This is a genomic window from Bradyrhizobium sp. CCBAU 051011 (genome assembly GCF_009930815.1).
Taxonomy (GTDB): domain Bacteria; phylum Pseudomonadota; class Alphaproteobacteria; order Rhizobiales; family Xanthobacteraceae; genus Bradyrhizobium.
Map to the genome: position 1 here is coordinate 3,191,550 of NZ_CP022222.1, position 56,584 is coordinate 3,248,133.

Here is a 56,584-nt window from a genome sequence, read left to right on the forward strand (position 1 = left end):
ACCGCCGGCACGCCATGACACGGCGCAACCAGTCGCTGGATCTTCTGCGCGGCGTGGCCATCCTGCTGGTCGTCCTGGTGCACTGCCAGGAAGAGTCTACCGGCGTCGTTCCCGGCCTGACCTGGTTTGCCAAGAACTACGGCGGGCTCGGCGTCCAGCTCTTCTTCATCATCAGCGGCTATACGATGATGCTGACATTTGGCGACAGGCTCGATCTGGCCGCCGCCCGCTCGTTCTATATCCGGCGTTTCTTCCGGATCGCGCCGCTGTTCTGGGTCGCCATTGTTTTTTATCTGCTGGCGACGCGCGGCCGCGGCATCACGAACTTTGCGCCGGACGGCGTCGGCGTGAGCGAGGTGCTGCTGACATTCCTCTTCCTGCACTCGTGCAGCGTCACCGCCTACAATTCGGTCGTTCCGGGCGGCTGGAGCATTGCGGTGGAAATGCAGTTCTATCTGCTGTTTCCGCTTCTGATCTATCTGTTCCGCCGCCGCAACGGCGCCACGTTGTGCTACGCGTCGATCGCACTTGTGAGCGTTATCGGACAATTGGCCGTCGAGCCCTATCTGATTCCGCGGCTGGCGGCGTCGCTGCCCGCCAGCCAGGCGTATCTGGCTGAGGGCGTCTTCACCAGCTGGCTGCCGCGCCAGGTGATCTGCTTCGGCTTCGGTATCCTGCTGTATGACTATATCGAGCTGAAGAACAGGCCGACATTCGCCGTGCTGCTTCTGCTCGGCGCTGCGCTGATCGTCACGCCGCAGGGCGCCGAAATCGCGCTGCTGGCTGCATTCGCGTTCGGTGTCCTGATCTCGAACGTCTCGCTGTCGTGGATGACGGTGCTGGGACGTCACTCCTACGCCATCTATCTCGTTCATTTTGCCGTGGTGTCGCTGATAGCCGGACTGGTCCCGGTGGGCCTGGTGCCGCTGTTCCTGCTGGTCTCCGCCGTGTCACTGGCATTCAGCTATTATCTGATCGAGCCCCGGATCGAGCGTCCCTTCAACCGGCTGGGCCACGCATTGGCGTCGGCCGGCGGTGCCCCGAAAGCCGTCGTGACGACCGCCTGAGGCCGCCGACGGCCGTCCAAACTGGCGGCGAGGCGGGGATTCTGCTACGCCGGTCGAAATGAACCTGCCGACCGAAATCGTCGAAATGTTCGGCCAGACCTTGGCCAAGGTGGTGCCCGTCACGATCGCGCTGGCGCTGCTGTTCTCGCTACTTTCGCATTTCTGGGCCTGCAATCCCGGTAAGCCCTGGTGGCGCAAGCGCGAGCTTGTCACCGACATCTGCTACTGGTTCCTGGTGCCGCTGTTTGCGCGCGTGTTCCGCATCGGGCTGCTCGTGCTCGGGGCCGCCCTGCTGTTTGGAATTCGCGATGCCGACGAACTGATCGCCTTCTACGACAACGGCCACGGCCCATTGTCGACGCTGCCCTTGTGGCTGCAGGCGATCCTGTTCCTGGTCGCCGCCGATTTCATCATGTACTGGCTGCACCGCATGTTCCATGGCGGCGGGTTCTGGAAATACCATGCCATCCATCATTCCTCGGAGGACGTTGACTGGATCTCGGCGGCGCGCTTTCACCCCGCCAACCTGCTGCTGGGGACCATCGGGGTCGACGTCGCGCTGCTGCTGGCCGGCATTTCGCCGGGCGTGATGCTCTGGCTCGGGCCGTTCAACATCTTTCATTCGGCCTTCGTTCACGCCAACCTCAACTGGACGCTCGGGCCGTTCAAATACGTCGTGGCGACTCCGGTGTTTCACCGTTGGCACCACACCGCCCGCGAAGAGGGCGGCGATACCAATTTCGCAGGCACCTTTCCGCTCTGGGACCTCCTGTTCGGGACCTTCCGGATGCCGAAAGACCGCCTGCCGGAGCATTATGGCGTCGACGACCAGGTCTCGTTTCCCCGCGAGATCGTCGGGCAGCTGGCCTACCCATTCCGCAAGTAGGTAAATGGCGGATTTCTTGCCGCCGGGCGGCGGCCTATTTGCCCTTTGTTCATGAATTGTCGTCAGATTCACCCTGTCGGGCGCCGGTTCCGCTGTGTATCCGCCATTGCCGGCATGTTGATGCCCCGGGGTAGAGTATGTCGTTCAAGTTTCCGCGTATTCGCGCACGCGCGCGTTTTGGATTGCGTTCGCTCGTTGCAGGAATCCTGCTGTGGCCGGCCGTCTGCCTGGCCTCGCCCGATCCCGACCGCATAGCCGTCTATGTCGATCAGGCGAAGCTTGTGAAGCTTCCTGCCAAGGTCTCCACCATCGTGGTTGGAAACCCGCTGATTGCGGACGTGACGCTGCAGAGCGGCGGCATCGTCGTGGTTACCGGCAAGGGCTACGGCGCGACCAACTTCATCGCCATGGACCGCAACGGCGAGGTGCTAGTGGATCGCCAGATCCAGGTCGAGGGCCCGTCCGATCAGCTCGTCACCGTCTACCGCGGCGTTGATCGGGAGTCCTATAGCTGCATGCCGATCTGCCAGCGCCGCGTCACCCTCGGCGACGGCGTGAACTACTTCCAGACCGCAATCAGCCAGGCCGGTTCGCTCTCGGGCCAGGCTGCGGGAGCCGCGGCGGCTGGCATCAGGTGAGTCTGTTGCGGTAGAGAACCCGCCGGCAATCTCCGGCGGGCTCGCGGCAGGGTTAAGAGACGGTTGACGCAGCGGGTCGTTCTGGCTGGATCGGCCGAAACAATTCGACAATCAGTTTCGGATAGATTTTTGCGGCAATCCCCTCGCGATCTGAGGTCTCGTCGATGCCGCCCTCCACACCGCCCAAGCCAAACATTCTGCGCCGGTTTCGTCACAATCGAAGGGGCACGGCCGCCGTCGAGTTCGCGCTGGTCGCGCCGATATTCTTCGGCGTCCTGTTCGCGATCATCGAACTGGCGCTGGTGTTCTTTGCCAGCCAGATTCTCGAAACGGTGACGCAGGATACGTCGCGTCTGATCTTGACCGGCCAGGCGCAGAACTCCTCCTTCACCCAGGCGCAATTCAAGAACGCCGTTTGCGCCAAGCTCACCATCATGTTCGACTGCGTCAACGGCATCTCGATCGACGTGCAGAGCTACAAGGCGTTTTCCAGCGTCAACGTTTCCGACCCGATCGTTGCGGGAAATTTCGTTCCTCCGAACAATTATCTGCCGGGCGGACCCGGCGACATCGTCGTCGTGCGGCTGTTCTACAAATGGCCGCTGTTCGTCACCGGCCTCGGCTTCAATGTCGCGAATATCGGCCTAAACCAGCGGCTGTTGACGGCGACCGCCGCGTTCCAGAACGAACCTTACTAGGGCCAAGGTAATGAAACCGATGAGCACAATCTGGCTTCGCATGCGCCGCCAGGCATTCGAGTTGCGGGGCAACAACAGCGGTGTGGCGGCCGTCGAATTCGCCATGATCATTCCGCTCATGGCGATGCTGCTCGTGGGAACCAACGAGTTCTCGGCCGGCGTCGCCATCGACCGCAAGGTGACGATCATGGCGCGCACGCTGTCGGATCTGACGTCCCAGAACGAGAAGGTCACCGATGCGCAGTTGACCAACTTCTTCAATGCCAGCAAGGCGGTCATGACGCCTTATGCGTCGGCTCCGGTGGAGGGGACGATCACCGAACTCTGGATCAATCCGACCACGCTGAAGGCGCGGGTGCAGTGGAGCAAAGGCGCCAACGCGCACTCCGCGGGCGACATCATCGAGATTCCGGAGGCGCTCAAGATCGCCGGCACCTACCTGATCTACAGCGAGGTGAAATACAAATATATTCCCAGTGTCGCCTGGTTCCTCAACAAGGCGAATGGCATCACGCTGAGCGATGTCACCTTCACCCGTCCGCGCCAGTCGCTTTGCGTGATGTACAACACCACTGTCTGCGAACAGAAATGAGACGCCTGCGCCGGGCGAACTGCCGGGAAAATTATGAGATGAAAAAGGCCGCGCCATGGGCGCGGCCTTTTGATTTATTCGGCTGAATTGTTCAGCGGCGGTCTTCGGGACGCTGTCGCATGCGACCCGAAAATCGCTTATCCGGCGGCGCGCAGATTGTCGGCCGAAGATTTGCCAGAGCGGCGATCTGCCACGATTTCGTAGGAGATCTTCTGGCCTTCACGCAACGTTCCGAGGCCGGCACGCTCGACAGCGCTGATGTGCACGAACACGTCATTGCCGCCGTCATCCGGCTGGATGAAGCCATAGCCCTTGGTTGCGTTAAACCACTTCACGGTTCCCATGCTCACTGGGGTAGTCCCTTCTCAGATATACAAGTCGTAGCCCACCCTTCGATGGGCTGGTGAGATCGAATTTTTGGAAGGGTCGTCAGCGTCTAAACCGGCTGTACCGGTGGATAGCTAATGTCGTCCGGCCGAAAATCGATGGCTAATATTATTCGATAGTAGTGGTCAAAACAATCCTGACGTGCACGATTTTTTGATTCGGTCGGCCAGCCGGCCGCGACCGCGCACGATATGAGCGTATCGGGCGCGTTTTCGCAGATGTTAAGGAATCATTTACCGGCGACGGAACTGTCCGCCGCGCGGTGGCGCACCGCGTGGGGCGCCGGGATTGCTGGGACGCTCGTCCTTGTGACGGAAGATCAGGCGTCCTTTCTCCAGGTCGTAGGGTGACATTTCGATCGTGACCCGATCGCCTGCGAGCGTCTTGATCCGGTTCTTCTTCATCTTGCCCGCGGTATAGGCAACAATCTCGTGTCCGGCATCGAGCTGCACGCGATAGCGCGCGTCGGGAAGGATTTCGGTCACCAGTCCTTCGAACTGGATCAGCTCTTCTTTAGCCATGGTGGTCTCCAGGTCGATCGAGGCTAGCGCTGCGGTCGGTGGCTACGGTTCGGTTGATTATTCGGACGGCTCTCGCGATGCAAGAAGGCAACGCCTTGAATGCCTTCGCTGTGGCCGACGTGCGGCTGACGCGGCGACTCATGCCGGTTCGGCTGCGGCGCGGCATTATTACCACCACCGCGGCGTCGTCGGCGAGGGCCTTTTGACGGTTGCTGCTCATTGGAACGGCCGGCATGGGCGCGCGGCGCGGACCGCCCGTTCCGGTGCTGGGCAGAGTGATGCGCGGCTGCCGGAGCGGCGTCGCGGCCCCCCGGCGTGCGGCGGTCTTCCCGCGGCAGCGCAATACGGATCAGCCGCTCGATGTCGCGCAGATAGCCCATCTCCTCGGCGCCCGCGATCAGTGAGATCGCGACGCCTTCCCTGCCAGCGCGGGCAGTGCGGCCGATGCGGTGGACATAGGTTTCGGGAACGTTGGGCAGGTCGAAATTCACGACGTGGCTAATGCCGTCGACGTCGATACCGCGGGCGGCGATGTCGGTGGCGACCAGGGTGCGGATCTCGCCGGAGCGGAACGCCGCCAGCACGCGTTCCCGGTGGTTCTGCGACTTGTTGCCGTGAATGGCGTTGGCCTCGATGCCGGCCTTGGCCAGCACCTTCACCACCTTGTCGGCGCCGTGCTTGGTGCGGGTAAACACCAGCGCACGGTCGACAGGTTCCTGCTTCAGGAGCTGCGCCAGCACCGCCGGTTTGGCGGCGAAATCGACCTGGATGATGCGCTGGGCGATCCGGTCGGCCGTCGAGGCCACCGGCGTTACCGCTACCCGCGCCGGGTCGCGCAGCATGGATTCGGCGAGTTCCGCGATATCCTTCGGCATGGTGGCCGAGAAGAACAGCGTCTGCCGCTTGATCGGCAGCTTGGCGACGACTTTGCGGATGTCGTTGATGAAGCCCATGTCGAGCATGCGGTCGGCTTCGTCGAGCACCAGGAACTCGACCTGGTTCAGCTTCAGCCCGTTGCTCTGGACGAGATCGAGCAGGCGGCCGGGGGTGGCCACCATCACTTCCACGCCCTGCATGACCGAACGGACCTGCCGGCCCATCGGCACGCCGCCGATCGCCAAGGCCGAGGTCAGGCGGATGTGCCGGCCATAGGCGTTGAAGCTGTCGAGGATCTGGCCCGACAATTCGCGGGTGGGAGACAGCACGAGCACGCGGCAGCTCTTCGGCTGCGGCCGGACACGGTTCTCCATGATCCGGTGCAGGATCGGCAGCGCGAAGGCCGCGGTCTTGCCGGTTCCGGTCTGGGCGATGCCGACGACGTCACGGCCGGTCATTGCGATGGGAACGGTCTGGGCCTGGATGGGCGTGGGCGTGTGGTAATTTTCTTCCTTGAGTGCACGCGAGATGGGATCGGCGAGGCCGAAATCCTGAAAGGAGGTCAAAAGGATGGTTCTTTCCATAAAAGAGCAGGCGCCCGGCGGTGTCAGCCAGGGAGCGCGCGAGTGTGTCAGAGACACCCGCGTGTTTGGGGCGTCGGTTTTGCTAGCTGAAGGGGGCAAGCCAGAAACCGCAAAACGGGATCAGAACACGCGGCTCGCAGGGACCTGATGATTCTCTAGGTCACGCGGATCATATGGAGCAGTTGCACGGCGCTTTCAAGGTGAATTCCGCGCCTGTCGCCCGCGCGGTTAAGGAAACCGATCGTGTGCCGCGCGTCAGCTCCAAACGACCAAAATTCGTGCAAGAAATTTAGCCAAATTGCGACTTTTGCATAAAAAATAGATAGTTTGCCGCCAAAGCATACATTTTTGCAGTCCAATAAATAGGCATATCTGCTTTCAACGCTTTTCGCATAGCCGGAAATTCCGAGCGATTATAGGGGCTTATCCCGTACTAAAGCCGTGGCATGGTTCTTGCGATTCCCTTAACGCAGGCGGCCGTGGGGCCGTTCGCAGCGTTAAACGCCTGCGTCAGGGAGATGACATTTCATGCTTACAAAATTGACTCACGAGATAGCGACGCTGAGCCGCCGCCGCTGGCTGGCGGCCACCGCCGGCCTGGTTCTGGGTCTGGCGGCGTTCTCGAACGCCAAGGCACAGGAGACCATCAAGGTCGGCGTCCTGCATTCGCTCTCCGGCACCATGGCCATCAGCGAAACCACGCTGAAGGACACCATCCTCTTCCTGATTGAGGAGCAGAACAAGAAGGGCGGCGTGCTCGGCAAGAAGCTCGAAGCCGTCGTCGTCGACCCCGCGTCGAACTGGCCGCTGTTTGCCGAAAAGGCCCGCGAGCTGATCACCAAGGACAAGGTTTCGGTCGTGTTCGGCTGCTGGACCTCGGTGTCCCGCAAGTCCGTGCTCCCGGTGTTCAAGGAGCTGAACTCGATCCTGTTCTACCCCGTGCAGTACGAGGGTGAGGAGAGCGAGCGCAACGTGTTCTACACCGGTGCAGCGCCGAACCAGCAGGCGATCCCCGCGGTCGACTACCTGATGAAGGACGAGAAGGTGAAGCGCTGGGTGCTGGCCGGCACTGACTACGTCTATCCGCGCACCACCAACAAGATCCTCGAAGCCTACTTGAAGTCGAAGGGCGTCAAGCAGGAAGACATCATGATCAACTACACGCCGTTTGGTCATAGCGACTGGCAGACGATCGTGGCCGACATCAAGAAGTTCGGCTCGGCCGGCAAGAAGACCGCTGTGGTCTCCACCATCAACGGCGACGCCAACGTTCCCTTCTACAAGGAGCTCGGCAACCAGGGCATCAAGGCGACCGACATTCCGGTTGTCGCGTTCTCGGTCGGTGAAGAAGAACTCGCCGGCATCGACACCAAGCCGCTGCTCGGCCATCTCGCCGCCTGGAACTACTTCCAGTCGATCAAGTCGCCGGAGAACGAGAAGTTCATCAAGGCGTGGCAGGCCTACACCAAGAATCCGAAGCGCGTGACCAACGATCCGATGGAAGCCCACGTCATTGGTTTCGACATGTGGGTCAAGGCGGTCGAAAAGGTGAAGTCGACCGATCCGGACAAGGTGATCGACGCACTGCCCGGCATCGAAGCCAAGAACCTGACCGGCGGCACCTCCAAGATGCTTCCGAACCATCACATCACCAAGCCGGTGTTCATTGGCGAAATCAAAGCCAACGGCCAGTTCGACGTGGTGTGGAAGACCCCGGGCCTGGTGGCCGGCGATGCCTGGTCGAAGGAGCTCGACGGCTCCAAGGACCTGATCGGCGATTGGGTCGGCAAGAAGTGCGGCAACTACAACACCAAGACCAACAAGTGCGGCGGTCAGGGCTCCTGATCTCGATCTGATCCGACAGGATATGATCTCGATCTGATCGATCTGATCCGAAAGGATCATGATGCCTGACTTGCAACAAAAAAACTTCCAATAAACTTCCAAGAGAACTTGAACTAGAAGCAAGAACGGAGAAGGCGGCGATGCCGCCGCCTTCTCCCCACACTCCTGCCGGGGCGTATCGTGTCTGCCAATTTCCTTGACCGTTTTCGCGCGGTTCTGCTCGCCATTCTGCTCGCCGCTTCCTTTGCCGTGCCGGCGATGGCCGGTCCGTTCGAGGATGCGGTCGCCAAATTCGCCAACGATGATTTCTCCGACACCGACGAGGCGATCGGCGCAGTCGCGACCTCGGGCAATGCGCTCGCCTTTCTCATCATCAGCGCGCTGCAGGACGGCCGTCTGTCGGCCGATCCCGACACCAAGAAGGTTTTCGTCACCGGCGCCGACGGCAAGATCATCGACGCCGCGACCGGCGCGGCCGTCGACAAGCTGCCCGACAATGCAGCTGCCGTCCGTCTCAACAACCGCCTGCGCCGCGCTGTGGAGGCTGCGCTCGGCGGCCTGACGCTGTTGTCGCCCGATCCCGCCAAGCGCATCGCCGCCGCGCAGTCGGTCTTCAAGAGCCACGACGAGAATGCGTTACCCGTGATCGACGGCGCACTGGCCAAGGAAACCAACAAGGCCGTCAAGGCGGCCTTCACCGAAGCCCGCGCCGCCATCCTGCTCTACAAGGGCGATGCGACCGAGGTGGAAAAGTTAGAGGCCGTCGCCATCGTCAAGGCGAAGGGCGACCAGGAAGCGATGGCTCTCCTGACCGGGCTTGGCAGCGATGTGCCGCCCAATGTCGCGCGCGCCGCGGCCAGCGCGATCGCCTCGATCCAGAGTAATCTGCAGATGTGGTCGATGGTGCAGAACGCCTGGTACGGCCTGTCGCTCGGCTCGGTGCTGCTGCTTGCCGCGATTGGGCTCGCCATCACCTTCGGCGTCATGGGTGTCATCAATATGGCCCATGGCGAGATGGTGATGATCGGCGCCTACACCACCTTCGTGGTGCAGGAGGTCATCCGCACCCGTTATCCCGGCCTGTTCGACTACTCGCTACTGATCGCGGTACCGCTGGCCTTCCTGGTGGCCGGAGCGATCGGCGTCCTGATCGAGCGCGGCATCATCCGCTTCCTCTACGGCCGCCCGCTGGAAACGCTGCTGGCGACCTGGGGCCTCTCACTGGTGCTGCAGCAGGCCGTGCGTACCATGTTCGGTCCTACCAACCGCGAGGTCGGCAATCCCTCCTGGATGAGCGGCGCGTTCGAACTCGGCCAGATCACCATCACCTACAACCGGCTCTGGATCCTCTGCTTCACGCTGGCGGTGTTCGTCATCCTGCTGGCGATGCTGCGCTACACGGCGCTCGGGCTCGAGATGCGCGCGGTCACTCAAAATCGCCGCATGGCGGCGTCGATGGGCATCGCTACCTCGCGCGTCGATGCGCTGACCTTCGGCCTCGGTTCGGGCATTGCCGGGATCGCGGGCGTGGCGCTGTCGCAGATCGACAATGTCAGCCCCAATCTCGGCCAGAGCTACATCATCGACAGCTTCATGGTGGTCGTGTTCGGCGGCGTCGGCAATCTCTGGGGAACGCTGGTCGGCGCCTTCACGCTCGGCATCGCCAACAAGTTCCTGGAGCCGGTGGCGGGCGCCGTGCTCGGCAAGATCGCCATTCTGGTGCTGATCATCCTGTTCATCCAGAAGCGTCCGCGCGGCCTGTTCGCGCTCAAGGGCCGGGCGGTGGAAGCATGACGCCGCATGTCCTGACGCGCTCGCTGGACCGCAGCGCCACCATATTCCTCGTCATCGTCGCGGCGCTCGGCGTGCTGATCCCGCTTTCCAACCTTCTGATGCCGGCCGGCTCGGCGCTGCAGGTGCCGACCTATCTGGTCGCGCTGTTCGGCAAATATGCCTGCTACGCGATTCTCGCGCTCTCGATCGATCTGATCTGGGGCTATTGTGGCATTCTCTCGCTCGGCCATGGCGCGTTCTTCGCGCTCGGCGGCTACGCGATGGGCATGTACCTGATGCGCCAGATCGGCAGTCGCGGCGTCTACGGCAATCCGATCCTGCCCGACTTCATGGTGTTCCTGAACTATCCGCAGCTGCCCTGGTACTGGCACGGCTTTGATATGTTCTGGTTCGCCGCGCTGATGGTGCTGCTGGTCCCGGGTCTCCTGGCGTTCTGCTTCGGCTGGCTCGCCTTCCGATCTCGCGTCACCGGCGTCTATCTCTCGATCATCACGCAGGCGATGACCTACGCGCTGCTGCTGGCGTTCTTCCGCAACGATTTCGGCTTTGGCGGCAACAACGGCCTGACCGACTTCAAGGACATTCTGGGCTTCAATGTGCAGGCCGACGGCACCCGTGCGGCCCTTTTCGCATTGAGCTGCCTGGCGCTGATCCTCACCTTCCTGATCTGCCGCGCGGTGGTCACCTCCAAACTCGGCAAGGTGCTGATCGCGATCCGCGATGCCGAATCGCGCACGCGCTTCCTCGGCTACCGCGTCGAGTCCTACAAGCTGTTCGTGTTCACACTGTCGGCCTGCATGGCCGGTGTCGCCGGTGCGCTCTACGTGCCGCAGGTCGGCATCATCAATCCGAGCGAATTCGCGCCGGGCAATTCGATCGAGGCGGTGATCTGGGTCGCCGTTGGCGGCCGCGGCACGCTGGTGGGCGCAGCCCTCGGCGCCGTCGTCGTCAATTACGCCAAGACCTTCTTCACCTCGGGCCCGCTTGCGCCGTACTGGCTGTTCATGCTGGGCGCGCTGTTCATCCTGGTGACGCTGCTGCTGCCGAAGGGCATCGTCGGCACCTTCAGCGCCTGGCGGGAGTCCCGCAAGGCGACGGAAGCGGCTAATGCCGAAAGTGCCGCGCTCGAGGACGGCGTCGGCGAACCGAAGCCCGCGGAGTAAGCGCATGAGTGTCATGGAGGGAAGGACCACTTCGGCGCTGCTCTATCTCGACGGCGTGCACGTCTCGTTCGACGGCTTTCACGCCATCAACAATCTCTCGCTGACGCTCGAGCCCGGCGAGATGCGCGCCATCATCGGCCCCAACGGCGCCGGCAAGACCACGATGATGGACATCATCACCGGCAAGACCAAGCCGGACGAGGGCACGGTGCTGTTCGACGGCATGACCGACTTGACGCGTCTCGATGAGACCCGCATCGCCGAACTCGGCATCGGCCGCAAATTCCAGAAGCCGACGGTGTTCGAGAGCCAGACCATCGAGGACAATCTGCTGCTCGCGCTCAATGTCGATCACAGCGTCAAGGGCACGCTGTTCTGGCGCGGCAACGGGGTCGAATCTGAGCGGATCGACCGCGTGCTGGAAACCATTCGCTTGACCAATGCCCGCAATCGTCTGGCAGGAAGCCTGTCGCACGGCCAGAAGCAGTGGCTGGAGATCGGCATGCTGCTTGCGCAGGATCCAAAACTGCTGCTGGTCGACGAACCCGTCGCGGGCATGACCGACGTCGAAACCCATCAGACCGCGGAGCTGTTGAAGGAAATCAACAAGGAAAAGACGGTCATGGTGGTCGAGCACGACATGACCTTCGTCCGCGAGCTCGGCGTCAAGGTGACCTGCCTGCACGAAGGCACGGTGCTGGCCGAAGGGACCATCGATCAGGTCTCGTCGAACGAGCGGGTGATCGAAGTGTATCTGGGGCGCTGATCCATGCTGAAGGTCGACAACATCAGCCTTTACTACGGCGCGGCGCAGGCGCTGCGTGGCGTCTCGCTGTCCGCCGAGCCGGGCAAGGTGACTTGCGTGCTCGGGCGCAACGGCGTCGGCAAGACTTCGCTGCTGCGCGCCCTCGTCGGGCAATATCCGATTGCGGGCGGCTCGATCACGCTCGAAGGCAACGACATCACCGGCTTGAAGCCGTACGAGCGCGCACGGCGCGGCATCGGCTTCGTGCCGCAGGGCCGCGAGATCTTTCCGCTGCTGACGGTGGAGGAAAATCTCAAGACCGGCTTCGGCCCGCTCAAGCGTGACGACCGCCATATCCCCGACGACGTGTTCTCGCTGTTTCCCGTGCTGAACACGATGCTGGGCCGGCGCGGTGGCGACCTCTCCGGCGGGCAACAACAGCAACTGGCGATCGGCCGCGCGCTGGTGATGCGGCCAAAGCTGTTGCTGCTCGACGAGCCGACCGAGGGCATCCAGCCGTCGATCATCAAGGACATCGGCCGCGCCATCTCCTATCTGCGCAGCCTCGGCAACATCGCGATCGTGCTGGTCGAACAATATCTCGACTTTGCCTGCGAGCTCGGCGACAATTTTGCTGTCATGGACCGCGGCGCGGTGAAGTTTGCCTGCGACCGCTCCAACCTCGATCCCGCCGAGATCAGCCGCCAGATGGCGCTGTGAACCTCGTGTATCGGGGTGCGTCGTAACGTCGTTTGGGGGACGGATGCAGGCCGAAACTGCGCGCGGGACTTCAGCCACCTTCGCGGCCAACCGGGCACAGGGCGCGGTTCGGTTCGGCGTGCATCTTAACGACGGTGTCACGCGCCGCGGCGACCTGCATGAATCCGGCTCGCTGCGCGTGCGGTTTCCTTCCCCTGAAGCAGAAGGGCTGTCGGGCGTGTTCGTCAACACCGCCGGCGGAATCGCAGGCGGCGACCGCTTCGATATCGATATCGCGGCAGGCGAGGGGGCACGGCTGACGCTGACGACGGCGGCGGCCGAGAAGGTCTATCGCGCGCCCGGCGCTGCTGCTCAACTGAGCATCGCCCTGAAGGCCGAGGCCGGTGCGCATCTCGCCTGGCTGCCACAGGAGACCATCCTGTTCGACCGTGCGCGGATCATCAGGCGGATCGATATCGACCTAGCCGAGGACGCTTCGCTTCTGCTTTGCGAAATCGTGGTGTTCGGCCGCGCGGCGATGGGCGAAACCATGCAGCATGGCGAATTCGTCGATCGCTGGCGGCTACGCCGCGGCGGTCGCCTCGTGTTTGCGGAGACCGTTCGGCTCGATGGTGACATCGGCGCGAAACTGGTGCGACCTGCCGTTGCGAAAGGCGGTGCAGCTATTGGTACCGCGCTGATTGTGCCCGGCGACGAGACCATCGTGGAGCGGATCCGCGAGGCATCGGAGACATTCGGCGGCGAGGTCGGCATCTCCTGCTGGAATGGATTTGCAATGGCGCGCTTCTGTGCCCAAGATGCGGCGCGGCTGCGTGCCGACATGATGGCGGTGCTTGGCCGTGCCAGCAGCACAGCGCTGCCAAGACTTTGGCTAAACTAAAGGCTGTGGCTCAACTAGGTCTATCAATTACCAGAGTGCTCGCATGAATCTCTCCCCCCGCGAAAAGGACAAGCTCTTGATCTCGATGGCGGCCATGGTGGCGCGCCGCAGGCTCGAGCGCGGCGTCAAGCTCAACCACCCCGAGGCGGTCGCAATCATCTCCGATTTCATCGTCGAGGGCGCGCGCGACGGCCGCACCGTCGCCGAACTGATGCAGGCCGGCGCCCAGGTCATCACCCGCGCGCAGTGTATGGACGGTATTCCCGAAATGATCCACGACATCCAGGTCGAGGCGACATTTCCCGACGGCACCAAGCTCGTCACCGTGCATGAGCCGATCCGATAGGAGCACCAGATGATCCCCGGCGAACTCTTCATCAAGGACGGCGAGATCGAGCTCAACGCCGGCCGCAAGACGGTGACGCTTACCGTCGCCAACTCTGGCGACCGTCCGATCCAGGTCGGCTCGCACTACCACTTCTTCGAAACCAACCCGGCGCTGAAATTCGACCGTAGACGCGCCCGCGGCATGCGTCTCGACATCGCCGCCGGCACCGCGGTCCGCTTCGAACCCGGCCAGACCCGCGACGTCCAACTCGTCGCCCTCGCCGGCAAACGCACCATCTACGGTTTTCGCGGCGAGGTCATGGGCAAGCTGTGATCTGCAGGGACGCGCTGTGATCTATGGTGAGGTGAGCACACTTCTCAGGCTCCCGCCCCCTTGCGGGGTCCGAGGCGAGCGAAGCTCGCTCTCGAGGTTGGGGAGAGGGGTGGCCACGAGTCGCAATGTCGATGATTGAATTCAGATTGAAGGCTGGAGTCTGACATGTCCGTAAAAATCAAACGTAGCGTCTATGCCGACATGTTCGGGCCGACCACCGGCGACAAGGTGCGCCTCGCCGATACCGATCTCATCATCGAGGTGGAAAAGGATTTCACCACCTATGGCGAGGAGGTGAAGTTCGGCGGCGGCAAGGTGATCCGCGACGGCATGGGACAGTCACAAGTCACCAACAAGCAGGGCGCGGCCGATACCGTCATCACCAACGCGCTGATCGTCGACCACTGGGGCATCGTCAAGGCCGACGTCGCGATCAAGGAAGGCATGATCAGTGCCATCGGCAAGGCCGGCAATCCCGATATCCAGCCCAATGTGACCATCGTCATAGGCCCCGGCACCGACGTCATCGCGGGGGAGGGGAAAATCCTCACCGCCGGCGGGTTCGACAGCCACATCCATTTCATCTGCCCACAGCAGATCGAGCACGCGCTGATGTCCGGCGTCACCTCGATGCTCGGCGGCGGCACCGGTCCCTCGCACGGCACCTTTGCGACCACCTGCACGCCGGGGCCCTGGCACATGGGCCGGATGATCCAGTCGTTCGACGCGTTCCCGGTCAATCTCGGCATATCAGGCAAGGGCAACGCCGCGCGCCCGGCCGCGCTGGTCGAGATGATCAAGGGCGGCGCCTGTGCGCTGAAGCTGCACGAGGATTGGGGCACCACGCCGGCGGCGATCGACAACTGTCTCGCGGTGGCAGACGATTACGACGTCCAGGTGATGCTGCATTCGGACACGTTGAATGAGTCAGGTTTCGTCGAGGACACGGTAAAGGCATTCAAGGGCCGCACCATCCACGCCTTCCACACCGAAGGTGCCGGCGGTGGCCACGCGCCTGATATCATCAAGATCGCCGGGCTGAAGAACGTGCTGCCGTCCTCGACCAATCCGACGCGCCCCTTCACGCGTAACACCATCGACGAACATCTCGACATGCTGATGGTCTGTCACCATCTCGATCCCTCGATCGCGGAAGATCTGGCGTTCGCCGAAAGCCGTATCCGCAAGGAGACCATTGCGGCCGAAGACATCCTGCACGATCTCGGCGCGCTCTCGATGATGTCGTCGGACTCGCAGGCGATGGGCCGGCTCGGCGAAGTCATCATCCGCACCTGGCAGACCGCCGACAAGATGAAGAAGCAGCGTGGCGCGCTGCCGGAGGACAAAGGCAACGACAACGACAATTTCCGGGTCAAGCGCTACATTTCGAAATACACCATCAACCCCGCCATCGCGCACGGCGTGTCGAAACTGATCGGCTCGGTGGAGAAGGGCAAGCTCGCCGACCTCGTGCTGTGGTCGCCGGCCTTCTTCGGCGTCAAACCGGATTGCATCATCAAGGGCGGCTCGATCGTGGCCGCCCCCATGGGCGATCCCAACGCCTCGATTCCGACGCCGCAGCCGGTGCACTATCAGCCGATGTTCGCCGCCTACGGCAAGTCGCTGACGGCATCCTCCGTGGTGTTCACCTCGAAGGCCGCGATTACCGGTGGGTTGGCGCGGAAACTCGGCATCAGCAAAACACTCTATCCGGTCAAGAATACCCGCGGTGGCATCTCCAAGAAGAGCATGATCCACAACGGCGCTACCCCCAAGATAGAGGTCGATGCCGAGACCTATGAGGTGCGCGCAGACGGCGAGCTTCTGACATGCGCGCCGGCAGAGGTGCTGCCCATGGCGCAGCGCTATTTCATGTTCTAAGGTCCTCCCCGGAACTCAAGCCAGAACAAAAGTCCGGGAGGATCTAGTGATTTACGTCGTTGCCACGCTGACCATCAAGCCAGAAACGCGCGCCGATTTCATCGCCGCCGCCACCGCCTGCATCAAGGAAACCCGGAAAGAGCCCGGCAACATCGCCTATGACCTGCACGAAAGCGTTACCGATCCCGCCAAGATGGTGTTCGTCGAGCAGTGGGAGAACATGGAAGCGCTGGGGCCGCACCGGACTGCCGAGCACATGAAGACGTTCGGCCGGGTCGCGGTCAAATGCATGAGCGCGCCGCCGAAGATCGAGTACATCACGCCCGAAAAAGTCGAAACCCGCTAACAAGAAAAGCAACGGGAGAGAATTCATGATCTATGTCATCGCCACCACGCCGATGAAGCCGGAAAACAAGGACGACTTCATCAAGGGACACAAGGCCTGCATCGCCGAAACTCTGAAGGAGAAGGGCTGCATCTCCTATGAAGGCCATGTCAGCGTAAACAATCCCAACCTGTATGTGGTGGTCGAACGGTGGGAAACCCGCGACGATCTCAATGCGCACGGCCGTGCGCCCCATATGAAGGTGTGGCGGGAGTATTCCTCGCAGATGAAGACGGCGCCGACGGTGATCGAGATCATCAGCGACGGCAAGGTGGAGAAATTTTGACGTGTCCTTGAGCAGGCTACCATGATCCGCGCGACCAAAGTCCTGGGCCAGCACCGCTGGACGCAAGCCGCCGCCGATACCGTCGTTCTTGATTTCGACGACCGGCACCGGCGACGGATGGCGATGACGGGAACGCGCGGGTTCGAATTCCTGCTCGATCTGGAGAACGCGGTCGCGTTGCGCGGCGGCGATGCGCTGGTGCTGGAGGACGGCAGGCTGATCGAGGTGGTGGCGGCAGCCGAGCCGCTCCTTGAGATCCGCGGCGCCGATCCCCTGCATCTGGTCCGCATCGCCTGGCATCTCGGCAACCGCCATCTGCCGACGCAGATCATGCCGAAGGGCCTGCGTATCCGCCGCGACCATGTCATCGAAGCGATGGTGAAGGGGCTTGGCGCGCGCATCATCGAGATCGAGGCGCCGTTCGATCCCGAGGGCGGGGCGTATGCGCAAGCTGCTCACGATCATGCCGCGCACGATCACGACCATCACCATCATGATCACGGTCATCGTCACCATGATGATCACGCGCACCATCACCACGGTGATCACCATCACCACGGTGATGACGATCATCATCACGACGAGCATTGCGACCACGATCACCGCCATCACGACCATTCCCATGCTCATGACCACAAATGAGCCCGCGCCCGCCGACCCAACCGGCGGGATGACGGCGGAGGAATCCGCGGCGCTGTATCGGCTGATGACGTGGCTGTCGCCGTCCTTTCCGGTCGGTGCGTTCTCCTATTCCAGCGGCATCGAATGGGCGGTAGAGGCGGGCGACATCACCGACGCTGCATCGCTGCGCGACTGGCTTGCGGCGATGCTCAGCGAGGGCTCCGGCTTTTGCGACGCCGTGCTTCTGGCGCAGGCGCATCGCGCGGCGGCAGCGCAAGACGGCGCCGCATTGCACGAGATTGCCGAACTCGCGGCCGCGTTCGTGCCGTCGCGTGAGCGCCAGCTCGAGACCTCGACGCAGGGCCGCGCCTTCATCGAGATCGCACGGTCAGCCTGGGCCTGCGATGGGCTCGACGAAATGGTGGCGGCCTGTGGCGGCGTGGTCTATCCGGTCGCGGTCGGCGTCGTCAGCGCGGCGCACGCCGTTCCTCTCGCACCGGCGATGCACGCCTTCCTGCATGCCGTGGTGTCGAACTGGATTTCCGCCGGCGCGCGCCTCGTGCCGCTCGGGCAGACCGACAGCCAGCGCATTCTCGCGAGCCTCGAAGCCGATGTTGCCGCCACCGCGAAGCGCGCGCTCATCGCGTCGCTTGACGATCTCGGCAGCGCCACCTTCCGCGCCGATCTCGCCAGCCTTCGCCATGAGACGCAATATACGAGGCTGTTCCGGTCATGACGCTGCGGCAAGCTGTAGCCCGGATGGAGCGAAGCGCAATCCGGGGCCGTCCCACATTCGCATCAACCTGTCCCGGATTGCGCTGCGCTCCATCCGGGCTACGATCGTTCAAGCGCAACTGGAAGAGCACTCGACATGTCTAATTCTCACGGCCCGCTCCGGATCGGCGTCGGCGGCCCTGTCGGCTCCGGCAAGACCGCGCTGATGGACCTGCTCTGCAAGTCGATGCGCGAGCGCTACGACATTGCCGCCATCACCAACGATATCTACACCAAATGGGATGCGGAATTTTTGGTGCGCTCGGGCTCGCTGACGCCGGACCGCATCGCCGGCGTCGAGACCGGCGGCTGTCCGCACACCGCTATCCGCGAGGACGCCTCGATGAACCTCGCAGCGGTCGCCGACATGCGCGCGAAATTTCCCGATCTCGATCTGGTGCTGATCGAATCCGGCGGCGACAATCTCGCCGCGACGTTTTCGCCCGAACTTGCCGATCTCACGATCTACGTCATCGACGTGGCCGCCGGCGACAAGATCCCCTCCAAGGGCGGACCCGGCATCACCCGCTCGGACCTTTTGGTGATCAACAAGATCGACCTCGCGCCCTATGTCGGCGCATCGCTTGAGAAGATGGATACCGATACCAAACGGATGCGCGGCGAGCGGCCGTTCGTGATGACCAACCTGAAGAAGAGCGAGGGGCTCGATCGCATCATCGGCTTCATCGAGGCCAAGGGCGGCCTGCGTCCGGCCGCAAAGGCCAAAGCCGAGTAGTCCGGGAGACAAGTAGCAGGAGACAAGCAGGCTGGAATAATCGGGGCCTGCCGGCCCGGCGAGCAAGCGGCCGGACAAGCGTTCAGGCCAGCGGCCGCCGCACGTTAATCTTAATACACAGTCCCCCCGCCGTAGCCCGCGGATTTGTCGGTCCGCAGTGGAACCAAACCGGCGCTGTCAGATTATCAAACTCCGGTCCCGCCAAATCAGCGTTAACGGTGGCCGTGTTGTTGCCCGCTGCCAACCTCTCAGTTGCGTGCTGATGATCGCTCCGTCATATTCGCCGCGGTTGGCTTGCGCGCTATTGCCAATGTGTTTCTGCCCCGGCAGACCCAAAAATGCTTTCAATACGTCGTCGCCAACACGTCATTCCTGAGTAAGCGAGTGGTTCGGCTGGGCTTCATTATCGGCTTTATCGCGCTGGTCGGAGTTCTGCTCTCCGGTCTCGCGGCCTATCGCGTCCACGATCAGGAATTGGCCCTCGACGGGATCGCGCTCGCCCGCGCCATCGACGTTCATGCCAGCCTGGTGCAGGACCGCCTGACCGAACGCGAGCTGCTCGCACGCGTTGCATCCGGGCTGTTTCGCGCACCGTCGGTAGTGAAGGCCAGCATGCTGCAGCCGCTGCGCTCGGCGATCTATGCCTTCAAGACCGATTTCGTGGTCGCGTCCTGGATCGCGCGGCTCAAGCCGGGCGATCTGCCTGTGGCGCAGGCGGAGCTGAAGAGCGCCGGCTTCACCAATCCGACGATCCGGGATTTCGACGACAAGCCGCTGGACATCAAGACGATCAACAAGCCGATTGACGTGCTGATGGACGTCGAGCCGCGCAGCCCGGATACGCTGGGCGCTCCGGGCCGGGCCTACGACCGGCATTCGGTGATCGGGCCGATGCTGGTGCAGGCGGCGGCAGCCGGAAAGCCGCTGGCGTCGGACCCGATCCCGCTGTTGCGCCAGAACGGGCCGATCGGCATCGTGCTGGCGTCCGCCATCGTGCCGGAAGGCAGCACCGAGCCGGCAGGCTTCGTCACCTTTTCGTATGAGTTGGCGCCCTTGATGCTGACCAACGACGACCGCTCGCTGTTTGCGGTGGTGCTGAAGGACCCCGATGACGTCAGCGACGAATATGTCGCCAACGAGCAGGGTGTCGTCACCTTGCGGCCGGTGAAGCAGGGCGACCCGTTGCCGTCGGTGGTGCGCACGGTGACGTTCGGCGGCCGCGACTGGTCGCTCGGCTATTATGCCAAGAACAACGCTGCGCAACGCGCGCAGCAGACGGCGATCATCGTGGCGGCGATCGGCCTGGCGCTCACCGGCATCGTCTGCGGCCTGTTCGGCTATGTCGCCTACAACAATCTGCGGCTCAGCCGCGAGATCCAGGTCCGGATCGGTTTCGAGCGGCGATTGACCGCCGTCATCGACGAGCTCAACCACCGGGTCAAGAACATCCTTGCCGTGATTCAGTCGATCGTGACGCGCACGCTGCGCCACGGCTCCGACATGGACGTGTCGCGCGAACTGTTGATCGGCCGCATCCACGCGATGTCGAACGTGGTGACACTGCTCAGCGAAAGCCAGTGGCAGGGCGTCAAGCTCAGGGGCCTGTTCGAATCGCGCGCGATACCGCATGCTGATCGCATTGTGGTCAACGGCCCGGACATTTCGGTGAGCGCGCGCGCCGCGCAGTCGCTGTCGCTGTTGTTTTTCGAGCTGGCTTCGCATTCCGACGAAGGGCTGTCGCTGGTCGGCAAGCATCCGCACATCGTCGCCAATTGGGAAGTCACCGGCGAGGAGCCGGACGAGATCTTTCATTTCCGCTGGGAGGAGTTCAACACCAGCGCGGCGACACGGCGGGAGGACAGTGATTTCGGTCTGATCCTGCTTGACCGCGTCGCGCCGGAAGCGATGGGCGGCACCGCGAAACGCTATTTCACCGACGTCAGCTACGTCTACGAACTCACCGCGCCGATGGTTACCGTCGTCGATATGACCGAGCGCGACCGAACCGGCGAGATTTCCGCTCCGCTGCGTTGACGGGATCGTAACGCGCGGGACGGAGGCGCATTTGCGCCATGTCCACCCTACGGCTCGGAACCCCCTGCATGCCCCATGCATTTAATCCTCATCAAAAGGGAGGAGCTCGTATGGGACGTTATCTCTTGCTGTGGCTGCTCGGCGTGCCAATTCCGATTCTGGTCCTGATCTACGCCTTCGGCGGCCTGAACTAAGAACAGGCTCGTAGCCCAGATGAGCGAAGCGACATCCGCGACCATCGCTCCTACGAACTACGAAGCGACTGCGCATCACCCCGGCTGCAAACAAAAAGGCGGCCCGCTTGGGCCGCCTTTCGTGTCATTTCGATGGTGTCATCATCCGCCATTGCCGCCGATCACGGCGCGCACGGTCTCGTCAGGTCCGAAATCCTCGGCGCCCTCGACATAGAGCAGGGCCGAGAGTTTCGAGCGCGCGCGGTTGACGCGGCTCTTGATGGTGCCGACCGCGCAGCCGCAGATAGCCGCGGCATCCTCGTAGGAGAAGCCGGAGGCGCCGACCAGAATCAACGCTTCGCGCTGGTCCTGCGGCAGCTTGTCGAGCGCAGTGCGAAACTCCTCGAATTCCAGATGCGCGCCTTGCGACGGCTGGGTCTTCAGAGTTTTCGCATAATTGCCCTCGGCGTCCTCCACCTCGCGCCGCCGCTTCCTGTAGTCGGAGCGAAACAGGTTGCGCAGGATGGTGAACAGCCAAGCCGGCAGGTTCGAGCCGGGCTGGAACGAGTCGATGTTGGCAATGGCACGCAGCAACGTTTCCTGAACCAGGTCGTCCGCACGGTCGCCATTGCCCGAGAGCGAGATCGCGAACGCGCGCAGGCTTGGTACCGACGCCAAAATGTCGTCGCGAAGAGAGTCGGTGAGAGGCATTAGTCCCTCCCGTCGTTTTTGTCATCGATCTGGGCCGCCGCCGCCTCAGGCCCATCGAGCTTTCGGATCAGCTCCGCAAAGCGGTCCGGCACGCCTTGTCGGACCACGTCATCGTACATGGCGCGGAGCTGATGCCCGATCCTGGATTGAATCTCGGCATTGAGCCCGCCCTGCTTCTTTACTTCCTTCATGGTGTGATCCACGCTTCCCCGAGAGTTAATTCTCTGTGTTTTCAAGAGGTTACCTCGAAATTGGGCATAGGCCGCCGCGTTATTGGTCAAAGGCTAATGCGAATATCCCCGGAAGGTTCCGAATTCTGGGAACTTTTTCTGGAACTTTTTTGCCCTTCGCGAGTAGTCGGGGGTGACAGGGGAACCTGGGTCCCCCCGCCGAAACTAAATTGACGCCCGACGCGGCGATTTGGTTACGTCCGCCCGGCTGAGACCCTAACGGCCAAGGATACGGCCCAAGATAAGGATGGAATGGGGATGTCCCGATCACAGCTCGTTGCTGAACATCTGCCGCTGTTGCGGCGCTATGCCCGTGCGCTGACCGGAAACCAGGCCTCGGGCGATGCCTATGTGGCTGCCATGCTGGAGGCCCTGCTGCAGGATGGCTCGCTGCTGGACGAACGCTTCGGCCCGCGCGCCGGGCTGTTCAAACTGTTCACCCAGATCTGGAATTCGGTCTCGCTCAACGACAACCCTGATGTCGCGACGCTGGCGCTGCCACCGGAGCGCAGGCTGTCGAACATCACGCCGCTGCCGCGGCAGGCCTTCCTTCTGCTGTCGCTCGAAGGCTTCTCCGAGGAGGAGGTGGCGTTCATTCTCAATACCGACATCGCCGAGACCCGACAGCTGACCGATACCGCCGGCCGCGAGATGGCGGCGGAGATCGCCACCGACGTTCTGATCATCGAGGACGAGACCTTCATCGCCATGGACCTTGAGAGCCTGGTGAAGAACCTCGGTCACAACGTGATCGGCGTCGCGCGTACCCATGCCGATGCGGTGGCGCTGGCCAAGAACAAGAAGCCCGGCCTGATCCTAGCCGATATCCAGCTCGCCGACGGCTCGTCCGGCCTCGATGCGGTCAACGAATTGCTGCGCGTGTTCGAGGTGCCGGTGGTGTTCATCACTGCCTACCCCGAGCGCTTCCTGACCGGCGAGCGGCCCGAGCCGGCGTTCCTGATCTCGAAACCGTTCCAGCCCGCGATGGTCTCGGCGGTGGCGAGCCAGGCGCTGTTCTTCCAGCGCAACTCGCGCAACCGTGCGCCGCGGGCGGCCACGGGCTGACAGTTTCTTGTTGAGTGAGTAGAAAAGGATCCGGCGCGCCCCACTGCGCGCCGGATTTTTTTGTCGTGAATTGTTGGCCTCCATTCTGGTCTTGTGCTGGAAGCGGTGCACCCGCCAATGTCACCGCAACGAACCTTTGATTGGTGAAATCGATGAGTATCGGGCTGATAGGCCTTCTCGATGATGTTGCCGCTATCGCGAAAGTAGCCGCAGCCTCGCTCGATGATGTGGCAAGCCAGGCTGCCAAGGCGGGTGCGAAAGCTGCAGGTGTCGTCATCGACGATACCGCGGTCACGCCCGGTTACGTGATCGGGTTCGAGCCGAAGCGCGAACTTCCCATTGTCGGCAGGATCGCCGCAGGATCGCTGCGCAACAAGCTGTTGATCCTGCTGCCGGCTGCTTTGGTGCTGAGCTACTTCCTGCCCTGGACGATCACGCCGCTCCTGATGCTGGGCGGTGCGTATCTCTGCTACGAGGGAGCGGAGAAAGTGCTCGAGGCCGTCATGCCCCATCGTGCGCACCACCATGAAGCCCAGCTCGGCACCGTGGCGTTGAACGCGCAGTCGGTCGAAGATGAGAAGGTCGCAAGCGCGATCAAGACCGACTTCATCCTCTCGGCCGAGATCATGGCGATCACGCTGGCCGCCCTTCCCGCAGGGAGCATCTGGAAGCAGGCCCTGGTGCTTGCGGTGGTGGCCATCGGAATCACCGTCGCGGTCTATGGCGTGGTGGCCCTGATCGTGAAGGCCGACGATGTCGGGGTGACGCTGGCACGGAGCGACAGCGCCTCGTTCGTCGGCCGCGCGCTCGGACGCGGCATTGTTCGCGGCATGCCTATGCTCCTGAAAGTCCTCAGTGTAATCGGGACCGCCGCCATGATCTGGGTTGGCGGTGGCATCATCCTGCATGGCGTCGAAGTCTACGGCCCACCCGAGATCCACCACGCCGTCAAGACCGCGGCGGAGGCCGTGGCTCACGTATTTCCGTCGCTTGCCGCGATCCTCGAATGGGCGGTAGAGGCGGCCATATCTGGCATCATCGGCCTCTTGATCGGCGCCGCAGCGATTCCGGCGGTCGGATTTGTGTTCGCGCCTGCATGGAAATCGCTAAAGCGTCTCCTGCAACGCCGTCAGGATATGTCGGCTCGATGAAGAGCGGCCGTTTGCCGGCCGGAGACCATAAACCTTCGTATAGCCGGTCCATCCGTTTCGATGCCGGCCATTTACCTCGGTACAATTGAGCATGGCGCGAATCGGCCTTAGCGTCGGCATGTCGAGGCAGGTGCGCATTATCGAATTGCTCGGCGCGTTGTCTGTTCCTCCCGGTCGCCGACGCCGCCTGCCTCGTCACCTCGGTCAACTTCGGCACCGCACCCGGCTGCGGGCTAAGCCGGAATGGATGCTTCGCTTGGCGCGTATGCTGGATGAGAGGTCAGTGTCTGATGTCATTGTCTGCAAGAATTGCGCTCTTTATCGATGGCGCCAATCTATACTCGACCGCCAAAGCGCTCGGTTTCGACATCGACTACAGGCGTCTATTGAAGGAATTCCAGGATCGTGGCGCGCTGCTGCGCGCCTTCTACTACACCGCCATTCTCGAGGATCAGGAATATACATCCATTCGTCCGCTCGTCGATTGGCTCGACTATAACGGCTACACCGTCGTCACCAAGCCCACCAAGGAATTCATCGACGCCACCGGCCGTCGCAAGGTAAAGGGCAGCATGAGTATCGAGCTTACCGTCGATGCAATGGAGCTCGCCGATCATGTCGATGCCATGTTTCTTTTCTCGGGCGATGGGGACTTCCGTCCGCTGCTGCAAGCGGTACAGCGTCGCGGCGTCCACGTTACCGTCGTCTCCACCCTGGCTAGTCAGCCACCGATGGTGGCTGACGAACTGCGGCGTCAGGCCGACGCCTTCCTCGATCTTTCCGAGCTGAAGCCAAAGCTGGGCCGCGATCCGTTGGAGCGGCCGCCAGCACGCGAGCTCCGCCATCAATCGCCGCAACTTTCGCGCGCGCCGGTCAATGGAAATGGTCTCGCGAAATGATTGATCCATCGATCCGCGGGCGCGCCGGATTTGCGCGCGCCGTGTGAACCAGTTCACGTCGCCTTGGCCGGGCTCGCGGTATTATCGTCGTGACACGGAGACGACGCCTCGGGACGGGCGACCCAAGTTCGCGGCCAGGCACCTCCCCCTGGCTGGGCCACCAGCTTGCATTTGAAAGCTGGTTGGACTGGTCCGGCGCGTTTCACCCAGCGCGTGCCGGATCTTTTTTTGCGCGCGCCGACATCGAGCGGTTGTCTGCAAGCTGCCAAGCGAGGGGCATGCTTGACCGGTGCGCACGAGGGTGTCGCGGTGGCGCTGGCGCTGCAGGAGGCGTGAGGCCGGTGTTCCAATAGCGCTTTACGGAGCACGCGAGACGCCGGCCTAGCCCAACTTTTCCAGGAACGTTTTTCTTTCAACTCCATCCAAGTGGGACGGCGGACGTAATGCCTTTCGTACCCACACCATGGAGGTAATCAATGGCACAGGCTCGTTCGACTTCCATCTCGCGACGAAGCGTCGTCGCGGCACTGGCGCTCACGGCCGCGCCAGCGGCCTTGACAACAGCCAGCAGCGTCCACGCGCAGGGCAAGGAGGCGACCTCAGAGAAAAGCCTGTATAACCGGCTCGGCGGCGTTTTCGCCATCGCAGCCGTCGTGGACCACTTCAGCGACGCCATCGTGAAGAACCCCGTAGTCGGCCAGAAGTCCAAAAACCCGCAACTGCGGGAATGGCACACCAAGAACCTGCAAAGGCTGCCCGGTCTCAAATTCATGCGGACGCTTTGGGTCTGCAACGTTTCGGGGGGCCCGTTCCAGTTCACCGCAACGAAACCCGGCAAGACGCAGGTCGGCCTTGAGGAGGCCCACCGGAGCTTGCGGATCTCGCCCGCGGAATTCGATGAGGTGGCGGCTGAACTCGGGCGGACGCTGAGCTTCTTCAAGGTGCCGAAGCGCGAAAAGGATGAAGTTCTGGCAGCGTTTGCCGCCCACAAGGGTGAGGTCACCGCCGGCTACGCCGCGGGCGCCAAACGCGGCTGAGGCTTCCAGGTTGCGGCGTAGATCGATTCTGCTCATCCGCACATGCCGTGCACGTGCGGAACGCGAAGCTTGAACTGCTGCGTGATGCCGCCTAGGCTCGCTTCACGCGTGCTGAGCAATAAGAAAATAAACGGGAACGTCCTTTCTCCGATGCAGTCCGCCGAGCGGCCTTTCCCCACCGCCGGGGCCTGATCATCGTCGCGACACTGGCCACCGCCTATGTCGCCAGCCATTTTTTTCGCGCCTCGAACGTCACCATCGGTCTCGATCTGATGCGCGACCTCGCCATCGGACCGGAAGCGCTGGGGGCGCTGACCGGCGCGTTCTTCTTCGGCTTTGCCGCGATGCAGATCCCCTGCGGCTTTTTCTTCGACCGTTTCGGGCCGCGCTATACCGTGGTCGGCATGCTGATCGTGGCCTCGATCGGCGGCGCGATGTTCACGCTGGCGCCGAGCTGGCCGGTGCTGCTCACCGGCCGCGTGCTGATGGGCGCCGGCTGCGGCGTGATGCTGATCGGCAGCATGGTGGTGATCTCGCGCTGGTTTCCGCCGGATCGCTTCTCCACGCTGACCGCGCTCGTGCTGTCGATCGGCCTGCTCGGCAACCTTGCGGCCACCACGCCGCTCGCCTGGGCGTCGCAGGCGGTCGGCTGGCGTCCGGTGTTCGGCGCCGTCGTCATCTTCACCGCGCTCGCCACTATCGCAATCTTTCTGGTGGTGCGCGACGCGCCGCCCGGCCATCCCTTCCTGAGCCGCAAGGCGGAGCCGCCCGGCGAGATGCTCAAAGGCCTGATCGAGGTGCTGCGCAACCCGCGCCTGAAGCCGATCCTGGCGCTGAATTTCTGCAACTATGCCTGCACCTTCACCGTGCAGGGCCTGTGGGGCGGCGCGTTCCTGCGCGAGGTCCATGGCTTGAGCCCGATCGCAGCCGGCAACGTCCTGCTCTGCGCCGTGATCGCCTACCAGGCCGGCATGCTCGCCTTCGGTCCGCTCGACCGCCGGCTCGATACCCGCAAGGGCATTGCGATCGGCGGCACGCTGGTGATCGTTTGCCTGCTCGCGACGCTGGCACTGTTCTCGCACCCGCCGGCCTGGCTGCCGGTTGCCGTCATCATCGCCATGGGCTTCTTCTCCGCCTCCAGCACCATGGTGATGACGCACGGCCGCGGCATCTTCCCCGACCGCCTGATCGGCCGCGGCATCGCGACCATGAACACCGCAGTGATGCTCGGCGTCGCCTGCATGCAGACGCTCTCCGGCATCATCATCGGCGCGTTCGAACCGCTCACCAGCGGCGCCCGCACGGAAGAGGCTTATCGCGCGCTGTTCGGCACGCTGACGCTGGTGCTGATCGCAGCGGTCGCGATCTACAGCCGCTCGCAGGATGTCAAACCGAGTGATGAGATGAAGGCGGCAGGGCGGTAAGCGGCGTGAAAAATTCGCCCGTCGGCGAAGGCACGCCGATGGCCTGCGCCACGCGAATCCGCGCACGGCTGCACGATCAACCGGCGTAATCGATCGGGGTCGACAACGCATCATCGTCATGACGCTGCCAGTAGATGTCATGGATGCGCGTCGTGATCGTACCGGGCCGGCCGTCGCCGAGGAGGCGGCAAGGGATTTGAACGGCCGTCAATTCACCAGGTTCGCCAGCGGAATTTGCAGCTTGATGACCAAGCCGTTTTGCGACCAGTCGTAATCGATGCGGCCGTTATGCGAGGCAATCGTTGAGGCAACGAGATTGCTGCCGAACCCCAACTGAGCCGGCGCCTCGACCGCTTTGCCGATTTCACGCCAGACGATGTCGACGTTTTCGTTTTCGATCTGCCACGCCACGGCGACCTTTCCGTCATCCCGGAGAGCGCCGTATTTGGCGGCGTTGGTTGCGAGTTCGTGGAAGACGAGGGCGATGCTGTTGGTGGAACGCTCTCCCAACGACACCATCGGCCCGTTCAGGTCAGGCATGGTGTAAGGCCTCAGGACGGTACGGATAGCCTCTGCCATGTCCACGCCCTTGAGGGCGTTACCGGCATTGAACGAGCGCCGAACCAGCGAATGGGCATCGGAGAGCGCGGTGAGGCGGCCGGTCAAGGCCTCGGTCATTTCTTCCTTGGTTTCCGCATGCTGCGCGGTCATCTTGATCATGGCGCCGGTGACGGCAAACAGGTTCTTGAGCCGGTGGCTCATCTCCTTGGCCAGGATCTCCTGGGCTTCGAGCGCCTTCTTCAAGCGAAGATCGGCGTGGATCATCTGCAGCGCGATGCCAGTGAAGACGGCCAGTTCGGACAGCACGCGCGCATGGCCTGAGTGGAACTTGTGTCCCTCCTTGGCGACCACCCAAAGCGTTCCAACCGGGATGGTGCCGTTTCTCAACAGCGGCACCAGCAGAACTTCGGGCACGGTGATGTTGGCTTCCGCAATCCACGAATAAGCGCGCTCGGGCCGCTCCATCAGGATCGGACTGCTCTGGTCGAGACAAACGCCGCACGGGCTGAAGTTCCGGGGCGTGGTCACGCCTTCGAACGCCGATAATTTGCCGACGAGTGAGTTCCAACGAAACACGTCGCCATCGAGAACGCTGACGCCAGCCGAGTCCGCGTCGCAAACTTCCATCGATAGCCCGACGAGGCGCGGCAGCACGTCGGCGGGATGATCCGCCATATTGCCGGCGAGATCCTGCAGCGCCAGCTTTTCGCTGAGGTAATCGGGCGCCGGCGCCGGGCGAACCAAAAGCTCGTCGGTGGTAAAAACCTGCGCTATTGCGGCGGGCAGTTCTGCTGGGCGGCCCATGATCTCTTCCCCCTCCGACACTATAACTCGGAGACGGCTGGCGACTAGATCGTTGGCGGTGGGGCAGGGTTTCGTCAGGATGGTATCGGGATCACGCTGAGCCAATTCGGTATCGCTCGACGTTGATCGCATCCGTACAAAAAAAGCAGGGCGCGACCGGCATCACCACAGTCGCGCGGAGTTTTTGTAATTGTCCGTCGCAAGCCGCTGTTGGCTTCTAACGGCTTGTTAATTTTGCTATAATTCTCGGATCATATTTCGCAGTAGTCCACGGAAATTCGCGGGCGTTCGTCGCAATCCGCGATCAATGGTGGGGCGGATGGTGGGGCGGACATGGCCAAAAGACAGTTACATAAGCTTTCCGCGCGAGAAGCGGAGACAATCACTGGACCCGGACGGCACAGCGATGGTGGGGGACTTTATCTCGCGATCGAGACAGGAGCGCACGGGCGGCGTCAATGGATTTTCATGTATCGCGTGCGCGGTACAAGCAAGCGCAGAGAGATTGGCCTCGGCTCGGCCAAGGGGAAGGGCAAGGACGGCTTGTCGCTCGCTGATGCTCGCCTCAAGGCGGGGGACGCCCGCAGGGCGCTAGCTGAAGGCAGGAGTCCTGCCGCAGAGCGACGCGCCGACGTGGTAGCGGGCACTACGTTCGGAGAATTCGCGGACACCTTTTTGGCATCGATCAAAGCGGGCTTCAAAGGTAAGAACACTCTCGTCGATTGGACGCGGGATCTGAAGGTGCACTGCAAACCTATCCGTGCTATGGAGCTTGCCGACATCAACTCGAATGATGTGTTGGCCATCTTGTCGCCGATCTGGATGACGATCAACCGCACGGCTCGCGAGACGCGAAGCCGAATTGAGCGTGTGCTTGACGCCGCAGAAGCCAAGGGGTTCCGGTCTGGAAAGAACCCTGCCATGTGGAAGACATTGAAGCCGCTTTTGCCGAAGGCAAAACGGTCGAAGCGCCATCACAAAGCTGCGCCCTACAAGGACGTGCCTGGTATCGTTCGGGCGCTGAATGCCAAACACAATATGGCCGACACGACAGTGAATCTCGCAGCTGAATACATCATCTTAACGGCGGTGCGGACCGGCGAAGCCCGCTTTATGCGCGTACGCGAGGTCGACTTCACAGAACGGCTTTGGATCGTCCCAGCAGAGCGGATGAAGGCGGAGGTCGATCCGGAAGGCAAGGATTTCGAAGTACCGCTTTGCGATCGCGCAATCGCGATCTTGAACGCAGTCATTCCGAAGGATGCTGCCTCTGATGCCTACGTGTTCGCCGGGCAGTGGTCAACGGACCACTCGAAGCCGCTTGGTATGAACGCGGTGCTACACGCGCTCAAGGCTGTTTATCCGGCGATGACGACGCACGGGTGTCGGTCGAGCTTTCGCGATTGGGCAGGTGATGAAACTCGCTTCGAACGTGACATCGCTGAAATGGCGTTAGCCCACAAGGTTGGCGACGAAACGGAACAAGCCTATCGACGCGGTAGTGCGTTGAAGAAGCGGCGACAATTGATGGAAGCTTGGGGGCGATACGTTGGAAGCGCTTCTAATGTGATCGCACTTCCGCGGCGAGCATCGCAATAGAGTTCCTGGTGATGCAGGCGTAGCGGGATCACGCACGTCTGGCAGTCATCAGCCGTTCTCCGTGCTGCTGTCCTGGCCGGCATTGAATTTTGGAGATGAGTGGCTGATTAGACGTAATTTCGTAGGCGAATTAAGGGCGCTACCAGCAGGAATACCAACACCAATAGTTCGACCGATAGTGGGGGCGCGAATCCCTCCCTCTCCGCCACTGGATTTTCAATAGCGAAAAGTCCTCCAAAATCAGGCTTTTCCCGAACCGCCGGTTATTTGCGGTGGAGCACTATGGTGGAGCACTCTCGTTCGTCTTTTGACACGTGCAATGCGGAAATTCGACTCAAAAGTCGGAAGCGGGAGGAGCCGCTTCGTTAATGAGTCAGACGCTCGGCCAGATCGGCTATCGTGACCAGCTTGGCAGCGGACGGCACGGGCTGATTGATCGGAGACAACACTTTCCTCTTTTAGGTGAAGGCGCAAGTAGCGAGTGGTGCTCATGACCATCCCCTGCCCAAAGTTTGAGAAGCTGGGTGACTTTACCGATGAAGAAGTCGCGGCAGTGCAGTCCTACGCTGCGGAATCTCCGCGACTCCACCATCTCATGCAGGGCCGAGACGCCATGGGCTGCCCAGCGTTCGAGAGCGAGCTGCGCAAAGACTTTAGGCTCCTGCCCCTCATCGCGTCGGCGACCCGCAAATGGCGTCTGCTAGACGAGGCGACCCTATATGCCGGTATTGGGAATGGCTACGCGGCAGTGGGAAGCCTCTGGCACAGCGAACCCGAGCGATCGGTCGGCCTTGTTTACGAATACGGCGGCTTCTTTCGACCTCGGTCGATGAACAGGCCGCCCGGCGCTTCCTAGAAGCCGGCGACAAGCGGCACAGCGTATTTCTGACCATACGGGCGCAGCCCGGCCTCCTGGCCCTGCCGATGTCAGCTATCGGATTTGTGATTCACTCGCGCAGAACCGGCTTTGGCGAGAGATTCGATGCGGCCACGAGAGCGGAGCGAGACGGGGGAACAGGATCTTTTCCGCTCCCGGCTCGATCAGATCATCGACATGAAGCATCCGCTGGTGAGGCTGGGCCGCACGGTGGATTGGGGCTTTCTGGAAGGGCGGTTCGGCGAGGTTTACGATGATGATCCCGGCCGGCCGCCGCTGCCGACGCGCTTGATGGCGGGGCTTTCGATCCTCAAGCACACCTACGACCTGTCCGACGAGGTGCTGTGCGAGCGGTGGGTCGAGAACCCCTATTACCAATACTTCTGCGGCGAAGAATTCTTCCAGCACCGGTTGGTGTTCGATCGCTCGTCGCTGACGCGCTGGCGCAATCGCATGGGCGAGGAACGGCTGGCGGCGCTGATCCAGGAAAGCCTGTCGGTTGCCGTCAAGACCGAGGCAGTCAAGCCGTCCGAACTGTCGCGGGTGATCGTCGACACCACGGTTCAGCCCAAGAACGTGACGTTCCCCACCGACGCGAAGCTTCTAAACCGGGCGCGCGAGAAGCTGGTGCGGCTGGCGCAGCGCCATGGGGTGATTTTGCGTCAGTCCTATGCGCGGGTGGGCAAGTTCGCCCTGATCGAGCACCAGCACTATGCCCACGCCAAGCAGTTCAAGCGCGCCAACCGGAAGCTCAAGACGCTGCGGACCTATCTGGGCCGCGTGATCCGCGACATCGGCCGCAAGATCGAGGGTAACAGCGGGCTCGAGGCGGCGTTCGCAAAGCTGCTGGCGCTGGCGCGGCGCGTGCGCGAGCAGCAGCAGCGTCAACGTGGGCCGAAGGTTTATTCCCTGCACGCGCCGGAGATCGAGTGCATCGGCAAGGGCAAGGCCCACCGGCCTTACGAGTTCGGCGTCAAAGTCTCCGTCGCCACCACGATCGGCCACGCCAGGGGCGGCCAACTCGTCACCCATGTGAAGGCACTGCCCGGCAATCCCTATGACGGTCACACGCTGGCCACCGTGATCCCGGACATGGAGGCGCTCATCGGCAACATCATCGCGCGCCTCCTCGCCGACAAGGGATATCGCGGCCACAACGCCCCACCCGATTACAAGTTCAGGGTCTTCATCTCCGGCCAGAAGCGAGGAGTGACACCAAGGATCAAACGCCAATTGCGCCGCAGGGCCGCTGTCGAGCCCGTCATCGGCCATCTCAAAGCCGAGCACCGCATGGGCCGCAATTATCTCTGGTTCCGTCGCGGCGATGCAGCCAACGCCGTCCTCGCCGCCGCCGGCTACAACTTCCGCCGCCTCATCCGCTGGCTCAGGCTTTTGCTGCACCTCTTCCTGACCGCACTCTTCCCCGGCGGTCGGCTTAATCCAGCGTGAAATCAATCTTCTTCACGGACGACTAGTTCTCAGTCGCTCGCTACCGTGGCCCAATCTCATCGGCAGTTCAGTACGGGAGCTCCCGCGCCGTTCGACACATTCCGAGGCACATTTCCGGTCGTCGTGCTACCCACTCTCGACGCGCTGGTACAGTTCGTACACCCACGGCGAGTTTCTGTTTTCTTGGAAGACCAGGCAGAGGTGCTTTCTCGGTCGCGTGACCCCAACGTAGAAGAGCCGTCGCGCTTCGCGAAGCGATGACTGGCTGCGTCTGTCGCGGTTGTCGGGCAATTCGCTCTCGTTGATGCCGAACAGAATCACCGCGTCGAACTCGCGGCCTTTAGCACTGTGCAGGGTAGTCAGGTTGACGCGGCCGGTGCCGGAGATACGTCCCCCGAAATGGCTCAGTGATAGATCAAGGCCATTCGCCGGATCCGTCTTCCGGATCATATCGTCACAAGCCTCCCAGTCGCGGTCGGGAAGTCGTGCTACCGCGCGCCACGGCTCGATCACCTCGCGCGATCCGCTACAGCCAGAAGTGAGCCGACTCCGTGGTTCCGATCGAGCCGTTCAGGAACTGCATGAATTGGACAGAGAAATGCTGCGCCTCCGCCGGCGGCGGAACTCGTCCGAAGACCATCGACTGCGCCTGTGAAAGGAGGCGCGCGTACGGCGGGTTGGCGTCGCGCCAGCCGCCGGTGACCCATTGCGCGCACCCCTCGATTAGTCTGGAAAGACGTGAGCTTCGTCGAACGAGCGCCCCCAAACTGCCTGGCGGCTTGATTGCGGGACACTTCCGCCTCTGATTGCCGCCACAACCCGTTTCAAGGTCAAGAGAATAAGGTGCTGCCATCCATGCTGGCCTCCTTCCAGCCAGCATGGTGAATCAGAAAGCACGCGATTTGGGAATCCCCTTTTGACCATGCCAGCTATCGCCTCAGTGATCTCGTGCACCTATATGAGGACGTATTGAAGCAGTATTGCGTGGGAAAAGGAAAAGAATTTTTTAATCCGTTTGAGGGTGAGGAGTCGCCGATGGATGAAGACCACACCGAGTTCAGCGGCCTCGTTGAAATGTACGGGGAAACAATTGCGGAGTACGACGGTGTCGCCTCAGGCGTAAACATTCATTACAATTGGGACAACCTCAAAATGGGCGTCAAAAGATTTGTGGCTGAACTTAATGACATGAAATAGGCCGATCGCTCTCGTGTTTGGGATTTCGATGCGAGATGGTACTTAGTTCGATCAAGTCGGATTAGTCGCCAACGGCTATCGAAAATCGGCACCAGAGGCCGGACAGATGTCAGCATCCGACTACGCGCCGAGGCTCTTCAAAAAAACCCACTGCATCTCGCGGCGCGCCCGCAGATGAGTCATGCGGGGTCTATCCGTTTGAACCACTTAAGCGGTAGGCCGAGCACGTAGTGTCGGTGTCGAAGCTGCGGTCCTGTTCAACTCCTCGCCGATGAGCGCGGGCGTGGCGCCGCGCCGACGAGATCACGAAACAGTTCGTCCTTTTGCTTTGTCCGCCCGCAAGGCTTCTGTGATCTCGCTATCATCCTATTACGCAATCGCATGGCAGGGAAACTCCGAGAGGCGCTCCGGCGAGGCCTGAGAACACCCACACAATGCCACGCCCCGCTTGCTTTCACGGACGGGCAAAGGCATAAAATTCGGCAATACTAGTGACCGTGGACGATTGCGCGCGCCTTCAGGACATCTATGACGGCCGCCGCAAGTGCTCGGGCGTCTGATCCATGGTCCTGAGATGAAATTCGGGGCTCATCGGTATTTCGTAGGGTTCATCGATGCCTGTGAAGTTCTTGATCTTGCCAGACTTCGCCTTCGAATAGAGACCCTTGGGATCGCGCCGCACGCATTCTTCAAGGGGCGTGTCGACAAAGATTTCGATGAGCTCCTCCTTAGCAACCAGGTTGCGCACCATGTCTCGCTCCGCTCTGTAGGGCGAAATGAACGAGCATATCACGATTAGGCCACCGTCGGCCATCAACTTGGCGACTTCGCCGACACGTCGAATATTCTCGACACGATGGGCCTCGGAGAAACCGAGGTCTCGGTTCAACCCGTGCCGCACGTTGTCGCCATCCAGCAGCATGGTGTGACGCGACATTGCGAACAGCTTTTGATCCACGATGTTGGCGATTGTCGACTTGCCGGCACCGGACAGGCCGGTGAACCAGATGATGCAAGGCTTTTGATTCTTCAGGGCGGCCCGCTCGCTCTTTCCCACTGAAAGCGGTTGCCAAGCAATATTGGTAGCCCGCCGCAGCGGGAACGCAATCATGCCGGCGCCAACGGTGCGATTGGTAAAGCGGTCAATGACAATGAACGATCCGGTCTTGCGATTGACCTCGTACGGATCGAAGGCCACGGGCAGTGCCGTCGCGACATTGCCGAAGCCGATCTCGTTGAGGCTAAGCTTCCTGGCTGCCAGGTGCTCACGTGTGTTGACGTCGATCCGATGCTTGATCGCGGTAATGCTACCGGCGACTCCGGTCCGAGTTCCAATGCGAAGGATGTAATTGCGTCCAGCAACGAGCGGATCGTTGTCCATCCAGATCAGATGGGCCGCGAACTGGTCGGTGACCTCAGGCCGCTCGTTCGGACGCGCCAGCACCATCCAATAGCGCGGAGTCTTGTCTATGAACATGCGTTTGCCCACTGCTGCCAAGTACTGGCCGTAGGCCGCATCGGCAAAAGCGCGACTGACGATCGTGCGATCTATTCGGTCCAAGAATTCGGAGGTCGCAGCCAGAATCAGGGATGCCCCTGCTGGGTGTCGGTGTTCCGCCCTGCCAAATGCTTCAAGCGCCAGCATTAGCCAGGGCTCAGGTGGAGCTGGAATGTCTGGGTGCTGCTGGAGCACGTGCGCCAGCACCGTCGTCCCCGACCGGGGAAGACCAAGAAGAAAACAAACCGCAGACAGACCGTTAGGATCCCGGTCCATGATCCCATCTCCCTATGCTTGGAAAAGCGAGCGGCTCGAACCGCCGTCATCCGGTCGAAGAAAATAACGGAGACTGTTCTGTTCGACATAGAGTGTAACCGCTTGCCCGGCATCCCCATATGAGAAAAACCTTGTCATGCATCTTCAAAGGGTTGGGAAAACCATACGGAGGTTGATCGGCAGTAAATGCCTACGCGACGTAAGCGACACTTGTCGCCTCGCGCCAGCGCAATGCTGCTTGCGTAGAGCATCGGAAGAAGCTGGCCCATACGCTTCGGTTGGTGCTCGGCTTGCAAGTGAGAACACCTCTTAGAGCGACGACAAAGGTTGATAGCCATCCTGATATGCCTGACTTCTCTAAGCTGACGTTTGCTATCCGCCATTCTGTAAAATCGATTTCTTGATACAATTCGTCCGCGCCATGGATAAGTCCGGATCGTGCGTTCAGGGGCCTCGATGATTGCACACACGTTAATATTTCTGTGAGTTTCGGGACCGGCTTCGCGAGCCCCAGAACCGAGAACTTGGCGGAAGGTCTGCAGAATTCCTCGATCTTCTTCAAGGAGGTTGCGCCAATCATCTTGAACACTCGACAATGCCTTCCCGCGCAAGGACGGAATAGTCCGGTGTCCCCTTTGCGTGACCGCGCTTAGCTGCCCGTTGGCGGTGATCAATGCCGGACATCATTCGCTTGAAATGGACGAAGAATGTAAGCGGCAAGCTGAGGTCTCTTTGCCGCTTACGGGGTCCTCAGCATAGGGTCCACTTCACTAACGCGGTCGACTCCCAACAGAGTTGGCGACTCGGCACGTTTTCCACTCAAGGCTCTGATTTTCTTCGTCGGCTCTCAGGTCGCTGGAAGAGAAATCGTGCGTTTCCAGCATCTTCTGACGACTCGCATCCGCTCCTTCAAAGTAGATGATGTCGGAATGAAAGTAAGCGGCAAGCTGAGGCCGTCAGGCGACGTGGTTCCATGGCATCAGCGCGTCGATTTCGCTGCTCGGCCAACCGTTGGCGATACGCTGAAGTGTTAGAGCAAGCCAGGCGAACGGATCGACGTTGTTCATTTTCGCTGTTTATGCGGCCCGCCGAACTATGCCGAACGGGTTTGGTATGGCACGCCGTTGTCACGCTCGCACCGTTGATCGCGTGCAGGGCAGCCCCATTCCATTCGGCATAGTCTGGTCGTTCAGAGCGCCCCTAGGAAGGCGAGCAGGCGGTCGTTCGGCTGGAAGCGGGTTCGCTTGCCGCGCTGGTACGGCTTGAGCTTCGCAGGGCAGCTTCCTTGAGGGCGAGATGGGCGTGCAGGTACGTCTGTGCCGTCTCGACCGATTCATGACCGAGCCACAGCGCGATCACGGAGCAGTTGACGCCGGCTTGCAGCAGTTCCATCGCAGCGCTGTGCCTCAGCACGTGCGGCGACACGCTCTTGGCCTTCAAAGACGGGCAACTCTTGTGAGCGACACGAACATGCTTTCCCAGCAGTGACTGGACGCTGTCGGCACTGAGCCGACCCTCATGCACGTTGTGGAACAACGCTGTTGCTCCTTCCGCAACGGTTCCTTGAGCCATGCCTGGAGCGCGCGCCGAGCGAGTAAGCGGAGCGGTCCGCTCCTTCCGCCCTTTACCGACGCATCGTACGTGTGCGCCAGACCCGAGGTGGACGACATCCCGGTCAAGGCCGGTCAGCTCTGAGAGGCGTAAGCCAGTCTGGGCCGCGACCAGCAGCAAGGTGTGATCGCGGCGGCCAAGCCACGTCGTTCGATCGGGCGCGGCGAGAACCGCCTCGATCTCAGGGCGCGCCAGGAAGTGCACCTGTCGCTTGTCGTGGCGTTTGCTCGGTATGGCGAGCACGCGCTGGATCAGCGCGCTGTGCCGGTTCCTCGAAGGACACGAACCTGAAGAAGGACCAGATGGCGGTCAGACGTAGGTTACGCGTCTTCGCGCTGGCGCCGCGCTTTACCTCGAGATCGGTGAGGAACGCGCCGATGAACGTTGCATCCAGATCGGCGAGCGACAGGGCCGATGGGGACTTCGGCAGCCGCACCTGTGCGAACATGAACAGCAGCCGGAACGTGTCCCTGTAGGAGGCGATCGTGTTGCCGCTAACATTGCGCTGGCGCATGAGGCGCTCAGTGAAGAAGCGCTCAATCAACGTGGCGACATTGCAGGCGGGCTTCATGGCGTCACCTCCCATCGCCGATCGAGACGCCGCGCGGCTTCTTCCATCAACTCGGGGCAGGCCGAGAGATACCAGTAAGTATCGCGCACGCAGGCGTGGCCGAGGTAAGTGGAGAGTACTGGGAGTTGTTGCTCGACGTCCTTGCCTTCGCGATACCAGTCGAGCAGCCTCCGGATGGCGAAGCGATGACGGAAGTCGTGCACGCGTGGCCCGGTACGATCACCAGGGCGCCGCAGCCCGATCTCTCTGGACAATCGCCAGAAGACGCGATGAACGTACTCGTGCAGCAAGCGGCCTCCCTGTTCGGCAACGAAGAAGGTCGAGCCGCAGCGTGATCCAAGCAGCGCATCGCGCCGGTGGGCGTAGTCGCGCAGCGCAGTTCTCGTCGTCGGATGCAATGGCACGAGCCGCGACTTGCCGAACTTGGTCAGCGGACCGTCAGCACGCCGGCGTCGAGGTCGACGTCATCCCGCTCCAGGCCCATCGCCTCGGATATACGCATGCCCGTCACCGCGATCACCCCGAACAGGGTGTGGTAGGTCCATCGGCGCAGCCCGTCCGCCGGCGGCAGAGCCAGCGCTGCCGTCAGCAACGCATCGATCTCCGCGTCGCTGTAGACATAGGGCTTGGCGCGCTTCCATCCCGGCAGCATGCCGACGGGTGGCACCTCCGTTCTCGGATCGAAGTTGGCGACATGGCGCGCGAACCCCCGCACATCGCTCAACCGCAGCGCCCAGGATGCATGACAATCGGGCGGCAGCGTTGCCCATTCCATTGCCAGCTTCGTCGTGATGATCCTGGCTTTGCGCTTCTCCATGAAGGCGACGAAGTCGGCGAGCCGACGGGTCTGGTGCTCGTACTTGTATCCCAGTCCCTTGCGCATCCTCAGGTACTTGTCGAGTGCGGCGTGCAGATTAGTCATTGCACGCCTCCCAGGGCTGGCTCAATGTTCTCAGCGCATCGATGTCGACCTTCGCGTAAATCCGGGTGGTGTCGTGGTTCTCGTGCCGCAGCAACTGTCCGTTCTCCGACAAGGTCGCGCCAGATCGGAGAAGCTCGGTAGCGAGACTGTGTCGGAAGATATGGGCGCCGCGGTGTGCGCAACCTTCGATTCCAACGCGATCGAGAGCGGCCTTGGCGATCATGGTGATCGCACATCCGGAAGCAAAGCCGACGTGCGGCGCGAGTGACCGGACGAACAACCGTCGGCACGACGACTTTGGGCGGCCATTGCGCAGATATGCAACGATGGCCGCGCCAACGTCTGGCGCTATCGGCATCCGTGCACGCTGTCTGCCCTTGGCGCGAACCAGTATCTCGCTGGCGCGCCAGTCGATATCATCGAGCATGAGTGTCGCGACCTCGTCGGCCCGCAGGCCGAGCTTAGCCAGCAACAACAGAATGGCGTAGTCGCGCCGTCCCATCACCGTCTTTCGGTCGCAACCGTCGAGAGCCTTCCGCACCTGAGCGGCAGGCAGATAGGTCGGCAGAGGTGCGAGCTTCCATCGCCGCATCGATGGAACGCAATCCGCCAACGGGCGCGCGTTCAGCCCCCGATGGTGGAGGTAACGGAGAAAGGCGCGCAACGACCAGCACATCGCCTTGCCTGTTCCTGGGCTCAATCCTGGGCGTGGCGCTCAATGTAGCGGATCACGTCCTCTTGGTTGATCTTGCACAGGGCGGCGGCGCCGCCGGAGCACACCTCGTGCAAAAACCTGCGGATGACCGGGAGATGGCGAACGATGGACCTTGGCGCCAAGCCGCGCTCTGATCGCAGGTACGCATCGAACTCCTTGAAGATCCGTTCGTGCGGGCTGAGAGGCGGCAGCACCAACGGCGCTATCGCGCCTTCCTCGCGCAGCACCGACAGCCATCGCTTGAGCGCGGCCCGGTCACCGGGTTGGATAGACTGCCTCCCGCCTCGATGTCGGAGGTACCGCTCAATGACCTGCTCGTCGAGATTGACCAGCTTATAGCGACGGCCTGCGATCCAACTCAGGAGCCCGACAACTACGTTGAGGCAACGCCACGCGCCGTGCCGAACGAGCCGCTCTTCGACGAGACGAGCGGCGTAGCGCTCGACGAGCTGTCCGTGCGGCCCGCTTCTGAGACGCCGGTACAGCCGGCTTCTGCCCAAGTACTGTTCAACTTCCATCTTCCTGTTCTCCGCTGTTGAAAGCGGAGGCACAGAACGAACTATGCCGAACCGACCAAACGCCGGTCAGCGAGAAATCTGGGGAAAACGACCGGACTCGGCATAGTTCGGCGGGCGGCATAAACTTGCAAGATCAACGACGTCGATCCGCGCGCCTATCTCACCGACGTCCTGAGAAGGATCGTCAACGGGCATCCAAACCGCGACATCGACCAGCTACTGCCCTGGGCCTACCGCGCTCAAGCCCTCAAAGCCGTGGCCTGAAAACGACCCTTACCTTGCATCCACACTATACCAATGTGTAGCCGCGGTAGCCACGGGGATGAATTGGCACGAAGCGCGGCCGGGATCATTGTGGGCCGTATGGCTATGAACACTCAGGTTTACGCTCAATTCGGGGAGGCGCAGGAACGCACAGCTGAAGGCCGTGCAGCTGCACTATACTCCAGTTTGATCGCTGACCTCAGTCAGCTGAATTTCGCAGACGCGGATGACCGCCGAGCCTTCCCTCCGACCCTACACAGCATATTCGCAAGGCATGGACTGTTCGGGCTCACCACACCAGGAGAGCACGGCGGATTAGCTCTTCCCTTGCAAGAGGCCATCGACATCATCTCCGCCACTGCATCCTTCGATGTCTCCGCTGCCTCTACCCTGGTCATCCATAACTTCCTGGCCTTGCCCTGCATCGAAGCGGCACCGCACATCCCCGAACAAAAGCATATCATTTGGGGTGCAACACGCGGCGATCTCTGCGCTTTCGCTTTGACGGAGCCTGGAGCTGGCTCTGCCCCGAGGCATATAGAGGCTTCGGCTCTCATGCACGAAGACAGAGTTCGTATCTCTGGCCGCAAGATTTGGATCGGCCTCGCTGACTGGGCTCGCTGGATCGTTTGCTTTGCGCGCGCGTCTGGTCCCGATGCGAAAGGTCGGCTCGTTGGTGTACTCGTTGACAGGCAGGCTCCAGGCCTAAAGGTCACGCACGAGCATCGCACGCTCGGTCTACGTGGCATTATTCAGAATACTCTGGAGTTTCAGGATGTTGAGGTGCCGCGTGCTTACGTGCTCTCTCGCGATCAAGACGGCTGGGGCGCGGCGGCATCTAGTATGAACCGCGGCCGTATCGGTGTGGCTGCTATGGGTCTTGGATCGCTTGAGCGCGCTATCCAGGTCGCAGCCTCTTATGCAAACCATCGTCGACTCGGTAAACTGCGCATGATCGAGAACAGCTACATCGAGCAGTTATTTGGGCAGATGGTGCTGCGGCGGGAGGTAGTGAAGGCGATGCTGGTCGCATCCTGCCGACTTGTTTCAGCGCAGGGCGCGCCCAACGTCCACCTTGCGTCGGCAACGAAGGTTTTGTCCTCGGAATGGTGCGGCCTTGTCGCTGATCAATGCGTCCAGCTGTTAGGTGGCCGTGGTTACGATGAGGGAACGCCTTTAGCCAAAATCTATCGAGACGCTCGCATCCTCCGCATCTTCGAAGGTCCGACTGAGGCGCTCCTATCACATCTCGGCCGCTGCCTCCTCTCTAAAGCCACGCGTGACGAGATAGCCGATCTCTTTCGGTCAGTTGGTGCGGCATCTGTCCATGCTGCTGCAATTGAGGAACTCTCTGCGCTCAATGAGACAGACGGTGCCGTGCTGATCTATGCGGGTTGGCTCACCACACTGGGACTGGCACAGGCTGTCATGTCTGCTGGCTTCTCTGCCTCAGATTGCGCCGCAGCAGCGGCTGACCTGGTCAGTTCCGAATTAGCAACTCTCCGTACTCGCGCGCCGGCACGGCAATCTTTCGAAGGCCGCAATCGGGCCAGTCGGACTCTGACCACCTTCCTTCAAGACGCGGCTTGTTCCATTCGCTCACCTGTCCTCACAGACGATTACCTCAAATTGGTGCAGTATGTCTGAGATCTAGCGGATGCCGGACGTCTTTCCACGTGGTGGTGCCGCGCGCGACGACGCAGCTTCGGAAAGCCGAGGCGTCCCTGAGCACTGCCACCTCTGAATCCAGCAGCCTCTGCCCTAACCCAAGCTCGCTCCGGGGCAGCGCGTGGCCGCGGCACGCTTGCGCGTTCAGGAGGAGCCGGCACCGCCTCCTCGACCGGCTGCGGCTCGAGAACGTGGAGCGCCTTCGCCGACGGGGCGCCGAACATTGGGCCGTCCTCGCAACCTTGGTCGAGACTTGCACAATCAACGACGTCGATCCGCTCGCCTATCTCACGAACGTCCCGACAAGGATCGTCAACGGGCATCCAAACCGCGACATCGACCAGCTACTGCCCTGGGCCTACCGAGCTCAAGCCTTCAAAGCCGTGGCCTGAGAGCGACGCTTACGATTGTACGATTGTTGATTCCTGTTGGGTCAGCGACGCGGTGAGACGGCAGCGCTTCGCGATCTCTACTATTCAGATAATCAGCAGACGCTGCACTTGCCTGGTGAAATCACTAAGAACGGGAGGGAGCATATTGTTCCGGTTGTACCGATGGCCGCGGCCATCCTCGCGAAGCGCAATCGCAAGCCCCGCAGCGATTGCGTGGCCGATTGCCGCCTTGCCGAAGCCAGCATCGCGACCTCCGCGGCTCAGCCGGCGGCTGCGCCTGCCTGTTTGCGGGCGCGCGTTGGATAGTATCGCCCAGAAAGACCTGCGCGGCACCTACGAAAACTGGTTGGCATCCATTCGCTCTTTGAAAGGTGGCGACCTACAGCGGACTTCGAATGTATCAAGCAGGTCTTCGCGACAATTTGAATTCCTCATGCAAGCTGCAGAGTCTCGTTACGAGGAGACAACCTTGGCCAGGGGCTTCAGATCAATCACAGCGCGCTAGCGGTTGATGCGCACGACATTGCGGCGCTGACGACATGGTCGTCACTAGGATCCCCGATGGCGTATCCCCGAACACAAACGCGGAGCCATGCTTGCCATCGAGATGGCCTTCTCAGCTCTTACGCTATTGCTACCGCTCGCCAAAAACTCGTTCAGCAAGTGCTGTTTGATTGTTGCGGCCTCCCGCTCTCCCTGTGCGGCAAGCCAAAGAATGCGCTCCGCGATCTCCAGCGCAGAGCGGTGCTTCTGCCCGATAAACGTGGAGCTAGCAAGTACTTCATCAAGGACGTTGCGGAGCATCTGCACCGTAGCAGTGTCGTAGGCCATGCGCGAATATCCATCCCGACAAATCACTAAGCAAAAAACATTGCGCGTCACTCCGAGCAGCAGCGGCAATTTGTCGGACCAAACTACGTAGCACGCTTTGATTGCAGGTTTATGACGATTGCGATCATGGTTGCAACCGCCAGTGACGTTGCCCGACGCCGGAGCATCACCGGGACCGATGGGCTATTTGTATCCACGAGCGCAATCTTCAAGATATCCTCGAGCAAAGCTTGGACTTTTAGTTGTGCCGCCGATCAATCCATTGTATCTTTCCACGCAAAGCGCTCGGAGGCGACGTCCATCCTCCTTGAGCTTCGGCACCTTGCTGGGTGTCGATTTTATGGAGGATGGCATGGACATTGATTCAGCTGCAGGTTGCTCGCTTCAATGTGCGAGCGCGCTGACGGTGACTCCTCAGATAGAGAAGTAGACTTTCGGAATTTGTATCAGTGTGCCTACTGCGAGGCGTGCTGGAGCTCCGAAGATGCAGTCCCGGGTGAGCTTTCTGAATCGGGCTGTGGACGGGAAACGTCAACATACAGCTGGTATCGATGGATTCATCGGTACTCAAGTTGAGCAGATCTTTAAGCCCCGCTCGCGCGGGGCGATTCGTGAGGCGACAATGCCCAAGGAAAGATCAGCGCCAAGGTCAGATTTAGAATGGCTCGTCTCCATGAGGAGCAAAATCCAGCAACTTACACTCGACGTCTACAACTTCAGCAGCAGGCTCACCGACCAGGAGCGCAAAAGGCTCTGGCCGATCCTTGGATATCTCATTGGGATTGCCTTCTCTCTATGGCGAGCGGTCTTCGGCACGCATCGGAAACCACCAGCTGCACGCCCTTCAGACCGCGATCGACGAGATGCCGCAGAAACGATGACCAGCCGGATTTGTCCTCCTTGGCGCCTTCACAGATGCCGAGGATTTCCCGGAACCCCTCGGCATTGACCGCCGAGGCCACCAGCAGCGCCACGTTGCGAACCTCACCAGCCAGCTGCGCTTCATCACGATGGTCGAGGTAGTCGTCCGTGAAGAAGATTGATTTCACGCTGGATTAAGCCGACCGCCGGGGAAGAGTGCGGTCAGGAAGAGGTGCAGCAAAAGCCTGAGCCAGCGGATGAGGCGGCGGAAGTTGTAGCCGGCGGCGGCGAGGACGGCGTTGGCTGCATCGCCGCGACGGAACCAGAGATAATTGCGGCCCATGCGGTGCTCGGCTTTGAGATGGCCGATGACGGGCTCGACAGCGGCCCTGCGGCGCAATTGGCGTTTGATCCTTGGTGTCACTCCTCGCTTCTGGCCGGAGATGAAGACCCTGAACTTGTAATCGGGTGGGGCGTTGTGGCCGCGATATCCCTTGTCGGCGAGGAGGCGCGCGATGATGTTGCCGATGAGCGCCTCCATGTCCGGGATCACGGTGGCCAGCGTGTGACCGTCATAGGGATTGCCGGGCAGTGCCTTCACATGGGTGACGAGTTGGCCGCCCCTGGCGTGGCCGATCGTGGTGGCGACGGAGACTTTGACGGTAACCGGTATGAGCTCCCACGTCCGCGATGATTAGCGGTCGCGGGCGTAGCGGATGGGCATCCAGTGCTGGCGCAGCGCCTCGACGACGGCTGGGATATCGAGGTAGGCGTTACGGAGGAAATCCTCGGTTTTGCGACCGCTTCGTGGCGGTCCGAGCAGCGGACGGGCCTGATCGTCGCGACAATGCAGCAGGATGGGCAGCAGCAGGCCGTGATTGACGTTGTTGACGTCGAGCAACGGCGCCCACGCCGACAGTCTGAGCCGCATCGCAGCATAGAAACCCTGGCACCAGGGATGCGCATCGATGTTGCCGCTGGGGTCGCGCCGGTGCATCGGCTCGAACCGATCGGGGGCAGTCGAGAGGGTGTTGCTGATGTCGTTGTGGCGCAGCGCGACGGCGGAGATCGCGGCGAACTCCGGCGTGCCGCCATGGTTGAAAGCGTCGGCATCGATCGCGAGCAGCGGGCAGATCCAATCGAGCGGGCTCATCGACACCGGTCCGGCCACGATCGCGGCGGTATAGCCGTCGAGCATGGGAATGCTGGTGGCGGCAGGATGGCGATCGACGCGATCCTGGAGCCATCGCTCGAGCTCCGCAAGCGACATCGCGGCTGACGCCATCGACGATGCTGCCTTATGGCGACGTGGGCTCATGCCGCTGCCTGCGGTGTGTGCCGGCGCGCCGCCTTCCAGTTCCAGGCGAGCAGCTCGTGCAGCTGATGGCTCTTGGTTCGCCCAGACACGATGCGCTCCAGCACATCGGTCAGGTAGGCCTGCGGATCGAGCTCATGGAGTTTTGCCGTGTTCACGAGCGACGCCAGGATCGCCCAGCTCTCGGCGCCGCCTTCGCTGCCGCTGAACAATGAGTTGCGTCTTCCCATCGCAATCGGGCGCATGGAACGCTCGACTGTGTTGCTGTCAACTTCGACACGGCCGTTGCGGAGAAACAGCGTCAACCCGTCCCAGTGATTGAGTGCGTAGTTGATGGCCTCCGCCAGCTTCGATTGGGAGAAGAGCTGGCCGACCATTGCGGTCAGGCGCGTCCTGAGCGCCTCCATCAATGGAGCGGACCTGGTGCCGCGGGTGGCCAGCCGCTGCTCGGCACTGCTGCCACGGATCTCTGCTTCGATGGCATAGACCGCCTGCAGGCGCTCGATCACTTCGCGCGCGAACGGCGACTGGGTCGTCTTATACACCTCGACGAATTTGCGGCGGGCGTGGGCGAGACAAAAGGCGAGTTGGATCGCGCCGCCATGATCGCGGGCGAGCGCTTTGTAGGCGGCATAACCGTCGACCTGCAGAATGCCGGAAAAGCCCATCAACTGTCTGGCGATCTCCGCCGTGCCGCGGCCGTCGGCGAACACGTAGGCCACCGCCGGCGGCGAGGGACCGCCCCATGGCCGGTCATCCATGGCATGCGCCCAGAACTGGCAGATGCGCGGGCGATGTCGTCCGGGATCGAGCACCGGCATCGGCGTCTCGTCGCAGAACAGGCGCGGCGCGGTCTGGATCGTGCGCAGCTGAAGCGCATAGAGGCTCCTGAGCCACCAGGCCGCACGCTTCACCCAGCCGGCAAGCGTCGCCCGGTCGAGATGGACACCCTGGCCGGCCAGAATTTGCACCTGTCGGTACAGCGGCAGATACCAGGCGAACTTCGAGACTACCACGTGGCTCACGAGTGCGGTCGAAGCCATGCCGCTCTCGATCAGGCGCGGCAGCACCTTCGCCTGGATCACACCATCGGTGCAGCGGCGGCAGCCGTACTTGGGACGGACCGTCCGCAGCACCCGCAGGATCGCCGGGATGATGTCCAGCACCTCGCTGACGTCCTCGCCGATCTTGTGAAGCTGGCCCTGGCAACACGGGCATGCGGTCGCCTCCGGCTCCAGCACATGCTCACAGCGCGGCAGGTGCTTTGGAAGCGCGCCGATGTTGCGGCGCGCCTTCTTCCGCAGTGGCTTGCCGGGCGGCTTTGCCGCAGCTGCATCGTCGTTGGCAGCTGCAGGCGGCGTGACGTCGGTCTCAAGATCGCCAAGCTCAAGCGCGAGCTGCTCGGCCACGAGCGCGGCAAGCCGCTCCGAGCGCTTCCCGAAGATCATGTCCTTGAACGTTTGCATTGCTACGCGCAGCGTCTCGTTCTCAGCGTCAAGCGCGAGCACCATCTCGGTCAGAGCTGCCGGATCGGTCGGGAGAGTGTCGGGGCGAATCGCCATGACCAGACGATACATCCGTGCGACCCATGCTCCAGTGAAATCCTCACTTCTCAGCCGACAATGGCCGGCTGCTTCACAGGCTTGGGCGACACACGCGTCCACTCGAGCCCGTCGAGTAGCATCGCAAGCTGCGTCGCACTGAGATGCACAACGCCGTCGCGGATCGGCGGCCAGGTGAAACGCCCCTGGTGCAACCACTTCGTTACCAACACCATGCCGCTGCCGTCCCACGCCAGAAGCTTCACTCTGTCCATGCGCTTGCTGCGGAACACGAAGACGTCGCCGCAATATGGGTTCGCGCGCAGTGCTTCGCTCACCAGCGCCGACAGCGTATGCACCGACTTACGAAAGTCGACCGGCTGGGCCGCCAGCACCACCTTGAGGTCTGACCGTAGAGCAATCACCGGATCCCTCGAAGCGCCGATAGCACCACCGAAAGCGTCGCCAGTTCCACCCCCGGCTCGACCCGGATGCGCGCCCCGTTCACCTCGATCTCGACCACTCCACAGACCTTGGCCGGCGGCGTGGCAATCTCCACGGGCTTCGTCTGTACCGGCGAAATACACTCGGACTTGCCAACCCTCCCGCCATCGCTCTCGGCGCCAATTTGGATAGGCACGAAGTTCTGGGCTTTGCCGGCCAGCGCCGCCGCTACCTGGCGGCGCCACACCGTGAGCAGTCCGCGAGAAACGCCATTGCGCCGCGCCACCTCGGAGATGTTCGCCCCCTCCTCAAAGCTCTCTGCCGCGATCCGGGCCTTCTCCTCGCTCGTCCACCGTCGCCGCCGGCGCTCCCCAGTGATCACCTCAACGCGGCGATAAGAGTCACCTTCCTGCCTGGCATCAAGCATGGCATTTGCCATCGCGCCACCTCCACCGATCAGCTCTTGCCAGCCTGTATCGCAGACAAGCTTCGTCACTGCGAGGTGAGGCCCTCATGCCGGCTACCTTTGACGCCGAACTCGTAAGGCCGGTGGGCCTTGCCCTTGCCGATGCACTCGACCTCCGGCGCGTGCAGGGAATAAACCTTCGGCCCACGTTAACGCTGCTGCTGCTCGCGCACGCGCCGCGCCAGCGCCAGCAGCTTTGCGAACGCCGCCTCGAGCCCGCTGTTACCCTCGATCTTGCGGCCGATGTCGCGGATCACGCGGCCCAGATAGGTCCGCAGCGTCTTGAGCTTCCGGTTGGCGCGCTTGAACTGCTTGGCGTGGGCATAGCGCTGGTGCTCGATCAGGGCGAACTTGCCCACCCGCGCATAGGACTGACGCAAAATCACCCCATGGCGCTGCGCCAGCCGCACCAGCTTCTCGCGCGCCCGGTTTAGAAGCTTCGCGTCGGTGGGGAACGTCACGTTCTTGGGCTGAACCGTGGTGTGTGCGCCATGACGGCGCGAAGAAGGAGGTTGAGTATGTAGACCATCTTCCGAGCAGCCTTGCTGCGCAAGAGATGAGGGCAGGCCCCTCGGACTCGGATTGCAGGATCAGAGTCCAAACCGCCACAAGCTGCTTTAGCTCAATGGCTGAGGTGGTGAGCGTTGCTGGAAAAGGCGGGCAATCAGCCTGTCAGGTGAGCCACGGGAAGACGAACGCAAGTAAACCGCCGATGATGCATCGAAAGTACAGTTCAGGTGTTGTCGAAACCAGGGGCGATACCACCTCCTGGGATCAAGCGCGGCGAGAGCCTGTCTATTGGCCGGGCGGCAACCGGTGTAGAGGCGGCGTGATCCCGATGGCAGGCTCTTGCGCGGAACATGGGAACCTGCGTCGCGATGCCAAGGGAGACCCCAAAGGCGGCGGATCCGCCGAGGGCAGAGTACCAATGCGCGACGCAGGGGCGGACGGGTTCGTAATAGTGATGAGGCCCGGTAATACGGGCGGAGCGAAGGGACCCGATCTTCCAGCCAAAGTCACAGGCCAACCGGAAACGGGAGGAGCCGATGACTGAGGCAAAGTCGTATCAGATCCCCAAACATCTCGTTTGGGAAGCTTGGAAACAGGTGAAAGCGAACCGCGGGTCAGCGGGTGTGGACGGGGTCTCCATCGAGGAATTCGAAAAGGACTTGAAGAGAAACCTCTACAAGATCTGGAATCGAATGTCGTCGGGGACATACTTTCCGCCTCCCGTCCGTCTCGTGGAAATTCCCAAGGCTAATGGAGGGAAGCGTCCGTTAGGAATACCCTCTATAGCTGACCGCGTGGCTCAGACGGTTGCAAAGATGGTTATGGAGCCGACGATGGAACGAATATTCCATCCCGACTCCTACGGCTATCGGCCCGGCCGTTCGGCGCTTGACGCAATGGGGACAGCGCGAAAGCGTTGCTGGAAATTCGACTGGGTTATCGACCTTGATATCAAGTCGTTCTTCGACTCGATTCCTTGGCACCTGATCGAAAAGGCCGTCGCCCACCACACGAAACTGAGCTGGATTCGTCTCTACGTAAAGCGGTGGCTGCAAGCTCCCGTGGAGAAAGAAGACGGAATCCTTGTGGAGAGAACACGCGGAACCCCTCAGGGTTCAGTGGTTTCACCGCTGCTCGCAAATTTGGTTCTGCACTATGCATTCGATCACTGGATGCAGCGGACCTTCCCTTGTTTGTGTTTCGAAAGATACGCTGACGATGCGATAGTCCATTGCAGAACTGAAAGCGAGGCTCAAACCGTGATGGAGGCGATCCGGAAACGTCTTGCGGAATGCGGTCTGGAGCTCCACCCGGAACCGGATCGTCTACTGCAAGGATAATAAACGGAGAAAGGAATGCGAACACATCTCGTTCGACTTCCTTGGCTACACCTTCCAGCCGCGCAGCGCTCGCGATCGAAAGGGCGAGAAGTTCCTCAACTTCCTCCCGGCAATCAGCAACAAGGCTGCCAAAGGAATCCGACAAACCATTCGCTCATGGCGACTGGGTTCGACGCGAAACCACTGGAGTCTTGAAGAACTCGCCAAGCTGATTGATCCTGTCGTGCAAGGATGGCTGAACTATTACGGACGGTTTTACCGAACGGAATGTGTCAACGTCCTTCGTCACGTTAACGACGCGCTCGCCCATTGGACGAGGCGGAAATACAAGCGGTTGAAAGGCCGGAAAGTCGCCTCAGTATATTGGTTGGGACGGCTCGCACAGCGCGATCCGAACCTACTCTATTTGTGGCGAGTCGGCATTCGACCTGCGGCTGGAAGATAGAAGCCGGATGAATCGAGAGGTTCACGTCCGGTTTCGTGAGAGCCTCGGGGTGCAATTCCCCGGGGCTACTCGACCGACGATCACCCGCGACAGTTCGGACGGCTTGACTGCCTCGGTCTTGACGGCAACCGACAGGCTTTCCTGGATCAGCGCCGCCAGCCGTTCCTCGCCCATGCGATTGCGCCAGCGCGTCAGCGACGAGCGATCGAACACCAACCGGTGCTGGAAGAATTCTTCGCCGCAGAAGTATTGGTAATAGGGGTTCTCGACCCACCGCTCGCACAGCACCTCGTCGGACAGGTCGTAGGTGTGCTTGAGGATCGAAAGCCCCGCCATCAAGCGCGTCGGCAGCGGCGGCCGGCCGGGATCATCATCGTAAACCTCGCCGAACCGCCCTTCCAGAAAGCCCCAATCCACCGTGCGGCCCAGCCTCACCAGCGGATGCTTCATGTCGATGATCTGATCGAGCCGGGAGCGGAAAAGATCCTGTTCCCCCGTCTCGCTCCGCTCTCGTGGCCGCATCGAATCTCTCGCCAAAGCCGGTTCTGCGCGAGTGAATCACAAATCAAGTTTGCAAGGAATCCCGCTCCAAAGGCCCGCTTTCCGGCAAATTCAATTACTGCAAAATGCCGTTTCCGGATTCCAAATCAACGGCTTGGGAATTCTTCACGGACGACTAGAAAACGTAGTCCTGAGAACACAAAGGCCGGAGCGCAGGCGTACGAAGCTACCTTGCGACAAGCTAGCACGTGGCGATTCGATAGATATCGGAGCGCTACGGCCGAAGGACCTGACCTTTGCCGAATTCGCGGTGAAATGGTTTGAGGACTATGTAAGACCGAACAACAAGTATTCTGAGCAACTGTCCGTCGTCAGATGATTTGAGACTGATCAGGCGTTCTGAGAAGAGAGGCTCTGGCTCATCCGGGTTAGAGTTTAAGCAGCCTGCAGTTGATGCTGCAAGCGGCGGTTTGCGATGGTGTCGCGCTTGATGCGTTTTCGTTCTGCGAGGATCGCCTCGGCCCTGCCGAAGTAGACATCGGCTGGTGTGAGGTTGTCGATGCTCTCATGATAACGGACGTAATTGTAGTGTTCGACGAAGGCCCGTATCTGCCGTTCGAGATCGCCGGGCAGGTAGTAGTTGTCAAGCAGAATGCGGTTCTTCAAGGTCTGGTGCCAGCGCTCGATCTTTCCCTGGGTCTGGGGGTGATACGGAGCGTCGCGCACATGTTGCATGCCCTTGGTTTCGAGCCAGCTGGCGAGATCATCTGCCACGTAACTCGAGCCATTGTCGCTGAGAAGCCGCGGCCGGTGTGCGACGGTATCGAGGTCAGAGGCCAGGAGTGCCTGGTCGAGCGTGGCCATGACGTCGGAGGCGGCCATCGTGGGACCAAGCCGCCAAGCGACGATGTAGCGCGAGAGGTCGTCGAGCCCGGTCGAGAGATAGTACCAACCCCCCCCCCGGTGATTTTGAGGTAGGTGAAGTCGGTCTGCCAGAGCTGATTGACGGCCGTCGTCTTGTCCTTGAACTCGTTCGCCGCCTTGATCACCACATAGGCCGGGCTGGTGATGAGGTCATGCGCCTTGAGCAACCGATAGACCGACGCTTCGGAGACAAAATACTTCCGTTCGTCGGTGAGCCGCACGGCCAGCTCACGCGGCGACAGCTGCGGAGTTTCCAGCGCCAGGTGGATGATCTGAGCTCGCACATCGTCCGGAAAGCGATTCCAGACCCGCTCCGGTCGAGATCGATGATCGGCCAGCGCGGCGCTGCCGCCCTCGCGGTAACGCTCATACCAGCGACAGAACGTGGCGCGTGGGATGCCAAGCTTGTCCAGCGTGCGCTTGGCCGGAAGATGCGATTGCTCGACCAGCTGGATGATCTCGGCCTTCTCAGAGGCGGGATACCTCATGCCTCGTCCTCCCCATCTCCGTTCATGCTTTTTTTGAGCAGACGGTTCTCCAGGGTCAGATCGGCTACGACCTCCTTCAGGGCAGCAGTCTCCCGGCGGAGATCCTTCACCTCGCCGGAGGTCGCAGCTCGCGCCGTGTCGCCTGCTAGGCGGCGCTTGCCGGCTTCGAGGAATTCCTTGGACCAGCCGTAATACATCGAGGCGGCAATGCCTTCTCGGCGGCAAAGATCGGAGATGTTCTCCTCGCCACGCAATCCTTCCAGTACAATGCGGATCTTCTCTTCCGCCGAATACTGCCGGCGGGTCTGGCGCCGAATGTCCTTTAGCACTTGTTCTGCCGGCGCTTTGCCCGGTCCGGATTTCTGCTTCATCTTCGCTCCTGATGGCTACGATGAACCAGAAATCCTCCCTCCGCAAAATCCCTCTGTTTGTCTCACAGGCCCTGACGGCGAACACCGGGCCTTCGTCGAACACTACAATTACGTCCGTTATCATGAGAGCATCGACAACCTCACACCAGCCGATGTCTACTTCGGCAGGGCCGAGGCGATCCTCGCAGAACGAAAACGCATCAAGCGCGACACCATCGCAAACCGCCGCTTGCAGCATCAACTGCAGGCTGCTTAAACTCTAACCCGGATGAGCCAGAGCCTCTCTTCTCAGAACGCCTGATCAGTCTCAAATCATCTGACGACGGACAATCGCTGACAATGGTGCAATCAACAGAGTTGCCGAACGAAACGTTCCGCCCATAAAAAACGAGCCAAGGTGCTTGTCGCGGAAAATTCGTGTGTTGTTATCACCCTGTTCAAGAGCGCCATGACAGCCTCTTGCGAAACCAAGCCGAAGTCGGCCAAGGCGCAAGATGCAAGCTGCGATGAAATCATGTCCGCACGAGCCGCAATCGCCTTTGGCAGTACAAGCGCGAAAGTCTCCTTTGCGTAACCGTGTGGAAATACGTCAGAGCCCAAGCGCTCACGCAAGTAGGAACGGAAAAGTTCCTTGCCCGAGCGAAGTGCAAACGGAAGCTTCGCTCCAAAATTGATCAATCTCGGATCGCCGAATGGGCGGACGGGCCAAAGTCCTCGCGTCGCGAGTGGGCGAGCATGACAAAGACTTGCGAGCAGAGTTGTGGATAGAGTGGCGCTGATGGGGGCGCTAAAAAGGAAGGATGAATGAGCGGCGTCGAGCCCGCGTTTCGTCAACAGGTCTTCTGCAAGCCCAAGCGCGATATCCAGGTGGGGTGAAGACGGAGATCTGGGTTCCTCCTCGTCGCTGCTGAAGCGAGCGCAAAGCTCGTCTCCTCCTATGCCGGACCAGATTATTTCGCAGCCATCACCGCGAAACCGATCCCAGAGTGACCCGAACGCCTCAAGGTAATACTCTGAAATGAGTGGCAAGCGTCCTTTCAGGTCAAGATCTAGATCAATCGCCGGCATGTGGGCGTGCATTTCAACTTTGTGATCGCGGCAATTCAGTGCGCTCAAAATGCTCGCTCGGCGGTCAATCTGCTTGGGGCTACTCCCGTCGCCCAATAGTATCCCGCCACATGCCAGCGATGCTACGCTCTTGCTAACAGCAATTGCGACGGAAGCGGAGTCCATTCCTCCGCTCAGCTCCACAGCGCTTGCGCAGAAGGCCGTCGGCCGCGAACGAACAACCGCCTGAAGAGTATCAGAAAACTCAAGGACATGATTGCTCTTCTCTCGTCCAGAGAGCTCAGGGGCTGATGAAGTTGTCGCGCCGTACTCAAATGACGTTTCCGATCTGTCGACGTACAAGGTCGCGCCAGCAGTCAGCAGGTTAACACCAACGCAGGCTTGTCGCGCAGAGTAGAACGTTCTCATAGATAGATGATGGGCTATAATTTCTGCATCAATCGCTCGCGATTTATCCAAAAGATCCACGAAATCCCAGGAAAGCGTAACCGTACGAGTGCGTTCTTCCACGTGGAAGTAAATTGGGAGGCTGCCTATATGGCCTGCTCGTACACGCAACCGGGGACCCCGGCGAGCCGCCTCGATCACGATAAAATCGAGCGGCCAGTGCATGCAGTCTTGGTAGTGCTGACGAAACTGATCCGTGGACGCATGGGCTATGGCGGCCGAATGGATGCCGGCCCCGTCCGCCACTCCTTGACGCTCGCGTATGACGAAGAACCATTGCTCAGAGTTCGTCACTAACGAGCTCTCAAGGCTCTTATGTTGGAATGGCCAGATGTAGCTTTCACCAAACTCTATCGAACAGCCTTTGACCACAGGATCGACGTTTTCCAGATCGCCTATTTTCAGAGTGGCCTTGAGCATTTGTTCCTGGACTTAAACGTTACCGCCTCTCGTGTGAGAGGCGGTAACGGAGTGACGAATGATCTTAAAGGTAGCCCTGGTTAGCGCTGTCGTTAGGGAAGGGGGCCTTCTCTCCCTCAATAGTGGGAGGTGGCAGCACCGGTAAGGGGAGGTCAGTTGTATCGGGCCGCGATGGCCGCTTAGGCGTGTCTGCAGTTGCGCTCTTCATGTCAATCTCCGGGTGATCGGGCTTCTCGTCGTCTCAAGTCTAGGCTTCAGTAAAAGCCACAGAGAGTGGCGCGGCACCGTGCCGAGCCACAATAAAAAGTCTCTCATGTGAGAAGGCGGGCGACAACCTACCAATGTCGGCAGTTGGATGACGGTGCTGGACAGAATTGGGTTGGTGTCTAGTAACGGTAAACGGCAGCAGATTACGCAGAGCCGCATCTTTACGTGAGATCGTATGGAATTCAGATCGCAAGGCTATGTCAGCCCTCTTAGTGCAAGCAAAGCCCCATTTCCTGGATCCGCCGCAGATCAGGTCGACGATAGCGTATTGTCGCCGGCTTCCGAAATTCTGCATGCGTACTGGCGATCCGATCGGCGCTTGCTTCTCATCGTTGCGGCGGTGGTGCTGATCTCCAGCGCCAGCAGCGTCGCAGGTCCCTATGTATTTTCGTGTCTCATTGATCGTCTTCCGCGCAGCGAAGACATGTCGCAGGTTGCTTGGGGTTTCGCTGGATACGCGGTTTTGGTGGGCGCAGCCTCTGCATTGCAGCGCATGCTGCAGTATCTTTCCTTCATGGCAGCTGAGAACCTAGGATTCATTGCTGCAACTCGCTTCTTCGATCGCATCCTGAGGAAGACCGCAGCCTTTTTTCTTGAGTGCAATCCGGCGGAGATACAGAGTGCGGCCGCTCGCGGGCGCAGCGCACTGACGACGCTGGTCCAGCTTGGGATTGTCGTCTTCATCCCTGCTTCAACGCAGCTTCTGCTTACGCTCGTTACCCTCGGCGCGCTCCTCAATATCCAGATCGCTGCAATCGTCGCCATTTATGGAGCAATCGCGATTGCATTGACGTGGATTTCCACGCGTCAGGCCCGCACGTTCGTGGATGCGGCGGTCGAAGCCGGACAGGAGAATGCTCGGTTCGTCGGTAACGTCATGAACGCGATGGACACGTTGCGCCATTTCGGCAGTCACTCCTGGATGAACGAACGCTTTATGATAAGGGCGCGGGAGGTGCGTGATAACTGGCAAGCCTACGTGTTGCAACGACTGCTCTACATCGCCGTGCTCGGCTTCGCCGTCGCGCTACAATTTGCGGTCACGCTTCTCCTTCTTATACCTGAATACCACGCCGGCGGGGTCACCATCGGCGATATGGTGCTATTCAATACGCTTCTACTTCAGCTCAATATGCCCTTCGAGACGGTCGCCAGGGCGATCTCTGACGTGGCGCGGTCGCGAGCCGACCTCATCCCTCTAGGTAGACTGTGGGCCGCACCAGAAGAGCGGCAAGCATCTCATGCTCACGATTTCAAGCCCTCCGCTGGCCAGCTCTCTTTCGAGAGCATTGGGTATGCCTACGACAACGGTCGCGGCGTTACCGACGTCTCGTTTAAGGCCGGGCGCGGCGGGATTACTTTTCTTGTCGGTGAGACCGGTTCGGGGAAGTCCACGATCTTTAAGCTCGCCCTGAAATCGATTGAGCCCGACTACGGCCGAATTCTCGTCGACGGAACCGATATAGCGAGCATCGATCGCGCGGATTGGTATGCCGCAGTTGCTGTCGTGCCGCAGGACGTGATGTTACTCAATGAGTCGCTAGCTGACAACATCTTGTTAGGACGGCCCCGCGACGAGGTACGCCTTCGCGGTGCGTCGAAAGAAGCCGCTATTCTCCCGTTGATCGAGGCGCTGCCAGAAGGATTTGAAACAACCGTTGGAGAACGCGGCTTGAAGCTTTCCGGCGGGGAGCGACAGCGCGTTGCTATTGCCCGCGCGCTCTATGGCCAGCCGGCGATCCTTCTTCTCGACGAGGCTAGCTCCGCGCTCGACGAACGAACCGAGCGGGACATTATGGACCATATACGCACCCTAGCGAAGGATGTGACTGTGCTAGCGATCACTCATCGGAGAGGTGTCATCTCTGCGAGCGACGTCGTGGTCGATCTGACCGACTGCGGCTTGTCAGTGACTTAGACGACCGACATGAAAAACTACCTACAAGATCCCAAGCACTG

52 protein-coding genes and 11 pseudogenes (1 of these 63 running past the window's edge) are annotated in these 56,584 nt (G+C 61.1%); 37 read left to right on the forward strand and 26 right to left on the reverse strand.

The window, feature by feature from the left end:
- From ACH79_RS15030 to ACH79_RS15055, 6 genes are all read left to right on the forward strand, one after another.
- Positions 1–18: the end of a hypothetical protein gene (locus tag ACH79_RS15030; protein ID WP_161851730.1), read on the forward strand. The gene continues 1,440 nt to the left of window position 1, outside the view; only the last 18 of its 1,458 coding nucleotides appear in the window; its start codon lies beyond the left edge, outside the window; its stop codon occupies positions 16–18.
- The gene (locus ACH79_RS15035) at positions 15–1,067 is read left to right on the forward strand and encodes an acyltransferase (RefSeq protein WP_161851731.1); all 1,053 of its coding nucleotides are present in this window, start codon (positions 15–17) and stop codon (positions 1,065–1,067) included. Before ACH79_RS15030 ends, ACH79_RS15035 begins: the two co-directional genes overlap by 4 nt.
- Before the next feature lie 58 nt (positions 1,068–1,125).
- On the forward strand, positions 1,126–1,953 hold the full coding sequence (locus ACH79_RS15040; RefSeq protein ID WP_161851732.1) for a sterol desaturase family protein: 828 nt from the start codon (positions 1,126–1,128) through the stop codon (positions 1,951–1,953).
- 137 nt (positions 1,954–2,090) lie between these two features.
- On the forward strand, positions 2,091–2,591 hold the full coding sequence (locus tag ACH79_RS15045; protein WP_161851733.1) for a pilus assembly protein N-terminal domain-containing protein: 501 nt from the start codon (positions 2,091–2,093) through the stop codon (positions 2,589–2,591).
- Between the two features lie 164 nt (positions 2,592–2,755).
- Positions 2,756–3,289, forward strand: coding sequence for a TadE/TadG family type IV pilus assembly protein (locus tag ACH79_RS15050; protein ID WP_161851734.1), 534 nt, complete (start codon positions 2,756–2,758; stop codon positions 3,287–3,289).
- Positions 3,290–3,308: 19 nt separating this feature from the next.
- Positions 3,309–3,881 (forward strand): TadE/TadG family type IV pilus assembly protein, encoded by a 573-nt coding sequence (locus tag ACH79_RS15055; RefSeq protein ID WP_246738540.1) that lies wholly within the window; start codon positions 3,309–3,311, stop codon positions 3,879–3,881.
- Positions 3,882–4,018: 137 nt separating this feature from the next.
- Here ACH79_RS15055 and ACH79_RS15060 read toward each other — a convergent pair whose 3' ends face one another.
- The 3 genes from ACH79_RS15060 to ACH79_RS15070 all read right to left on the reverse strand — a co-directional run bounded on the left by ACH79_RS15060 (position 4,019) and on the right by ACH79_RS15070 (position 6,249).
- Positions 4,019–4,231 (reverse strand): cold-shock protein, encoded by a 213-nt coding sequence (locus tag ACH79_RS15060; protein ID WP_002714433.1) that lies wholly within the window; start codon positions 4,229–4,231, stop codon positions 4,019–4,021.
- A gap of 270 nt (positions 4,232–4,501) precedes the next feature.
- Positions 4,502–4,789, reverse strand: coding sequence for a translation initiation factor IF-1 (gene infA, locus ACH79_RS15065; protein WP_057838523.1), 288 nt, complete (start codon positions 4,787–4,789; stop codon positions 4,502–4,504).
- 23 nt (positions 4,790–4,812) lie between these two features.
- The gene (locus ACH79_RS15070; RefSeq protein WP_161851736.1) at positions 4,813–6,249 is read right to left on the reverse strand and encodes a DEAD/DEAH box helicase; all 1,437 of its coding nucleotides are present in this window, start codon (positions 6,247–6,249) and stop codon (positions 4,813–4,815) included.
- Positions 6,250–6,777: 528 nt separating this feature from the next.
- On the opposite strand from ACH79_RS15070, the gene urtA reads away from it, so the two are divergent.
- The 16 genes from urtA to ACH79_RS44760 all read left to right on the forward strand — a co-directional run bounded on the left by urtA (position 6,778) and on the right by ACH79_RS44760 (position 20,968).
- Positions 6,778–8,094, forward strand: a complete 1,317-nt coding sequence (urtA, locus tag ACH79_RS15075) for an urea ABC transporter substrate-binding protein (RefSeq protein WP_161851737.1) — start codon at positions 6,778–6,780, stop codon at positions 8,092–8,094.
- A 258-nt stretch (positions 8,095–8,352) separates the two neighbouring features.
- Positions 8,353–9,888: an urea ABC transporter permease subunit UrtB gene (gene urtB, locus ACH79_RS15080; RefSeq protein ID WP_161856366.1), complete on the forward strand. Its 1,536-nt coding sequence runs from the start codon at positions 8,353–8,355 to the stop codon at positions 9,886–9,888.
- A complete protein-coding gene (urtC, locus tag ACH79_RS15085; RefSeq protein WP_161851738.1) occupies positions 9,885–11,051 on the forward strand; it encodes an urea ABC transporter permease subunit UrtC in 1,167 nt (388 codons plus the stop codon). The genes urtB and urtC overlap by 4 nt, the downstream gene beginning before the upstream one ends.
- A 4-nt stretch (positions 11,052–11,055) precedes the next feature.
- A complete protein-coding gene (gene urtD / locus ACH79_RS15090) occupies positions 11,056–11,817 on the forward strand; it encodes an urea ABC transporter ATP-binding protein UrtD (RefSeq protein WP_161851739.1) in 762 nt (253 codons plus the stop codon).
- A 3-nt stretch (positions 11,818–11,820) separates the two neighbouring features.
- Positions 11,821–12,516: an urea ABC transporter ATP-binding subunit UrtE gene (gene urtE, locus ACH79_RS15095; protein WP_057858344.1), complete on the forward strand. Its 696-nt coding sequence runs from the start codon at positions 11,821–11,823 to the stop codon at positions 12,514–12,516.
- A gap of 43 nt (positions 12,517–12,559) precedes the next feature.
- On the forward strand, positions 12,560–13,396 hold the full coding sequence (locus ACH79_RS15100; protein ID WP_161851740.1) for an urease accessory protein UreD: 837 nt from the start codon (positions 12,560–12,562) through the stop codon (positions 13,394–13,396).
- A gap of 43 nt (positions 13,397–13,439) precedes the next feature.
- On the forward strand, positions 13,440–13,742 hold the full coding sequence (locus tag ACH79_RS15105) for an urease subunit gamma (protein ID WP_057838531.1): 303 nt from the start codon (positions 13,440–13,442) through the stop codon (positions 13,740–13,742).
- A gap of 9 nt (positions 13,743–13,751) precedes the next feature.
- Positions 13,752–14,057 carry an urease subunit beta gene (locus tag ACH79_RS15110; protein WP_161851741.1) on the forward strand — a complete coding sequence of 102 codons (306 nt, stop codon included), beginning with the start codon at positions 13,752–13,754 and terminating at the stop codon, positions 14,055–14,057.
- A 165-nt stretch (positions 14,058–14,222) separates the two neighbouring features.
- A complete protein-coding gene (gene ureC, locus ACH79_RS15115; protein ID WP_161851742.1) occupies positions 14,223–15,938 on the forward strand; it encodes an urease subunit alpha in 1,716 nt (571 codons plus the stop codon).
- Between the two features lie 46 nt (positions 15,939–15,984).
- Entirely contained in the window at positions 15,985–16,284 is a 300-nt protein-coding gene (locus ACH79_RS15120) for a putative quinol monooxygenase (protein WP_057858349.1), read from the forward strand.
- A 25-nt stretch (positions 16,285–16,309) separates the two neighbouring features.
- Positions 16,310–16,609: a putative quinol monooxygenase gene (locus ACH79_RS15125; protein WP_161851743.1), complete on the forward strand. Its 300-nt coding sequence runs from the start codon at positions 16,310–16,312 to the stop codon at positions 16,607–16,609.
- Between the two features lie 21 nt (positions 16,610–16,630).
- Positions 16,631–17,251: an urease accessory protein UreE gene (gene ureE / locus ACH79_RS15130; protein ID WP_161851744.1), complete on the forward strand. Its 621-nt coding sequence runs from the start codon at positions 16,631–16,633 to the stop codon at positions 17,249–17,251.
- Positions 17,232–17,966: an urease accessory protein UreF gene (locus ACH79_RS15135; protein ID WP_161856367.1), complete on the forward strand. Its 735-nt coding sequence runs from the start codon at positions 17,232–17,234 to the stop codon at positions 17,964–17,966. Before ureE ends, ACH79_RS15135 begins: the two co-directional genes overlap by 20 nt.
- Before the next feature lie 135 nt (positions 17,967–18,101).
- Positions 18,102–18,740 carry an urease accessory protein UreG gene (ureG, locus tag ACH79_RS15140; protein WP_161851745.1) on the forward strand — a complete coding sequence of 213 codons (639 nt, stop codon included), beginning with the start codon at positions 18,102–18,104 and terminating at the stop codon, positions 18,738–18,740.
- 384 nt (positions 18,741–19,124) lie between these two features.
- Positions 19,125–20,774, forward strand: a complete 1,650-nt coding sequence (locus ACH79_RS15145) for an HWE histidine kinase domain-containing protein (protein ID WP_161851746.1) — start codon at positions 19,125–19,127, stop codon at positions 20,772–20,774.
- A 68-nt stretch (positions 20,775–20,842) separates the two neighbouring features.
- Positions 20,843–20,968, forward strand: coding sequence for a hypothetical protein (locus ACH79_RS44760; RefSeq protein ID WP_256380314.1), 126 nt, complete (start codon positions 20,843–20,845; stop codon positions 20,966–20,968).
- A 141-nt stretch (positions 20,969–21,109) separates the two neighbouring features.
- Here the strand turns inward: ACH79_RS44760 and ACH79_RS15150 are convergent, their stop codons facing one another.
- Entirely contained in the window at positions 21,110–21,658 is a 549-nt protein-coding gene (locus tag ACH79_RS15150) for a sigma-70 family RNA polymerase sigma factor (protein WP_057838540.1), read from the reverse strand.
- On the reverse strand, positions 21,658–21,849 hold the full coding sequence (locus ACH79_RS15155) for a NepR family anti-sigma factor (RefSeq protein ID WP_161851747.1): 192 nt from the start codon (positions 21,847–21,849) through the stop codon (positions 21,658–21,660). The genes ACH79_RS15150 and ACH79_RS15155 overlap by 1 nt, the downstream gene beginning before the upstream one ends.
- Before the next feature lie 297 nt (positions 21,850–22,146).
- On the opposite strand from ACH79_RS15155, the gene ACH79_RS15160 reads away from it, so the two are divergent.
- The 5 genes from ACH79_RS15160 to ACH79_RS15180 all read left to right on the forward strand — a co-directional run bounded on the left by ACH79_RS15160 (position 22,147) and on the right by ACH79_RS15180 (position 27,464).
- The gene (locus ACH79_RS15160) at positions 22,147–22,953 is read left to right on the forward strand and encodes a response regulator (protein ID WP_161851748.1); all 807 of its coding nucleotides are present in this window, start codon (positions 22,147–22,149) and stop codon (positions 22,951–22,953) included.
- Between the two features lie 152 nt (positions 22,954–23,105).
- The gene (locus tag ACH79_RS15165; RefSeq protein WP_161851749.1) at positions 23,106–24,104 is read left to right on the forward strand and encodes a DUF808 domain-containing protein; all 999 of its coding nucleotides are present in this window, start codon (positions 23,106–23,108) and stop codon (positions 24,102–24,104) included.
- Positions 24,105–24,394: 290 nt separating this feature from the next.
- Positions 24,395–25,003, forward strand: coding sequence for an NYN domain-containing protein (locus tag ACH79_RS15170; protein ID WP_202639244.1), 609 nt, complete (start codon positions 24,395–24,397; stop codon positions 25,001–25,003).
- Between the two features lie 476 nt (positions 25,004–25,479).
- Positions 25,480–26,040, forward strand: a complete 561-nt coding sequence (locus ACH79_RS15175; RefSeq protein WP_161851750.1) for a group 1 truncated hemoglobin — start codon at positions 25,480–25,482, stop codon at positions 26,038–26,040.
- 272 nt (positions 26,041–26,312) lie between these two features.
- Positions 26,313–27,464 (forward strand): MFS transporter, encoded by a 1,152-nt coding sequence (locus ACH79_RS15180; RefSeq protein WP_246738541.1) that lies wholly within the window; start codon positions 26,313–26,315, stop codon positions 27,462–27,464.
- Between the two features lie 207 nt (positions 27,465–27,671).
- Here the strand turns inward: ACH79_RS15180 and ACH79_RS15185 are convergent, their stop codons facing one another.
- Positions 27,672–28,829 carry a sensor histidine kinase gene (locus ACH79_RS15185; protein ID WP_246738542.1) on the reverse strand — a complete coding sequence of 386 codons (1,158 nt, stop codon included), beginning with the start codon at positions 28,827–28,829 and terminating at the stop codon, positions 27,672–27,674.
- Positions 28,830–29,162: 333 nt separating this feature from the next.
- Here ACH79_RS15185 and ACH79_RS15190 point away from each other — a divergent pair, with 333 nt between their 5' ends.
- From ACH79_RS15190 to ACH79_RS15200, 3 genes are all read left to right on the forward strand, one after another.
- Positions 29,163–30,428: a site-specific integrase gene (locus ACH79_RS15190; protein ID WP_161851751.1), complete on the forward strand. Its 1,266-nt coding sequence runs from the start codon at positions 29,163–29,165 to the stop codon at positions 30,426–30,428.
- Positions 30,429–30,918: 490 nt separating this feature from the next.
- Positions 30,919–31,284, forward strand: coding sequence for a hypothetical protein (locus ACH79_RS15195; RefSeq protein ID WP_161851752.1), 366 nt, complete (start codon positions 30,919–30,921; stop codon positions 31,282–31,284).
- Between the two features lie 126 nt (positions 31,285–31,410).
- Positions 31,411–32,754: an IS5 family transposase gene (locus tag ACH79_RS15200; protein WP_161851753.1), complete on the forward strand. Its 1,344-nt coding sequence runs from the start codon at positions 31,411–31,413 to the stop codon at positions 32,752–32,754.
- 126 nt (positions 32,755–32,880) lie between these two features.
- Here the strand turns inward: ACH79_RS15200 and ACH79_RS15205 are convergent, their stop codons facing one another.
- Positions 32,881–33,267 carry a 3'-5' exonuclease gene (locus ACH79_RS15205; RefSeq protein WP_161851754.1) on the reverse strand — a complete coding sequence of 129 codons (387 nt, stop codon included), beginning with the start codon at positions 33,265–33,267 and terminating at the stop codon, positions 32,881–32,883.
- A 13-nt stretch (positions 33,268–33,280) separates the two neighbouring features.
- The gene (locus ACH79_RS15210) at positions 33,281–33,607 is read right to left on the reverse strand and encodes a hypothetical protein (protein WP_161851755.1); all 327 of its coding nucleotides are present in this window, start codon (positions 33,605–33,607) and stop codon (positions 33,281–33,283) included.
- A 131-nt stretch (positions 33,608–33,738) separates the two neighbouring features.
- Here ACH79_RS15210 and ACH79_RS15215 point away from each other — a divergent pair, with 131 nt between their 5' ends.
- Complete coding sequence (locus ACH79_RS15215; RefSeq protein ID WP_161851756.1) at positions 33,739–33,951, forward strand: hypothetical protein; 213 nt, start codon at positions 33,739–33,741, stop codon at positions 33,949–33,951.
- 526 nt (positions 33,952–34,477) lie between these two features.
- Here the strand turns inward: ACH79_RS15215 and cysC are convergent.
- From cysC to ACH79_RS43925, 7 genes and pseudogenes are all read right to left on the reverse strand, one after another.
- A complete protein-coding gene (gene cysC / locus ACH79_RS15220) occupies positions 34,478–35,725 on the reverse strand; it encodes an adenylyl-sulfate kinase (RefSeq protein WP_161851757.1) in 1,248 nt (415 codons plus the stop codon).
- Positions 35,726–36,681: 956 nt separating this feature from the next.
- A pseudogene (locus tag ACH79_RS15225) lies at positions 36,682–36,801 on the reverse strand (transposase domain-containing protein); the annotation flags it as partial.
- Between the two features lie 124 nt (positions 36,802–36,925).
- The gene (locus tag ACH79_RS43910) at positions 36,926–37,579 is read right to left on the reverse strand and encodes a tyrosine-type recombinase/integrase (protein WP_371419404.1); all 654 of its coding nucleotides are present in this window, start codon (positions 37,577–37,579) and stop codon (positions 36,926–36,928) included.
- On the reverse strand, positions 37,518–37,907 hold the full coding sequence (locus ACH79_RS43915; RefSeq protein ID WP_246738544.1) for a site-specific integrase: 390 nt from the start codon (positions 37,905–37,907) through the stop codon (positions 37,518–37,520). The genes ACH79_RS43910 and ACH79_RS43915 overlap by 62 nt, the downstream gene beginning before the upstream one ends.
- Positions 37,904–38,829, reverse strand: a pseudogene (locus tag ACH79_RS15235) (tyrosine-type recombinase/integrase). Before ACH79_RS15235 ends, ACH79_RS43915 begins: the two are co-directional and overlap by 4 nt.
- The gene (locus ACH79_RS43920; protein ID WP_246738545.1) at positions 38,822–39,421 is read right to left on the reverse strand and encodes a tyrosine-type recombinase/integrase; all 600 of its coding nucleotides are present in this window, start codon (positions 39,419–39,421) and stop codon (positions 38,822–38,824) included. The pseudogene ACH79_RS15235 and the gene ACH79_RS43920 overlap by 8 nt, the downstream one beginning before the upstream one ends.
- Positions 39,422–39,525: 104 nt before the next feature.
- The gene (locus ACH79_RS43925) at positions 39,526–40,062 is read right to left on the reverse strand and encodes a hypothetical protein (RefSeq protein ID WP_246738546.1); all 537 of its coding nucleotides are present in this window, start codon (positions 40,060–40,062) and stop codon (positions 39,526–39,528) included.
- 123 nt (positions 40,063–40,185) lie between these two features.
- Between ACH79_RS43925 and ACH79_RS15245 the strand changes: the two are divergent.
- The 3 genes and pseudogenes from ACH79_RS15245 to ACH79_RS15255 form a co-directional block, all read left to right on the forward strand.
- Positions 40,186–40,326 (forward strand): annotated as a pseudogene (locus ACH79_RS15245) (transposase domain-containing protein); the annotation flags it as partial.
- Between the two features lie 105 nt (positions 40,327–40,431).
- Positions 40,432–41,973, forward strand: a complete 1,542-nt coding sequence (locus tag ACH79_RS15250) for an acyl-CoA dehydrogenase family protein (protein ID WP_371419405.1) — start codon at positions 40,432–40,434, stop codon at positions 41,971–41,973.
- 233 nt (positions 41,974–42,206) lie between these two features.
- Positions 42,207–42,386, forward strand: a pseudogene (locus ACH79_RS15255) (transposase domain-containing protein); the annotation flags it as partial.
- Positions 42,387–42,935: 549 nt separating this feature from the next.
- On the opposite strand, the gene ACH79_RS15260 reads toward ACH79_RS15255, so the two are convergent.
- From ACH79_RS15260 to ACH79_RS15295, 8 genes and pseudogenes are all read right to left on the reverse strand, one after another.
- On the reverse strand, positions 42,936–43,217 hold the full coding sequence (locus ACH79_RS15260) for a hypothetical protein (RefSeq protein ID WP_161851759.1): 282 nt from the start codon (positions 43,215–43,217) through the stop codon (positions 42,936–42,938).
- A gap of 815 nt (positions 43,218–44,032) precedes the next feature.
- Positions 44,033–44,209: pseudogene (locus ACH79_RS15265) on the reverse strand (transposase); the annotation flags it as partial.
- A gap of 53 nt (positions 44,210–44,262) precedes the next feature.
- A pseudogene (locus tag ACH79_RS15270) lies at positions 44,263–44,739 on the reverse strand (IS5/IS1182 family transposase); the annotation flags it as partial.
- Between the two features lie 33 nt (positions 44,740–44,772).
- Positions 44,773–45,396 carry a UPF0149 family protein gene (locus ACH79_RS15275; RefSeq protein ID WP_246738294.1) on the reverse strand — a complete coding sequence of 208 codons (624 nt, stop codon included), beginning with the start codon at positions 45,394–45,396 and terminating at the stop codon, positions 44,773–44,775.
- Positions 45,393–46,955 carry an IS66 family transposase gene (locus tag ACH79_RS15280; protein ID WP_161856372.1) on the reverse strand — a complete coding sequence of 521 codons (1,563 nt, stop codon included), beginning with the start codon at positions 46,953–46,955 and terminating at the stop codon, positions 45,393–45,395. The genes ACH79_RS15275 and ACH79_RS15280 overlap by 4 nt, the downstream gene beginning before the upstream one ends.
- A 50-nt stretch (positions 46,956–47,005) precedes the next feature.
- The gene (gene tnpB, locus ACH79_RS15285) at positions 47,006–47,359 is read right to left on the reverse strand and encodes an IS66 family insertion sequence element accessory protein TnpB (protein ID WP_069279868.1); all 354 of its coding nucleotides are present in this window, start codon (positions 47,357–47,359) and stop codon (positions 47,006–47,008) included.
- Entirely contained in the window at positions 47,356–47,817 is a 462-nt protein-coding gene (locus tag ACH79_RS15290; protein WP_141343522.1) for a transposase, read from the reverse strand. Before ACH79_RS15290 ends, tnpB begins: the two co-directional genes overlap by 4 nt.
- An 80-nt stretch (positions 47,818–47,897) precedes the next feature.
- Positions 47,898–48,332 (reverse strand): annotated as a pseudogene (locus ACH79_RS15295) (IS5/IS1182 family transposase); the annotation flags it as partial.
- A gap of 558 nt (positions 48,333–48,890) precedes the next feature.
- On the opposite strand from ACH79_RS15295, the pseudogene ltrA reads away from it, so the two are divergent.
- A pseudogene (ltrA, locus tag ACH79_RS15300) lies at positions 48,891–50,139 on the forward strand (group II intron reverse transcriptase/maturase).
- A 75-nt stretch (positions 50,140–50,214) separates the two neighbouring features.
- Here the strand turns inward: ltrA and ACH79_RS15305 are convergent.
- Both ACH79_RS15305 and ACH79_RS15310 read right to left on the reverse strand, forming a co-directional pair.
- A pseudogene (locus ACH79_RS15305) lies at positions 50,215–50,661 on the reverse strand (transposase); the annotation flags it as partial.
- Between the two features lie 414 nt (positions 50,662–51,075).
- Positions 51,076–52,423, reverse strand: a pseudogene (locus tag ACH79_RS15310) (IS3 family transposase).
- A gap of 88 nt (positions 52,424–52,511) precedes the next feature.
- Here ACH79_RS15310 and ACH79_RS15315 point away from each other — a divergent pair.
- A pseudogene (locus tag ACH79_RS15315) lies at positions 52,512–52,679 on the forward strand (IS3 family transposase); the annotation flags it as partial.
- Positions 52,680–52,771: 92 nt separating this feature from the next.
- Here the strand turns inward: ACH79_RS15315 and ACH79_RS43930 are convergent.
- Positions 52,772–54,358 (reverse strand): hypothetical protein, encoded by a 1,587-nt coding sequence (locus ACH79_RS43930; RefSeq protein ID WP_246738547.1) that lies wholly within the window; start codon positions 54,356–54,358, stop codon positions 52,772–52,774.
- A gap of 442 nt (positions 54,359–54,800) precedes the next feature.
- Here ACH79_RS43930 and ACH79_RS15325 point away from each other — a divergent pair, with 442 nt between their 5' ends.
- Positions 54,801–56,543, forward strand: coding sequence for an ABC transporter ATP-binding protein (locus ACH79_RS15325; RefSeq protein ID WP_246738548.1), 1,743 nt, complete (start codon positions 54,801–54,803; stop codon positions 56,541–56,543).
- The last annotated feature ends 41 nt before the right edge of the window (positions 56,544–56,584 follow it).

Coding starts and splice junctions, on each gene's coding strand:
- cysC (WP_161851757.1), bottom strand. CDS start 35,725: ATGGACCGGGATCCTAACGGTCTGTCTGCGGTTTGTTTTCTTCTTGGT.
- ACH79_RS15185 (WP_246738542.1), bottom strand. CDS start 28,829: ATGGGCCGCCCAGCAGAACTGCCCGCCGCAATAGCGCAGGTTTTTACC.
- ACH79_RS15105 (WP_057838531.1), top strand. CDS start 13,440: ATGAATCTCTCCCCCCGCGAAAAGGACAAGCTCTTGATCTCGATGGCG.
- ACH79_RS15045 (WP_161851733.1), top strand. CDS start 2,091: ATGTCGTTCAAGTTTCCGCGTATTCGCGCACGCGCGCGTTTTGGATTG.
- ACH79_RS15040 (WP_161851732.1), top strand. CDS start 1,126: ATGAACCTGCCGACCGAAATCGTCGAAATGTTCGGCCAGACCTTGGCC.
- ureG (WP_161851745.1), top strand. CDS start 18,102: ATGTCTAATTCTCACGGCCCGCTCCGGATCGGCGTCGGCGGCCCTGTC.
- ACH79_RS15150 (WP_057838540.1), bottom strand. CDS start 21,658: ATGCCTCTCACCGACTCTCTTCGCGACGACATTTTGGCGTCGGTACCA.
- urtB (WP_161856366.1), top strand. CDS start 8,353: ATGGCCGGTCCGTTCGAGGATGCGGTCGCCAAATTCGCCAACGATGAT.
- ACH79_RS43920 (WP_246738545.1), bottom strand. CDS start 39,421: ATGCGGCGATGGAAGCTCGCACCTCTGCCGACCTATCTGCCTGCCGCT.
- ACH79_RS15250 (WP_371419405.1), top strand. CDS start 40,432: ATGAACACTCAGGTTTACGCTCAATTCGGGGAGGCGCAGGAACGCACA.
- ACH79_RS15175 (WP_161851750.1), top strand. CDS start 25,480: ATGGCACAGGCTCGTTCGACTTCCATCTCGCGACGAAGCGTCGTCGCG.
- ureC (WP_161851742.1), top strand. CDS start 14,223: ATGTCCGTAAAAATCAAACGTAGCGTCTATGCCGACATGTTCGGGCCG.
- ACH79_RS15110 (WP_161851741.1), top strand. CDS start 13,752: ATGATCCCCGGCGAACTCTTCATCAAGGACGGCGAGATCGAGCTCAAC.
- ACH79_RS15155 (WP_161851747.1), bottom strand. CDS start 21,849: ATGAAGGAAGTAAAGAAGCAGGGCGGGCTCAATGCCGAGATTCAATCC.
- ACH79_RS15275 (WP_246738294.1), bottom strand. CDS start 45,396: ATGAGCCCACGTCGCCATAAGGCAGCATCGTCGATGGCGTCAGCCGCG.
- ACH79_RS15165 (WP_161851749.1), top strand. CDS start 23,106: ATGAGTATCGGGCTGATAGGCCTTCTCGATGATGTTGCCGCTATCGCG.
- urtE (WP_057858344.1), top strand. CDS start 11,821: ATGCTGAAGGTCGACAACATCAGCCTTTACTACGGCGCGGCGCAGGCG.
- ACH79_RS15325 (WP_246738548.1), top strand. CDS start 54,801: ATGGAATTCAGATCGCAAGGCTATGTCAGCCCTCTTAGTGCAAGCAAA.
- ACH79_RS43925 (WP_246738546.1), bottom strand. CDS start 40,062: ATGGAAGTTGAACAGTACTTGGGCAGAAGCCGGCTGTACCGGCGTCTC.
- ACH79_RS15210 (WP_161851755.1), bottom strand. CDS start 33,607: ATGGCAGCACCTTATTCTCTTGACCTTGAAACGGGTTGTGGCGGCAAT.
- ureE (WP_161851744.1), top strand. CDS start 16,631: ATGATCCGCGCGACCAAAGTCCTGGGCCAGCACCGCTGGACGCAAGCC.
- ACH79_RS15200 (WP_161851753.1), top strand. CDS start 31,411: ATGCGGCCACGAGAGCGGAGCGAGACGGGGGAACAGGATCTTTTCCGC.
- urtC (WP_161851738.1), top strand. CDS start 9,885: ATGACGCCGCATGTCCTGACGCGCTCGCTGGACCGCAGCGCCACCATA.
- ACH79_RS15180 (WP_246738541.1), top strand. CDS start 26,313: ATGCGCGACCTCGCCATCGGACCGGAAGCGCTGGGGGCGCTGACCGGC.
- ACH79_RS15195 (WP_161851752.1), top strand. CDS start 30,919: ATGACCATCCCCTGCCCAAAGTTTGAGAAGCTGGGTGACTTTACCGAT.
- ACH79_RS15125 (WP_161851743.1), top strand. CDS start 16,310: ATGATCTATGTCATCGCCACCACGCCGATGAAGCCGGAAAACAAGGAC.
- ACH79_RS43930 (WP_246738547.1), bottom strand. CDS start 54,358: ATGCTCAAGGCCACTCTGAAAATAGGCGATCTGGAAAACGTCGATCCT.
- ACH79_RS15170 (WP_202639244.1), top strand. CDS start 24,395: ATGTCATTGTCTGCAAGAATTGCGCTCTTTATCGATGGCGCCAATCTA.
- ACH79_RS15290 (WP_141343522.1), bottom strand. CDS start 47,817: ATGGCAAATGCCATGCTTGATGCCAGGCAGGAAGGTGACTCTTATCGC.
- ACH79_RS15280 (WP_161856372.1), bottom strand. CDS start 46,955: ATGGCGATTCGCCCCGACACTCTCCCGACCGATCCGGCAGCTCTGACC.
- ACH79_RS15135 (WP_161856367.1), top strand. CDS start 17,232: ATGCTCATGACCACAAATGAGCCCGCGCCCGCCGACCCAACCGGCGGG.
- infA (WP_057838523.1), bottom strand. CDS start 4,789: ATGGCTAAAGAAGAGCTGATCCAGTTCGAAGGACTGGTGACCGAAATC.
- ACH79_RS15260 (WP_161851759.1), bottom strand. CDS start 43,217: ATGGCCTACGACACTGCTACGGTGCAGATGCTCCGCAACGTCCTTGAT.
- ACH79_RS15035 (WP_161851731.1), top strand. CDS start 15: ATGACACGGCGCAACCAGTCGCTGGATCTTCTGCGCGGCGTGGCCATC.
- ACH79_RS43915 (WP_246738544.1), bottom strand. CDS start 37,907: ATGAAGCCCGCCTGCAATGTCGCCACGTTGATTGAGCGCTTCTTCACT.
- ACH79_RS15055 (WP_246738540.1), top strand. CDS start 3,309: ATGAGCACAATCTGGCTTCGCATGCGCCGCCAGGCATTCGAGTTGCGG.
- ACH79_RS15070 (WP_161851736.1), bottom strand. CDS start 6,249: ATGGAAAGAACCATCCTTTTGACCTCCTTTCAGGATTTCGGCCTCGCC.
- ACH79_RS15160 (WP_161851748.1), top strand. CDS start 22,147: ATGTCCCGATCACAGCTCGTTGCTGAACATCTGCCGCTGTTGCGGCGC.
- urtD (WP_161851739.1), top strand. CDS start 11,056: ATGAGTGTCATGGAGGGAAGGACCACTTCGGCGCTGCTCTATCTCGAC.
- ACH79_RS15100 (WP_161851740.1), top strand. CDS start 12,560: ATGCAGGCCGAAACTGCGCGCGGGACTTCAGCCACCTTCGCGGCCAAC.
- ACH79_RS15190 (WP_161851751.1), top strand. CDS start 29,163: ATGGCCAAAAGACAGTTACATAAGCTTTCCGCGCGAGAAGCGGAGACA.
- ACH79_RS15050 (WP_161851734.1), top strand. CDS start 2,756: ATGCCGCCCTCCACACCGCCCAAGCCAAACATTCTGCGCCGGTTTCGT.
- urtA (WP_161851737.1), top strand. CDS start 6,778: ATGCTTACAAAATTGACTCACGAGATAGCGACGCTGAGCCGCCGCCGC.
- ACH79_RS44760 (WP_256380314.1), top strand. CDS start 20,843: ATGCCCCATGCATTTAATCCTCATCAAAAGGGAGGAGCTCGTATGGGA.